Source organism: Laceyella putida (genome assembly GCF_042665195.1).
Classification (GTDB): Bacteria; Bacillota; Bacilli; order Thermoactinomycetales; family Thermoactinomycetaceae; genus Laceyella; species Laceyella putida.
Genome location: NZ_JBHTBW010000008.1, coordinates 1 through 57,671, shown reverse-complemented (window position 1 = coordinate 57,671; position 57,671 = coordinate 1). Strand labels below are relative to the sequence as shown.

Genomic DNA, 57,671 nt, shown 5'->3' with positions numbered 1-57,671 from the left:
CCCATCATACGTGTTCCTTGTGCAACTGTGAAAAGGTCGTGTCCGCATATTCGTTGTTGCATATTGACGGGTGGTATAACCATGACCGCCATTTTTTGTCGTGCAATGGTATTTTAATATGACGATATGTTTTTAGATTGTTTGTGGGGTATTGAAGTGGTTCGGCAATGGTTGACAATGAAAGAAAGGGATGTTGTCCAATGCCGGGGAAGACCCATCATTCCATTGAAATTCATGCTCCAATCGATTATGTGTTTGACCTGATGAACGATATTGAGAAATGGCCCAGTTTATTTACTCAGTTTGAAAAAGTGGAGGTTCTTTCAAAAGGGGATGACAGAATTGAATTTGTATTACAAACATCCCCGGATGAAGAAGGGAATGGTCATGCATGGACGATACTTTGTCACATCGATGAAGATCATTATCAAGTTTTTTTCAGTAAAAAAGACCCCTATCCTTTATCCTATATAAAAATCAAATCAACATATGACCCGATGAATGATTATCTAACGGTGATGACATGGAAAAAAGAATTTGATGTGGACCCAAAGTCAAATGTGAACGTGGAACAGGTCGAGGAATATATTAACAAAATGAGTGAAATTCAGATCGTTATTGTAAAAGAGCAAATTGAGAGGATGTACCGGCAATCCGTCAATTGTGAAGGAATGGATCAGGATAATTCGGATTTTTTTAATTCTTACATTTAATTAAAATTATTTTGAATTCAAAATCGGTGATGGTCAAGCGGATTTTTCTGACACACCACCGGTTTTGAATTTTATTTTTGTCACCCGGTTAGATGGAATTCCGTTTTTGATTCATTTGCTCCTCCTCACATCTTAAACTCTGCCTATTCGTTTCTTGGCCGAGGGTTTGGCTTGACCGCATCTTGAAGAATTTCAACTCCGACGTCTATCAAAGTGGTTTTTCCCAAAAATTCCATGGTTATTTTGGCTCTTTTTTTTCTCTTGTCGACTTTTTTGATGATTCCTTCCATGTTTTTTAGTGGACCTGAATTTACAATGACTTTTGATCCTTTCAAACAGATTTGCGAATACCCGATGATTTCGTTTTTGTCGATCAGTTTCAGAATGGGATCCATTTGCTGTTGGGGAATATCACAAAAATAATATTTATCTAAATCCAACTTTTCTGACTTCGGAGGAGTCTGTTGTCTCACTTTGGCCTGATATAGGTAACCGTGGTTCAATAATCTGATGATATTTTTCATATCTGTTAATTTATAGTATAGGCTGGTGGTCATTTTTGCTTGAATAAATACATACCCAGGAAATAAGGGGCGCAAAACGTGTTTTACATAATTATTTTTCTTCTCCGGAATCATTCGTTTGGGTACGATGCACCTTATTATATTGTTTGTTAATTTCCTTAGTATTAATTTGGAAACATCGTCTTCATGACCCACTTTAACAAATAAAGCATACCAGTTCATATCAGACCTCCATAAGAAAAGATAATTATTTGTTATTGTGTTTTTTAGGTAAAACTATGATTATATTATACAAAACGACCTATTTGTTTAAAAGTGTGTTAATATAAAATATTATTAATTGTATGTGTATTATTCAAGGGATAATTATATTTAAAAAATGCGTTATTAACCTTTATATCGGCTAGTATAATTTGCGGATGAGACGCGTTTTTATCACAAGTTATTTCAAAAGTCGTTGATGAGCGGAAAAACCTTTTCCCGATGAGCGCCGATGGACAAGTGAAGCAATAGCCATTTCTCCATCCAAAAGATGGTTTTGAAATAGCTTCTAGGCTTGATGAGCTGTTTCCGCTCTTGTTTTTATGATTATAAAAATAAAGGAAAGCTTAATTTAAGTTTAATTTTTGTTTGTTGACAAATCTGATTTTATTTAATATTATAAATTATTATAATAAGATTATATCGCGGATATAATATGATTCATTTTTCTTATGGTCTTTTTTGTATCAAAAAATCTAATCGGCGTTTTGGCGTCGCGTTGAAAGGCACAAGGTTTATATTTTTTACAAATAATACGTACTTTTAATATAAATTTAATAAATTGTATAATCGTATTATTTTGATTTTAACTGTTTTCATGTTATTGTTTTGGTGTTAAGGTGATAATGGCTGAATTAGTTATAAGCGGAAAATCTCCCAATGAACTCCAATCGACGTTGCGGTGCGTTGGAAGAACTGGGGGTTTATATAAATATCATCCATTGTGTGCGCTTTTTTGCAGACGACATGGGATACGTATGCTATGATTTCCGATTCCTTTGCACGATTAAATGGTTTGTGAAATGAAAGGAGGACATGAAATGAAGACAGCACAAGAGAGCATTGTGCAGGATATGTTGTTGGCTTCCGATGGCCATCTGAAGATCGCTTGGGTTAAAGAGCATATGCCCGTTTTAAATCGCATCCGTGAACGGTTTGAAAAAGAGCAACCTTTCGCCGGACTGAAAGTGGCCATCGCCCTGCATTTAGAAGCAAAGACCGCGTACTTGGCCAAGGTGATACAAGCGGGTGGAGCGGAAGTGACCATTACCGGCTCCAATCCGTTATCGACGCAGGATGATGTATGCGCGGCGTTGGTGGAAGATGGGATTCGCGTGTTTGCCAAATACAACCCATCCCCGAAGGAGTATAAAGACCATTTGCTCAAAACGCTGGAAACGCGTCCTGACTTGATTATTGATGATGGGGGCGATCTTGTTACAATTTTACATAGCGAGCGGCAGGATCTGCTGTCCCAAGTGCGTGGCGGAGCGGAAGAGACGACGACGGGCATCCTTCGCCTCAAAGCGCTGGAAAAAGAGGGGAAGCTGCAGTTCCCGATGGTGGCGGTCAATGATGCCTTCTGCAAATACTTGTTTGATAATCGTTACGGCACTGGCCAATCCGTATTTGACGGTATCAACCGCACCACGAACCTTGTGGTGGCAGGGAAAACGGTCGTTGTGGCCGGATATGGTTGGTGTGGCAAAGGGGTGGCGATGCGGGCCAAAGGATTGGGGGCGAAAGTGGTCGTGACGGAGGTGGATGCGATCAAGGCCATTGAAGCGTATATGGACGGTTTTGAAGTGATGCCGATGAACGAAGCGGCGAAGCATGGCGACTACTTTGTCACCGTGACCGGAAACCGTGACATCCTGCGCAAGGAATATTACAAAGTGATGAAAGATGGAGCCATCCTTTCCAATGCCGGCCATTTCGATGTCGAAGTGAACAGAGTGGACTTAGAAGCGCTATCGACGTCCAAGCGGGTTGTCCGCAAAGATATCGAGGAATTTGTTATGGCGGACGGCCGCAAGTTGTATCTGCTTGCTGAAGGGCGCTTGGTGAACTTGGCGGCGGGCGACGGCCATCCGGCGGAGATTATGGACATGACGTTTGCGCTTCAGGCGGTGGCGCTGGAGTACGTGAACAAAAACCATGAATCGATTGGCAAAGCCGTCCTGAATGTGCCGTATGAACTGGATGAATTGGTGGCGCGCTATAAGTTGGAAGCCCTTGGGAAAAGCATTGACACGTTGACGCCTGAACAAAAGGCCTACCTAGAAAGCTGGTCCGAATAGCCAACGGCGCCATTCCCAATCACATAGAAATGAGTAGAAACATGTTAAATCCTGCTATAATAACAGGATTTTTTGTTTTGCCTGAAAAAGTGGGCGGACATGGCCAGTTGGACTCTCGGAAGCGGATTGGTTGTTTTTCTTATGGAGTGGGTGTACCGCCACATCAAACACAACGGGACGAATTAGAATGCGTTGAAGAAGAGGAGGAGTTCACGCCCATGGCCAAAGCAAAAAAGGAGGTTTTTCCGCAAGGCCCAAACAAAAAAAAGGATATACCCGAGGGGATTGTGCAAAAGTGTGGGAATTGCGCGGCAATCATTCTTGAGAAAGAACTTGAGAAGAATCTCAAAGTGTGCAAAGCCTGCGGATACCATTTTGTTTTAACAGCGGCAGAAAGGATCCGTTACACTGTGGATGACCATAGTTTCAGTGAATTTGATCACGATTTGATTTCTGTAGATCCACTCGGCTTTCCGCAATATAAGAGCAAGTTGGAACTAGATATGAAAACGACCGGGTTAAATGAAGCGATCGTTACGGGCGAGGCCAAAATCGATGGGCATCCTGTTATTCTTGGCGTGATGGATTCCCGGTTTCGCATGGGAAGCATGGGGGCGGTTGTGGGCGAGAAGATTGTAAGGGCTTGTGAACAAGCGATGAATAAATGCTATCCATTCATTTTGTTTTCCGCTTCCGGTGGCGCGCGCATGCAAGAGGGGATCGTTTCCCTTATGCAGATGGCCAAGACCAGTGCCGCTTTAGAGATGCTGGATCGGCAAGGCATCCTATTCATCTCTGTATTGACTTATCCCACAACAGGTGGCGTCGCTGCCAGCTTTGCCGCTTTGGGGGACATTAACCTTTCCGAACCGGGGGCGTTGATTGGTTTTGCGGGAAGGCGCGTGATTGAACAGACGGTCCGGCAACGGCTGCCCGATGATTTTCAAACCGCTGAGTTTTTGTTGGCGAAAGGTCAGTTGGATCAGGTGGTTAACCGGATCATGATGCGGGAAACCTTGGGGAAGATTCTCAATTTGCACAAAAAGAGGTGATTTCATGTGAGTCATTCACTTTCGTTTGAAAAGTCTTTTGTGGAATTGAAACGCAGAATATCGGAATTGAAGCATTATTCGCGCGAACATTCACTGGACATTGAAGCTGAACTATTAAGATTGGAATCAAAGGTTGAGTACTTGCAAAAAAACATATACCATCATTTATCCCCTTGGCAGAAAGTCCAGATCGCCAGGCATCCGGAGCGACCGACCATGATGGACTATGTGGACAGGATTTTTACGGATTTTATGGAGTTGCATGGAGACCGGCTGTATGGTGATGATCCTTCTATTGTTGGGGGCATTGCCATGTTTGATGGACAGCCTGTGACTCTAATCGGCCATGAGAAGGGAAAAGGGACGAAAGGGAAGATCGCGCGCAACTTTGGCATGCCCCATCCTGAGGGTTATAGAAAAGCGCTCCGCTTGATGAAGCAGGCAAATAAATTTGGACGTCCCATCCTCTGTTTCATTGATACGCCAGGCGCTTTCCCGGGGATAGAAGCGGAAGAGCGAGGCCAGTGCGAAGCGATCGCGCGAAATCTCAAGGAAATGTTTAGCCTGTCTGTTCCCATTATCACCATTGTGATTGGTGAAGGTGGCAGCGGGGGAGCGTTGGCCATTGGCGTTGGAAATAAAATCATGATGTTGGAAAACGCTTATTACTCAGTCATATCCCCGGAAGGAGCCGCAGCCATCTTATGGCGTGATGCCGGAAAAGCGGAACAAGCGGCGGAGGCTTTAAACATCACCGCGCATCAATTGCATCGATTGGGACTGGTGGATATCGTGGTGCCGGAACCAAGCGGTGGCGCGCACCACGATATCGATTTGCAGGCGTATTTTTTGAAGAATGCGATTTCCAATGCCTTGCGTTTATTCAAATACAAAAGTGTTGAAGAAATAATAAGAGAGAGATATGAAAAATATAATAAGATAGGAATATATGCTTCTGTGTTGCAAAGCGGTTAATGAAATGATGGAGATTGAGCAGGGAAGGCTCCTTCGGAGCCATGCCTTCCAAGAAGTGAGCTTGAGAGTTTCGCTGGAACGATTTGCTTGGTTTTTGCCGCCCCCTTCTATTTTTCATTTTAAATTCCCCCATCTCCCTTTCATTCCGCTCAGAACGGTTATTTCCACTCATCCAGTTGTCCGCCTGATGATCTCGGTCAGGAAGATGCTCTTTCCATTTTCTATGGATAAGTTTAAGCTGCTTATCAATATTTTTAACATGTTCACAACCCCTCCTTTGAGCCAAACATAAGGAAATTTACCTCTTTTGATCGAATTGATTTATAATGAATATATAGTGAATGTTATGAATTCGCCCGTTTAATCAATTATTCTTATCCGTGATGTTACTTCATCGCATTCCACCCAACTCGCCACAAAATGTAAGGGCTTTCATTGAGTGGTGATACGCGCAGCCGCCCCAGGCCTTCCATTCGTAATTGCCGGAATAAATCGACACTTTCCATTGGAGGGATGAGCCAGTGTTGGATCATGAAATCAGAGGGATACGGGATGTCGTTCAAAACAGCCGGTTAGTGGAGCCGAATCCCGAAAAGGTTCGGGAGACTCATCTGGGCAGTGTGGAAGCTTTCCAAGAGTTGTTAAAGAGATCTTGGGAAAATCCCCTCGTTTTCTGGGAAGAGGTAGCACGTGAATTGCATTGGTTTCAGCCTTGGAAGGAAACAATGACAGGTGATTTCCCGGAATTTCAGTTTTTCACGGGCGGCATCAGCAATCCCTGCTACAACTTATTGGACAGACACATCAAATCAGGAGCTGGCAATAAAGCGGCCTTAATTTGGGAAGGGGAAAATGGTGAAACGCGTTTCTACACGTACAATATGCTCTTGGCGGAAGTGAATCGCTTTGCCAATGTTTTAAAAGGGTTTGGAGTGAAAAAAGGGGATCCGGTGGCCATTTTCCTTCCTAATCTGCCGGAGGCCGTGATTTCGGTCTTGGCCTGCTTCCGCTTGGGTGCGGTGTATAACACCATTTTTTCCGGATTTTCAACGGAGTCCTTAAAAGATCGCCTTATTCATTTTGAACCGAAGCTGATCGTAACGGCGGATGCGGCCCTCCGCAGGGGAAAGACCATTCCCTTGAAGGACAAAGTGGATCAAATCATCCCATCGATCAAGGGTGTTGAGGCGATCGTTGTCGTAAATCGTTTGGAACACGGTGTTCATATGAGGGAAGGCAGGGACTTCTGGTGGCATCATCTCATGAGAGACGCCGGGATTCAATGTGAGCCTGTCCCTGTTGAAGCCAATGAACCGGGTATCGTTTTTTATACCAGCGGGACAACCGGCAATCCAAAAGGGGTGGTTCATTCCGGGATGGCCTTTGTGGTGCAAAATTACATCTACGCAAAATACCATATGGATCATCATCAAGATGATACGTTTTGGTGTACTGCCGATATCGGTTGGCTGACGATGCATATATGGGGAATCGTCGGCGCTTTGGCGAATGGGGTCACAACAGTGGTGTATGAGGGCGCCCCCAATTATCCTGAACCGGATCGTTTTTACCAGATTATTGAACGGTATCGTGTGAACAAACTGTTTACCGCACCCACAGCGCTCCGCATGTTAAAAAGCCTCGGGAAAAAGGCATTGAAGCCCTACGATCTGTCGTGCCTCGATGTCATTGCGTTGGTGGGTGAACCCTTTGACCCGGAAACGTGGCATTGGACTCGGGAAGTTTTGGGGAACAACAAAGTTTATGTTAACAACACGTGGGGGCAGACGGAGGTTGCGGGATGTCCAATAGCGGGGGCCGCTTGGCTGACTCCCATGAAACCGGGCTCGGCGGGGATTCAATTTTTGGGAGCGTCCATGGATGTGGTTGATGACAACGGCCATTCCGTGCCTGCTGGGGTTCTGGGAAATCTGGTCATGCGAAAGCCCATCCCCATGCTTTGCAGAACGCTTTGGAAACAACCCGATCGTTATAAAAAAGCGTATTTCAGCCAAGTGGAAGGCTGTTACTTTGCCAGCGATATTGCGTTGAAAGATGAAGATGGGCATTTTTGGGTCGTGGGTCGTTCCGATGATGCGTTTAACGTGGCGGGACATCGGCTCAGCACGATGGAGATGGAAAGCGCGGTCATGGAATGTGACGGAATTTCGGAAGCGGCGGTCATAGGGATTCCAGACGAAATCAAAGGGGAAATTCCGGTTGTATTCGCAAAAACGACCGAACGCGTTCCCGCAGACGAAGAAGAATTAAGAAGAAAGATAAGCCAAAGGATCGTGGAAAAAATCGGAGAGATCGCCAGACCGGGAACCGTTTATTTCTTGGATGAAATGCCGAAAACCATCAGCGGCAAAATCATGCGTCGCCTATTGAAAGAAATGGTTGTCAAAGGAGAAGTAACGGGGGATGTAACAGGACTTGAAGATCCCCATGTCATCGATAACGTGAGCAAAAGCATAAAAAAAGCGAAGGGGAATGTCTGACTTTTCTTATCCCTTTATCAAGGACCATTTGAAAGCCGGAGGCACGATCACCAGCCTCTGGCTTTTCCTTTGCATATTTCTCACTTGCCCTTACAAGTGGTATTATGAGCGGGTTTTGGCTGAGTCGGGGAACGAACATTCAACCCTTGCTTTTCACGTATTTTTAAAATTGAAAATATAATGGATCGGAAAATGGAGCAAAGGAATGATGCTCAGTGTGGTATCCGGTTTGGATTTACATCCCGCAATGTCCGCCGGATGGCCTCCCCAACAAGTGCCGGGACAGATACCCGGACCATGGCAAAGACCGGGGCGGTGAGGGAATAGGAGGCCAAAACACCGCCGTCTGCTCAAAGACCACTAGGCGGATATTTTTATGCTGGATGCCAATGCGGCATATTGCGTAAGGAATTCCCTCATTGCTATAAGAGGTCCAACTGGCCTCTTTTATTTTTTATATCTTTGCGAGCGAGAAAACCCCTAGCTTCAGTTATGGGGATGAGAGCGAGCGTCGGACAAGGGAGGGTTTTAACCCTCTCGTAAATCCGACAATTTTTGTAAATGTTCTTTGACTAACTTCTCAATAATCTTGCTGGCATCTGTATTCTCTTTAACAGCTTGTAGCTTTCATTGCTTAATCACTTCTTCATCTAAAGAAGTGGTGAATTTCTTTCGTGCCATTCGTTTTCCTCCTTGCCCAATCATGTATTCACGTATTTAATATAGGAAAAGGAGGTGAAAAGCAAATGCACAAAGCGTTTAAGTTTCGTATCTACCCAACGAAAGAACAAACCACACTCATTAATAAGTCAATGGGTTGTAGTCGGTTTGTTTTTAACCACTTCTTAACCAAGTGGAATGAAGCATACAAGCAAACAGGAAAGGGATTAACGTACCATGCTTGCTCTTCTCATCTCACGCAATTAAAGAAGGAATTCGTGTGGTTAAAAGAAGTGGATTCCACTTCACTTCAAAATGCATTGAAGCATCTGGACGATGCATTTAAACGCTTTTTCAAAAAGCAGAATGACCGTCCACGTTTAAAAAGCAAACGGAACAAAGTCCAATCCTATACCAGTCAATGTATAAACCAAAACATCAAAATAGATGGAAATAAAATAAAACTCCCTAAGCTGGGATGGGTTCAATTTGCTAAATCCCGTGAAGTGGAAGGAAAAATACTTTCTGCCACGATCCGCCGCAACCCATCGGGTAAATATTTTGTTTCCATCCTATGTGTAATGAACTTTTGCCCATATGTTCGAGTAGATAAAGGGAAAGCGGTTGGTATCGATCTCGGCTTGAAAGAGTTCGCAATCCTCTCGAATGGTGGAAAAATCAGTGCACCCAAGTTCTTCAGAAAGTATGAAAAACAATTAGCTAGATGGCAACGAATCCTATCACGCCGTCAAAAAGGCGGTTCCAATTGGAACAACGCACGGATCAAGATTTCTAGAATCCACGAAAAGATTGTTAATGCAAGACATGATTTTTTACATAAACTGTCTACTAAACTGATTCGCGAAAACCAAGTCATCTGTCTGGAAGACTTACAGGTAAAAAACATGATTAAAAACCACAATTTAGCTAAATCAATCACCGATGCATCATGGTCTGAATTTGTATCCATTCTGGAGTATAAGGCCAAATGGTATGGAAGAATCATGGTCAAAGTCGGAAAAACTTTTCCATCCAGCCAACGATGTTCCAACTGTGGCTACAGAAATAAAGACGTAAAAAGTCTCAACCTCAGACAGTGGACATGCCCAGAGTGTCACACAAACCATGACAGAGATATCAACGCATCGATAAACATTTTACAAGAAGGTTTAAGACTCATTGCCGCTGGGCTGGCGGTCTAAGCTTGGTTAAGTTCCCTTCGGTGGAAGGGATTACCCAAGAATCCCCTGACTTTAGGCAGGGGGAGTGGTCAATCTCGACAAATTTGCTTCGTACGCACCTTTCCTACATGGACAGAATCGTTGAAGGCCACACTATAGAAAAAGTTGGATGAAAGGAGAGGTGTCATGTTTCGCAAAACGGCTGGCGATATGTTGATCGATCTGTTAATTGAATGGGGAGTGGACCATATTTATGGGATGCCCGGTGACTCCATTAATTCGCTCATCGAATCGCTACGGGCAAGATAAGATCAAGTTTATTCAGGTTCGCCACGAAGAAGCGGGTGCGCTCGCTGCCGCCTCTTATGCCAAATTAACGGGAAAACTCGGTGTATGTATGGCGATAGCGGGACCAGGCGCGATCCATCTTTTAAATGACTGTATGATGCCAAGTTAGACCATGCCCCGGTGTTGGCGATCACCGGACAAGTGGAGACAGATCTCTTTGGGCTTGATTCGTTTCAAGAGGTGAATTTGGAACGGATGTTTGATGATGTCGCCGTTTATAATCAACGGATCATGTCAGCTGAGCAACTGCCCGCGGTGGTAAACCAGGCCATTCGCACCGCCTATGCCAAACAAGGGGTGGCTGTGCTCACTGTGCCTGACGATATTCCCAAGTTTGAAGTGGAAGCGAAAGCTCGCATCACCACACCTCTATGCGCCAAGCCGGAAATCATTCCGCCACAAAGGGACTTGCGGCAGGCCATTCACTTATTGCAACAGGCTGAACGTCCGGTCATCCTCGCAGGTAAGGGTGCCCGTCACGCGCGCGACGCTCTTCTCTCCTTTGCCGATGTACTGGCTGCCCCGATTGTCCTTACCCTACCAGGCAAAGGAGTGGTTCCTGATGATCATCCCCTGTGCTTGGGAGGATTGGGCCTGATCGGAACACGTCCTTCCTATGAAGCGATGCAACATGCGGATACCTTGATCATGGTAGGAACCTCTTTTCCATTCACCGGCTTTTTGCCCGTCGACTGCAAAACGATTCATATCGATACCGACCCTACCCAAATAGGCAAACGATATCCGGTCGATGTTGGGCTTGCCGGAGATGCGGATTACACCTTGCGGTGGCTCACCGATCACTTGTCGCGCAACGAAAACAGGAGTTTTCTCAACCATCATCAAACACTGATGGAGGAATGGAAAGAGAGACTGAGCAAACATGAAGCGGAACCCTTTCTTCCGCTGAAGCCGCAACGGGTTATTCATGCTCTTCAGCAGGTGGCCCATGATGATGCGATTCTTTCCGTTGATGTCGGCAACGTTACCGTATGGGTGGCCCGCCATTTTCATATGACCAACCAACGTTTTATCATCTCTGGTTGGTTAGCCACGCTGGGGTGTGGACTCCCGGGGGCCATCGCCGGTCAAATCGCTTATCCGGACAAGCAAGTGTTTGCCGTCTGCGGCGATGGTGGCTTTGGAATGACAATGAATGATTTTCTTACGGCAGTCAAATACCAATTGCCCATCATTGTTGTAGTTTTAAACAACCATAAAATCGCGATGATCAAGTTTGAACAAGAGGTGATGGGCAATATTGAATACGGGACGGAGTTGACCAATCCCAACTTTGCCAAGTTTGCCGAAGCTTGTGGCGGTGTCGGCTTGCGAGTTGAATCACATGAGGAACTACTTCCCGCTTTCCAAAAAGCGGTTTCCCTTAAAAAGCCTTGCATCATCGACTGTGTCGTCGATCCCAACGAAGCTCCGATGCCCGCCAAGATCACATTTGGTCAAGCGGCCGGTTACGCCAAACACATGTTCAAAAGCCTGTTTGAGGAAGGGAAGCTGGATTTGCCGCCTCTCTGACAAAATAACCCCTGCATCAATGTGCACATAATTTTTTCTCTTCCGGTACAACTTATAAATATGAGCGGTGGGATAGGGATGAGAGCGAATTGTAGAACGAGTGGTAAATGAATCAAATAACCGAAAAAAAGAGGTGGCAGTTATGGCATTACTCGAAATCAGTGTGGTTCCTGTCGGCACCAATACAGCGAGTTTCAGTTCTTATGTTACCAATGCGGTCAATCTGATTGAGCAAAACGGGTTAAACTATCAGGTTACGCCGACAGCAACAGTGATCGAAGGCGATATCAATCAATTGATGGACATTGCCAAACAGATTCACCAAAATGCGATGGCTAATGGGGTAAATCGTGTCATTACCAATATCAGCATTGATGACCGGACTGATAAAAAAGTGAATATGCTCCAACAAATCCAAGTCGTTCAATAAGGATAAACAGCTTGTTCGTGCTTTCTGTCGCTTTTAGTGAGAATGAACGAGGGAAGATAGCCACCTGAAGTGAGGGTGGCTATCTTCATGTATATGAATCGATGAGGAGCTTGTTATACAGTTTAATAATCGTCTCGGCAGGCGAACGGAGCGGCGATCTTCCACAAAACTTTCATCAAAATATTCATTTGAATATATTATAATCAATACATTCTAACATTAATATGAGTATTGGATTTCGATCAACAGTCATAAGTACCACATCAAAAATGTGGAATTTGGTGTAGGTTTAATTTTTTTAGTTGATTTAGGCTATATTTTTTCTTTTGTGTTTTTTCATCTTGAATTGAAATGAAAGCGGTGTTATGATACCTACACAAATTCACATATAAAAAATTAATTCACATATGTAAATCCGGAGGTTGAGATGTCAGTAAAATCTGCTGTCCGTGTGTTGGAGATCTTTGAATTACTGCGGGATCATCCGCAAGGATTAAACATTAAGGAAATTGCGAACGCTTTAGATTTCCCGCAAAGTAGTACATTTCATTTAGTGAAGACACTATATGAGCGTGGATATCTATCGCTTGCGGAACTGAAAAAGTACAAGCTGGGGCCCAAGTTAATTCAACTGGGGACCCGATCCATGGAGTCGATGGATTTAACCCGCGATGCCCGTTTACCCTTGACGCGGTTGATGGAGCAAGTGGAAGAGACGGTGTTTATGGCCATTTTATCGGATGGCGAAATGGTTTACGTGGCAAAAGTGGATAATAATCGGTCGATCCGGACCACCGCACAGATCGGGTCACGCAAACCGATGTATTGCACAGGCTTGGGTAAGGCGATACTCGCTTTTTTGCCGAAAGAGAGACGGGCAAAAATGTTAGCGCATACACCACTCGTTCCGTTGACTGAAAATACCGTGACCGATCATGAAGAGTTTGAACGCTTGTTGGAACATTACAAAGAGCAAGGCTATGCCACGGATGATGGGGAAAATGAGGAAGGGCTTTATTGCATTGCGGCACCCGTGTTTGAGGCAAATGGCCAGGTGATCGCCGCCGTCAGCGTGGCAGGGCCGAAAGAACGGATGATTAAGCGACATGAGTTTATCGTTTTTCATCTGACTCAAACGACGAAATTGATTTCCAGAAATATGGGTTTTATGGCGTAAAGGGAGGCAACAAAAGTGGATGTGGTTACGATCGGGGAAACGATGGCCTTGTTTACCCCAAAAACAACAGGGTTACTCCGGCATGCCAAGGATTTTTCGTTCAGTTTTGCAGGAGCGGAAAGTAATGTGGCAGTCGGACTTGCCCGGCTTGGACACCGAGTCGGGTGGGTGAGCCAAGTCGGACAGGATGAATTTGGTGAGGCCATTTTGGCCTTTTTACAGGGGGAGGGAATCGATACATCCGAGGTAAAGAAACGACCTAAAGATCCCACTGGATTGATGATTAAGGAACCTTTACATAAACGGGAATTGCGGGTTTATTATTACCGCCGCCACAGTGCGGCCAGCCGAATGAATCCAAACACATTGAACGAAGCATACCTTGCCAAAGCCAAATATCTTCATTTGACGGGTATTACTCCAGCGCTTAGCGAAGGCTGCCGACAAATGGTGATGAAGGCGATTGAGATCGCCAAAAAGCATGGGGTACAAGTTGTGTTTGATCCCAATTACCGTTCGAAACTGTGGGACAAAAAGAGGGCAAAACAAGTATTGCGGGAGATTGCAGCACAAGCAGATATTCTATTGCCTGGCATAGACGAAGGAAGGCTACTGGTCAATGAAGAGGAACCGGAACAGATTGCAGAAAGCCTGCGGGATATGGGTGCGTCCATGGTTGTGGTGAAACTGGGATCGAAGGGAGCGTACTATGTTTCCAAAGGATCGTCCGGTTACGTCGAAGGTTTTCCTGTAGGCCAAGTGGTCGACCCGGTGGGTGCAGGGGATGCCTTTGCGGCGGGTTTTCTGTCAGGAAGGCTAGATGGTTTGCCAGTCGCTGAAGCCGTTCGCCGGGCTTGTGCTGTCGCTGCCTTGGTGGTAGAGGTTCAGGGGGATTTTGAAGGACTTCCGCTTAGGGAGACTCTGGAGCGTTTTATCAATCAGTCGAATCAAGATGTATTGAGATGAGGAGTGTGAATGGATGCGGCTCGATCAAATTCAGGAAAGCGGTATCATTGCGATTGTGCGTGGCCATCAGCCAGAAGATATTTTAGCGATTATCAAGGCTTTAGACGAAGGGGGAGTCCGGACGGTAGAAATCACGGCGGACACCCCCGATGTAGGTGCCGTGATTGAACAGGCGTCTCGTCAGTTTGCAGGGAAGATGCTGATTGGCGCCGGGACCGTTTTAGATCCGGAAACTGCACGGATGGCCCTTATGGCTGGAGCGAAATTCATCTTTTCTCCGACACTTAATCTGGAAACGATTCGGTTGACCAAGCGTTATGGCGCCATCAGCATTCCGGGAGTTTTTACGCCGACCGAAATGGTTACCGCTTTTGAAAACGGAGCGGATGCTGTCAAAGTGTTCCCAGCCAATGTATTGGGTCCGGCTTATATCAAAGCTGTACGTGACCCATTGCCACAGATTCCGATGATTCCGACCGGTGGGGTAACATTGGACAATATTGTTGACTATTTTAGGGCTGGAGCGATGGCGGTTGGTTTGGGAGGGGCATTGGTGCGCAAGACGACAAAAGTGGATTCACCCTATTTGGAAGAGCTTAAGGGCAAAGCGGCCAGTTTTGTTGAAGCCGTAAGGAGTGTCAGACCGTAACTAACAAAAAAGGGGAGAAGGCAAGTGAAAATCGTCAGCTTTGAAACATTTAAGGTCCCACCGCGGTGGTTATTCCTGGAGATTGAAACGGATGAAGGAATCGTGGGTTGGGGCGAGCCTGTGATCGAAGGGCGGGCGGATACCGTCGAAGCAGCAGTGAAAGAACTGATGACCTATTTGCTTGGGCAAAATCCACTGAAAATCGAAGATCATTGGAATGTCATGTACCGTGGGGGTTTTTATCGCGGGGGTCCCATATTGATGAGCGCCATTTCCGGAATAGACCAAGCACTTTGGGATATCAAGGGGAAATTCCACAAGGCGCCGGTGCATGAGTTGATGGGCGGAGCCTGTCGTGACTCGATTCGCGTCTATTCTTGGATTGGTGGTGATCGGCCCAGCGATGTGGCACGTGCGGCAAAGGCCGTCGTCGACCGGGGATTTACGGCGATCAAGATGAACGCAACTGAAGAACTGCAATATATTGACTCTTATGACAAAGTGGAACAAGTGATTGCCCGGGTTGCCAGCATTCGGGAAGCGGTAGGGAATCCAATTGGCATCGGCATTGATTTTCATGGCCGTGTACATAAGCCGATGGCCAAGCTTTTGGCTAAAGAGTTGGAACCCTATCATCCAATGTTTATTGAAGAGCCTGTTTTGCCTGAGAACAATGAAGCGTTAAGAGACCTTGCCCACATCACTTCCATTCCGATTGCCACGGGTGAACGGATGTTTTCAAGATGGGATTTTAAAACCTTGTTAGCCGATGGATATTGTGACATTATCCAACCCGATTTGTCACACGCCGGCGGAATCACCGAGTGCAAAAAAATTGCGTCGATGGCGGAAGCATATGATGTCGCTTTAGCTCCGCATTGCCCATTGGGTCCGATTGCCTTGGCCGCCTGTTTGCAAGTGGATGCCACCTCACATAACGCCTTTATTCAGGAACAAAGTTTGGGTATTCACTACAATCAAGGCAGCGATTTGTTAGATTATCTTGTCGATCCGACGGTATTTCACTATGAAGATGGCTATGTAAAGATTCCAACCGGTTTCGGTCTTGGCGTGGAGATCAACGAAGAGCATGTGCGAAAGATGGCCGAAGTGGGACACGATTGGAAAAATCCGATTTGGCGCCACCGTGATGGAAGTGTTGCGGAGTGGTAATGAATCAAGTGGGGCACATGATGTTTAAACTTGCCGGGGAAAGCGAAAGATAAGTGATAAAGTCACAATAAATATGGGAATCTTACGGTCAATCTCCGTAAGATTCTTTTGTTTGTGTGGAAAATAATGTTAACTTGTAAACGGTTTTGGAGATCGACACGTGCCTCTTTCAGGTTCATGGATCAACTCTCAAAGTGAGATCTTCATGATGGCCATATTTTGCGGGAATTGGTATAGACAAATCTACCAATTATAGATTAAACTAAGAATAGATAGAATATTTTATCATTTCCAGATGAGGGAGGCATGCAACATGGCGCAACAACGTTTCTGGAAAAAAATGTTGTTAAGAGTATCGCCGCTTCTTTTGGCTTGTGGGATGAGTACGATGGTGTTCGCTGAGAGCGCCTCTGCCCACGGTTATATCGAGTCGCCGGCCAGCCGCGCTTATTTGTGCAAGCAGGGTCAAAACACGGATTGTGGCCAGATCCAGTGGGAGCCGCAGAGCGTTGAAGGGCCGGGATCATTCCCGCAATCCGGCCCGCCGGATGGCCAAATCACCGGTGCCGGTCGTTATCCGGAACTCTACGCACAAACATCGACTCGCTGGAAAAAAGTCACCATCCAAGGCGGCAGCAATACCTTCAGATGGTATCTGACCGCACCGCACAGCACGAGAGAATGGAAATATTACATCACCAAGAAAGGTTGGAATCCCAACAAGCCGATAGCCCGCTCCGATCTGGAGCAGTTCTGCTATTACTACGATGGTGGCAAAAGACCGTCGAACACCGTGACTCATCAATGCAACGTGCCGACCGATCGCACCGGCTACCACGTGATTTTGGGCGTTTGGGAAATCGCGGATACCACCAATGCTTTCTATCAGGCAGTTGACGTGAATCTGGTTAACGGCACGATGGTTAACAACAATCTGGTTAACAACAGCTCATGGGAGTCAGAGAAATCGCGAATATTGAAGGCGCTTTCCGCCAGATGACCGCATCAGATTGATTGTGGATGAGACATCGTTAATGAACCATCCCCCGAGCAGCCAGATGCAAAAAAAGCCATAGGCAAAAACGCCTCTGGCTTTTTTCGCTTATCCCATTTCTGATCAGGTCGAACCTTTGGATTTAGGCTCACTCTTATTGTAGATTTTTATATGTTAACAATAGTAAAATATTTTTTGCGGCAAACAATGTTTGCTATTCATAAATAATATATCAGAGGGAGCAAGGGGAAAAGATGGTTCATCTTTTTAAAAAGAAACGAAAGCGATTACCCAATAAGAAGACTCTATACAGCATAGGGGAAATCGAGAAAGTAACCGTTGTGAAAGTATATGATGGGGATACGATACGCGTGCGATTTGCAAATGGCCAAGAGGAGCGGATACGATTCTTGCTGGTTGATACCCCCGAAACAAGCCATCCGCAAAAGGGAGTGGAACCATATGGGGAAGAGGCGAAATTATTCACCAGATACAAAATCAAAAAGAGTCGCATAGTGGAATTGGGGTATGATGCCGAAAAAAGGGACCACTATGGAAGATTGTTGGCGTATGTTTATTGTGACCGGAAACTATTGCAAGAAGAATTGGTTAGACGCGGCCTGGCCCGGGTGAGTCATACCAGAAACCGCGATGCGAACATGGTAAGGATGATGAAAGAGGCGGAACGGGAAGCGAAAGCAAGGGGAAAAGGCATTTGGGCCAATAAGAAATATGTGGGAAAAACGGGATATCAACCTGAGATGATGAGCTGGATGGAAAGAGTGTTCAAATTATACAGAGGAAAACTGATTTGCGCAGTATTGGAATCTTTTGTGTGAGTTTTTTATTTTTGTAGTCTTCGACTTCCTTCAGTAAGCTATTTTGCTACATAAGAACGCAGAAAAGTATTCGTCCCGCATGCAGGAGACGCCTTTGGACTTACCTTCCCGCACCAACATAACATAAGTGAATTATGTTGCATTCGTCGCAATCCCGAAACCATAGCAAGGGGTTTCGGGATTTTTTCGCTCTTCCAAATCAAATGTTTAAAAGGATCCATGGAATCGGTATAACATCCATCGGGATAAACAACAAAAAAGAAAGCTCCTTATAAAAGAGGGGATAATCAATCGTTTATTGAATATTATAAATAGTATGATCGAAATATTCATTTGCTTTTCGCTTTAAGTCATTTATGGAAGAAGGGGGAATATGCAAATGAGCGTCAATTTGTCCCATTTTAAAGCTCCCAATGCGGAAGGCAGTTTGCTTCACTATCAGTCCCGCTATGAAAATTTTATCGGTGGTGAATGGGTTAAACCGTTAAACGGAGAGTATTTCGACAATCCCTCTCCTGTGGATGGGAACGTGTTTACCCAGGTGCCCCGGTCACAAAAAGAGGATATTGAATTGGCACTGGCAAAGGCGCATGAAGCGAAAGAAAAGTGGGGGAATACATCGGTCACGGAACGAAGCAACCTGTTGTTGAAGATTGCGGATCGTTTGGAAGAAAACTTGGAAAAATTGGCCCTGTCCGAAACTTGGGATAACGGAAAACCCATCCGCGAAACGCTGAATGCGGATCTCCCCCTGGCCATCGATCATTTTCGCTATTTTGCCGGCGTCATTCGGGGCGAAGAAAGCGGAGTGTCGGAACTTGATAAGCATACGTTATCGATGCATATCAAGGAGCCCATCGGAGTGGTGGGACAAATCATTCCCTGGAACTTTCCGCTTCTCATGGCGGCATGGAAACTGGCTCCCGCCCTTGCCGCGGGAAATTGCGTCATTTTGAAACCCGCTGAACAAACTCCCGTCACCATCCTCTTGTTTGCCGAACTGGTCGCCGATCTTCTGCCACCGGGTGTCCTCAATATTGTCAATGGTTTTGGTCCCGAAGCGGGACAACCGCTCGCGACTTCTTCGCGCGTGGGGAAAGTGGCCTTTACCGGTGAAACGACGACGGGCCGACTCATCATGCAATACGCATCGGAAAACATTGTTCCCGTGACTTTGGAATTGGGCGGAAAATCACCCAACATATTTACGGAAAGCGTTTTGGCCCATGATGATGAGTTTGTTGATAAAGCGCTGGAAGGGTTCACGATGTTCGCGTTGAATCAGGGCGAAGTGTGCACTTGTCCGTCCAGGGCCCTCATCCAGGAGTCGATCTACGAAGAATTTATGGAGAGGGCACTCAACCGGGTCAGACGCATCAAAATGGGCGATCCGCTGCATCTGGACACGATGATGGGAGCACAGGCATCAAATGACCAATACCACAAGATTTTGAACTACATCGATTTGGGGAGATCGGAAGGGGCCAAATGCCTGACAGGCGGGAAGCCCTACCGAAATGGGCTTTATCCCAATGGCTATTATATTGAGCCTACCGTATTCGAGGGCAGCAACGACATGCGCATCTTCCAAGAGGAAATATTTGGTCCCGTTGTAACCGTGACCACATTCAAGGATGAAAACGATTTAATCGAAATAGCCAACGATACCCTATATGGATTGGGGGCGGGGCTTTGGACAAGGGATGTCCATCAGGCTTACCAAATCGCGCGGCGGATTGAAGCGGGACGCGTTTGGGTCAATTGTTATCACCTTTATCCGGCCCATGCGGCGTTTGGAGGGTATAAGCAATCGGGTATCGGCCGCGAAACGCACAAGATGATGCTGGAGCATTACCGCCAAACGAAAAACTTGCTCGTCTCTTACGATAAAAACCCAATGGGTTTCTTCTGAAGTGGGGTCATCATGAAACCGGTCAAACGTGTGTTGGTCACCGATGAGGCCACAAAGGTGATTGAACGGTTGCGCTCCCAACATGGACCATTGATGTTCCACCAAAGCGGAGGATGTTGTGACGGTTCCTCGCCCATGTGTTTTAAAAAAGGGGAGTTTCGTGTGGGCAGCAACGACATTCGCCTGGGAGAAATCGCGGGTTGTGATTTTTATATGTCGAAATCCCAATTCGAATACTGGCGACACACGCAACTCACCGTGGATGTGACGCGAGGGCGCGGTGCTTCTTTTTCATTGGAAATTCCGTTGGGGGTAAGATTTGTCATCCGTTCAAGGATTTTTGCGGATGATGAGCGAAAAAGGCTTGAACCGATCGATTTTGCATAAAACAGGCACAGTGGGCTACTGGCAAAATGCCTTAAGGGCGGGCCAGTAGCCCTTACGTTTGGGTTGCAGTTCAATGGCAGGCATGATTTGGGCACCGTTCCAGAAAAAATAGGACTAGGGGAGCATGTCCCTCTGTAACCTCCAATATCAGGAAAAGTGCGATGTTTATTATTGCGATCAATTTTATTCTATAAAAAAAGACAAAAAACCTTTTTGAAAGAGGTGTCTTTACCTTTACCTCTGTCTTGATTCGATTACCGAGTTTTTTGAAAACCTCTCGTGAAGGCGTGAAGCGCTTCAGAACAAATCATTGGATTTTTTATTCAAATTCACTAGTTGAAGCGTAACTGGTAAGATTTTAAAAAATACGTTTAAACGTTTTCATTCCTAATATATAGTGTTTATGCAATTCTGTTAAATGAACTATTGAATATATTGAGAATAGAATTTATAATACGAATATGTAAAGCGCTTTAGTATTTGTGAGGTTGAAGTGTAAGCGCTTACCGATGAAAAGGAATTTTAATTGAACGAAGAGAGGTTGTGTCTTCATGTCAAAAAAAATCCGCTGTGCAGTTTTCGGATTGGGTAGATTGGGGTATTGGCATGCTGAAAACCTTTCCCAGAGGGTAAAGGGTGCAGAATTAGTGGCGGTTGCGGATCCGTTGGAAGGCAGAGCGAAACAAGTTGCGCATGAATTGGGAGTGCCAATGTGGCACCAAAATCCCCATGATGTGTTCAAGAATCCCGATATTGATGCGGTTGCCATTGTTACCCCCACTTCTACCCATGCTGAAATGATCAAGATGGCCGCTGCCCATGGGAAACACATTTTTACTGAAAAACCGATCACTCAAACGTTGGAAGAAGCGGATGAGGTAATCGAAGCCATCCAAACGAATCAAGTATTTTGCCAGGTTGGATTCATGAGAAGGTTTGATCCGGCTTATGTTGAGGCGAAAAGAAGAATTGAAGCGGGCGATATCGGTAAGCCAATTTATTTCAAAGGGATTACCAGAGATGGACAGACCCCGCCACCGGATTTTATTAAACACAGTGGAGGGCTGTACTTGGATTTTTCCATTCATGATTACGATACAGCTCGGTTCTTTTTGGGTGCGGAAGCAACGTCGGTCACAGCGCTTGGAAGTGTGATTGAGAAGCAATATGTCGCAGAATTCAACGATGTGGATCAAGCATTAACCTATTTAACGTTTGATTCCGGTGCGGCGGCCGATATCGAGGCGAGTCGCAATGCGGCGTACGGCTATGATATCAGGGCTGAGATTATCGGTACGGAAGGAGCCATTCAAATCGGCTCTTTGCGGCATCATAACATAAAGGTTCTTACGAGAAAGGGTTGCACCCATGACATCATTCCTGATTTTCCGTCTCAGTTCCGGGATGCTTACCTGCTTGAAATGGTTTCTTTTATTGAGTGTTTAAGAAATAACCAAAAACCTTTGGTCGATGAGTGGGATGGAAAGAGAGCGCTGGAAATTGCTGTAGCCGCCACCCAGGCTTATCAGACAGGAACGACGATCCAATTGGAGTCCGTTCATTCCGTCGATAAATAATTTCTTCTATATTAAGCGATTTAAATTGTCGAAGAAAAGGTTCCTCTTGATTGTTTTACGGTGGATGAGTAGAATGATGTTAAGCGCTTAATATACAGATAATTTAATCGTGTGAAAATATTCAATGTGTGAAAGTGGAAAGAAGGACTAAAATCAATGAAACCGACCATCTATGACGTGGCGAAGGAAGCGGGTGTTTCCATAGCCACTGTTTCAAAGGTGATTAATAATCAGCAAGTCGGAAAGAAATCCAAAGAAAAAGTTTTAAAAGTGATGAAGGAACTCAATTATAAGCCAAGCATCCTTGCATCAGCCTTAACAGGGAAGCGCACATCTACGATCGGATTCCTGTTACCCGATCTGGCAAACCCTTTCGTTGCGGAGATGGCTCGCAGAGTGGAAGATCGCGCGCATGAACGGGGCTTTAATCTTGTCATCTGCAGTACCGATTTTGACACGCAAAAAGAGGCCTTCTACGTATCACTGTTAAAACAGAAGAGTGTGGATGGGTTTATCTTAGCCGGTCGCTTTAACAATGAAGAGGTTATCACAGAATTGCTTGAGGAACAGACTCCGGTTGTGCTTCTTACTGAGTCTTATCCTTCCTTATCGGTTAACAGCGTAAAAGTCGATGACTTTATGGGAGGGTATGAAGTGGCTTCCCACTTGATATCACTTGGCCATGAAAAAATAGCGGTCATTGGGGAAGATGCCAACAGCAGCCGGGAACGCATTCGTGGATACAAGCAGGCGTTGCAGGATAAGGGGCTGGAGATTTGTGAAGAAATGATTGTCATAAGTGATTCCAGTCCGGAAGATGTGGAACGTCTCACAGGGCAATTGCTGGATAAATCAATTCCGCCAACCGCGATATTTGCTTGTAATGACCTATTGGCTATTTCCGTTATACTTGCTGTCAGGGAAAGAGGGATAAGCATTCCTGATGAACTTTCCATCGTTGGATTTGACAACACCCTTTTATCCAGGAGCACTGACCCCCCTTTAACAACCGTTGGACAACCGATCCAAGATATGTGCTCCAAAGTTGTCGATTTGCTCATAGAAGAGATTGAAGGGAAAAGCAAAACAAAACAACGGATTGTGCTGTTGCCGAAGCTTATCATCCGAAAATCGACCGGTGTTCATCGATCAAAAATTAAGGATCAGAGCAACTAAAGCTGAAATGAAAGCGTTTCACAACCAGGATGTAAAGCGCTTTCCGTTTGACGGTACTCTAAATAACGGGAGAGGGAGATCGGAAAATGTCTGAAGTTAAAGTCGGAATTTTGGGAGCGGGAGGGATCGCGAAGGTACACACCTCTATCCTGAAAAAAGATGAAAGAGTGGAAATTGTTGGCGTAGCGGATATTTCCGAAGAAAGAGCAACTGCCATGGCGAAGGAAGCGGGAAACGCCAAAGCCGTTAGAAGTGTGGAAGATTTATTTGATCTTGGCGTTCATGCGGTATATGTGACGACTCCCAATACTTTGCATGTGGAACCGGTGCTGAAGTGCCTGCAAAATGACATTCATGTGTTTTCGGAAAAACCGATGGCCACCTCCCTGGCGGAAGCGGAGCAAATCAAAGAGACGGCTGCAACATCAAAAGCGGTATATAATTTGGGAATGAACCGACGTTATGCTTCGGTTTACAAGAGAGTGAAGGCATTGATCGATTCAGGGGAGCTGATTCCATACTTGGCAAATATAAAGATGAACCGGGGAGAGTTATTAAACCCACCTTGGACCTCCAATCCGCAGGTTACAGGCGGGTTCCTGTATGAAACACCTTTTCATCTCATGGATTTGAGCCGTTATTTATTTGGGGAGGTGCAAACCGTTTATTGCGAAGCGAGACAAAATATCTCGGAGGCTGAACTGGACACTTTTGCCATCATGCTCACCTTTGAATCGGGAACCGTCGCCAATTTTGTTACCTACGCTCACGCCGGATGGAGTTTTCCGTTTGAGAGCTTGGAGGTCTATGGGAAATATTCCACCATCACAACACAAGAATTGGAAAAAGTGATGTATTCCCCTGGTTTGCATCAATCAGCCCGGATTAGCGACTTTTATCAACTGACTATAGAAGAGAAGTGGGGATATGCGGAGGAAGATCGCTTATTCATTGATGCGATTGTCCAAGGGACCCAACCTCCAGTGACAGCTGAGGATGGATTCCGTTCGATTCAATTGTTGGAAGCGATTTATGAAAGTGCCAAAACCGGAAAACGCATCGATTTCCGGCAAGGAGTTTAATGGAAAGAAAAAATTTTTTCACTCAATTAAAGCGCTTACATTTATTGTATTACTAAAAAATAAAAGGATTGGGTGAAGATGAAACAAAAAAAACAGATACGGGTTGGGATGGTTGGTTATAGGTTAATGGGAAGAGCCCACTCTCATGCCTACCGAGATGTTCCGTTCTATTTTGATTTAGATGCGGTTCCGGTTTTGCAAGTGATTGTGGGTCGGGATGAAGAAGGGGTTAAAGCGGCAGCAGACAAAATGGGTTGGGCATCTTGGGAAACGGATTGGCGTCGCTTGATTGAAAGGGACGATATCGATTTGATCGATATCGTCACACCCAACAATACACACGCCGAAATCGCGATTGCTGCTGCTGAAGCAGGAAAGCATGTGTTTTGCGAAAAACCTTTGGCCTTCTCTCTGGATCAAGCCAAACGAATGCTGGAAGCCGTAAACAAAGCCGGTGTAACCCATATGATTTGCCATAATTATCGTTTCTCTCCGGCGGTGCAATTTGCCAAAAAATTAATAGAAGAAGGAAGATTGGGAAAAATTTATCACATTCGCGCCACTTTCCTACAAGACTGGTTGATGGATCCCCATTTCCCCCTCACCTGGCGCCTGCGGAAAGAAATATCAGGGGGTGGGACGCTCGGTGATTTAGGGGCTCATATCATCGACCTAGCAAGATTCTTGGTTGGGGAGTTCTGTGAAGTGGTGGGAATGATGGAAACTTTCATCAAAAAACGTCCGTTTGGTTCCATGACAGAGAATTTGAAGGGGCGAATTGAAAGTGATCAGTGGGGAGAAGTGACCGTCGATGACGCTACTGCATTCTTGGCGCGTTTTAAAAATGGGGCTCTGGGCACCTTTGAATCATCACGGTTCTGCAAAGGAAATCGAGCGGGCAATCGTTTCGAAATCAATGGAGAAAAAGGATCACTGCGTTGGGACATGGAGAATTTGAACCAATTGCAAGTGTATTTAGGAGATGATGAACCGGGATCGCAAGGTTTCCGAACCATTCATTGCACTGAAGAAGAACACCCCTATGCCGGGGCGTATTGGCCAGCCGGGCATAGCATCGGGTATGAGCATACGTTCATTAACATCGTATCCGAGTTGATGAATGGAATATCCAAAGGATATAGCCCTCAACCGAACTTTGAAGACGGGGTTAAAAACCAGGCGGTATTGGAAGCCGTGGAACAATCCGTTAAAACACGGAGTTGGGTCAGCGTTTCGCAAGAGATACATGTGAGAAGTTAAGGTGGATTTGATTCATTCTGTACGGGGCTGTTTTCAGGAAGTGTTACTGTAAAAACGAATGATCAAAAGGAGGTTCTTTCCATGGCAATCAGAAAGAGCATTGTTCTATTCATGTCCTTGATTCTTGCCTTGACTTTATTCGTTGTTGGATGCGGAACAGATAAGGGGAACAAACTTGTCATTGGTGTAGCGCTTCCTGACTTTGATGATAAGTGGTTGAGCTATTTGCACGATGGAATGAAAGAATATCAAAAAACACAAAAAGATGTGGAAGTTATATATGTGGATGCGCAGAATGATGCCAGTAAGCAGTTATCGCAAATTGAGAACTTCACCCTTCAGCAAGTGGACGCGATTGTGTTGGTACCGGTTGACACGGTCTCCGCCCCAGATTTGGTTGATAAGGCCAATCAAGCCAATGTGCCTATCGTAGTCGTCAACAGACAATATAAAGGTGTGGATAAAGCGACTGCTTATGTTGGTTCGGAGTCCATCAAAGCCGGTCTAATGGAAATGGAAGAAGTGGCGAAGATCCTTAATGGAAAAGGGAACATTGCGATTATGAATGGCCAGATGGGACATGAGGCGCAAATTAAAAGGACGGAAGGAAACAAGCAAATCATTAAAAAGCATCCGGGTATGAAGGTTGTGCTAGAAGGGACTGCGGAATGGGATCGGGCAAAAGGCATGAATCTGATGGAAAACTGGTTGCAGTCAGGCAAGAAAATTGATGCCGTTGTAGCCAACAACGATGAAATGGCGATCGGAGCCATTATGGCGCTCGAAGCGGCAGGAAAACTGAATGACGTCATCGTAGCGGGTGTCGATGCCACCCCGGATGCGTTGGGATTTGTAAAAGAAGGAAAATTAAAAGCAACTGTTTTCCAAAATGCCAAAGGACAGGGGAAAGGCGGACTGGAAACCGCCATTAAAGCGGCGAAAGGCGAACAGGTGGAAAAGTTCAACTGGATTCCTTACGAATTAGTGACGAAAAATAATGTGGATGAGTATATCAAAAAATGGCAGTAAGAGCTTGGGCCGCATCTCACAACACAAAATGAAAGGGCACGATGCCGGTTGGTGTCCTTTCATTCAAACAGTCATGCCATCGAAAAGGAGGTAAGGGCATGAGTGGGGACTATATCTTGGAAATGGTCAATATCTCAAAGGAATTCCCAGGGGTTAAGGCCTTGAACAATGTGCAGCTCAAGGTGAGGAAAGGAACTGTGCATGCGTTAATGGGTGAGAATGGCGCGGGAAAATCAACGTTAATGAAAATATTGATCGGGATTTATCGTCCCGATGACGGCGTTATCACATTCGACGGTGAACAGTTAAATCTCTCGAATATTAAAAACGCCCTTGATAAAGGGATTTCGATGATTCACCAAGAGCTTAGCCCGATACCGCATATGACTGTGGCAGAAAATATTTTTTTGGGGAGAGAACCCAGCTATGGATTGACGGGTTGGGTGAAAGCAAAGGAACTTGAAGCAAATACGAGAAAACTTTTCGAAAAACTGGAAATAGATATTGACCCCAATGCGAAGATGGTCGACCTTAGCATTGCGAATACGCAAATGGTGGAGATCGCGAAGGCCATTTCCCATCATTCCAAATTGATTATTATGGATGAGCCGACATCCGCGATTACCGAAAAAGAAGTCAATCATCTCTTTAAAATCATACGTTCCCTAAAAAAAGAAGGAGTATCGATCATCTACATCACGCACAAGATGGATGAGCTAGCGCAAATCACAGATGAAATTACCGTTTTAAGAGATGGAAAGGTTGTCGGAACAAAACCCAGTGATCACGTCACAAAAGAGCAATTGATTGAAATGATGGTGGGCAGGGAATTAAATCAAGTTTTTAACAAAAAACCTGCAGAAATCACAGAGACGGCCTTATCGGTGAATAATTTATCCAAAAAAGGAAAATTCGAGGATGTCAGTTTTGAAGTCAGAAAAGGGGAAATCATCGGCTTTGCTGGCTTGATGGGTTCCGGACGGACGGAAGTAATGGAAAGTGTATTCGGAATTACCCCTCCCGATTCGGGTGAAATCTTTGTCGGAGGCGAAAAAGTGGTGATTCGTTCTCCACGCGATGCGATTAAATATGGGATGGGATTGCTGACAGAGGATAGGAAATTAACGGGTTTGTTTCTGCCCCTTTCGGTTCAGGACAATATGATTACCGTCAATATAGATGAATATACAAAAAGCGGATTCCTGAAGCAAAAGCGAATCCAATCGGATTGTCAAAAGCAAGCCGAGCAATTGGCTATCAAGACGCCAAGCCTAAATCAAACGATGAAATATCTAAGCGGCGGAAATCAACAAAAAGCTTTAATCGCTAGATGGATGCTTCATGATCCCGATATTTTGTTCTTGGATGAGCCAACAAGAGGGATTGATGTGGGTGCCAAATCAGAAATCTATCAGCTCATTTTCAACCTGGCCAATAAAGGGAAAGCGATTGTGGTCATTTCCTCCGAGTTGCCGGAAATTTTGGGGTTGAGCGACTGGATTATCGTGATGCACCAAGGCAAAAAAATGGGGGAATTGAACAGAGATGAGGCGACACAGGAAAAAATCATGCAGTTGGCGACCGGTGCGTTGATCAGCAACTAGATTAAGAAAAGTCAGGAGGAAGCAGAGATGAGCAGCGAAGTTACGATTGAGAACAAACATGAACAGCCCAAAGCAGCCAGCAGGAACCATTTTAAAGAGAAAGCCTACCACGTTTTGAATCGATACGGAATGCTGTTTATTCTTATCGCGTTGATTATTTTCATGTCGATTCTTTCGCCTACGTTCTTTACATCCGGCAATATACTCAATATCGTGAGGCAAATGTCGGTCATCGGCATTGTGGCCATCGGCGTAACGATGATCATCATCACACAAGGGATTGATTTGTCTTCGGGTTCAGTTATTGCTCTTGTCTCAGTGGTAGTGGCCAGCTTCGCGCAAGCGGATAGCTATCCCGTTCTTTTGGCGGTTGCCATCGGTCTTGGTGTGGGAATTCTTACGGGCGTGATTAATGGAACCATCATCGCGAAAGGAAAAATCGCCCCTTTTGTTGTGACACTTGGCATGATGACGGCGGCGAGGGGATTGGCTTTGCTTTTCAGCGACGGAAGACCGATCGGGAATTTATCGGATACCTTCAAGTTTATCGGCCAAGGTGCCATTCTTGGTATACCGGTTCCCATTATCATTTTTGCTTTGGTGGGCCTTGTTTCCTATCTCCTTCTCAATAAAACAAAATTCGGGAAATATGTATACGCAATCGGGGGGAATGAGCAAGCGGCGCACATTGCCGGTGTGAATATAGAAAAGTACAAAATTTTGATTTATTCATATGCCGGTTTATTATCCGCCATTGCGGGGATTATCTTAACCTCCCGGATCGCGTCCGGTCAGCCCACGGCGGGTCTCATGTATGAATTGGATGCGATTGCCGCGGCGGTCATTGGCGGTACCAGCCTTTCCGGAGGAATCGGGACGATTGGCGGAACCATTATCGGCGCTCTGATCATTGGTGTCATGAACAATGGTCTGGACCTGTTGAACGTGTCTTCGTATTGGCAGCAAATCTTGAAAGGAGCAATCATTGTGACGGCCGTCCTTATTGATGCGCGGAAAAACAGAAAATCCTAAAGGGAATAGGTTGGGGGAATGGCCATGAAAATCGCATTCAACCAAGCGACGACGATGAAACACTCAACGCTTAAAAAGGATCTTGAGCTTTGTGAGAAGCACGGATACGAATTGATTGAAATCAGGTTGGATAAGTTGAAGGACTATTTGGCGGAAAATACGGTGGAAGACCTTAAAACCTTCTTCGAAAATAACAGAATCAAGCCATATGCTTTTAACGCATTGGAATTTATCAATTTCAGAGATGAAGCCGGGTATCAACAAATTAAAGATGACTTGAAATTTCTTTGTGATATTGGCGAAGTGATCCATTGCAAAAAAATCATTGTCGTCCCAACTTTTGACATTGGAGACCACACCAAATCACAGATCAAAGAAGAAACCGTAAGAGTTTTAAATGAGCTGGCGGATCTGGCACAACCTTATGGCGCAAAATTAGCCTTAGAGTTTTGCGGCTATCCCAATTGCTCTGTCAATACGTTTGGCCAAGCCTATGAAATTGTGGAAGAAGTGAACAGGGATCAGGTGGGAATCGTTCTGGATTGCTTTCACTTCCATGCCATGAACTCAAATGTGAAAGACTTGCAGAACGCAGACGCCAATAAAATTTATGTGTTTCATATTGACGACTGCGAAGATTTGCCCGTTGGGGCATTAAGGGATCATCACAGAGTATGGCCCGGAGAAGGAGCCATTGATCTGGATATCATCTTAGGCACATTAAAAGAGATTGGTTATCAGGAAATGGTGTCCATCGAATTATTCAGGCCGGAATATTGGGAATGGGATGTCGAAAGAACAATCCAAGTGGGGAAAGAAACGACTGAGAACGTGGTAAGCAAATACTTTCAAATCGAATGACTTTTTGCAAAAAATGAAGCGCTTAACCCCAACGAAAAGGTGGGAAATGTAAAGAATGAAAACGATGAGGCTGACAACGGCTCAAGCGTTGATTCAATTTTTAAATCAGCAGTTTATTGAATTTGACGGAAAAGAGGAAAAGTTTGTAAAGGGGATCTTCACCATATTTGGCCATGGAAATGTATTGGGCCTTGGCCAAGCGTTGGAAGAAGATCCGGGGGATCTTGAAGTTTACCAAGGTAGAAATGAACAGGGGATGGCCCAAGCCGCGGTGGCATTCGCGAAGCAAAAGCATCGCAGGCAAATCATGGCATGCACGTCCTCGGTTGGTCCGGGTGCGGCCAATATGGTTACAGCCGCGGCCACGGCATCCGCCAATAACATCCCGGTATTGTTGCTTCCCGGGGATACTTTTGCCACGAGGCAGCCGGATCCTGTTCTTCAGCAAATTGAGCATGTCCATGACTTAACCATAACAACAAATGACGCGTTCCGAGCTGTCAGCAAATATTGGGATCGTGTCAACCGACCGGAACAATTGATGGCCGCCATGATCAATGCCATGCGCGTCCTCACTGACCCGGCCGATACGGGGGCGGTGACCATCGCCCTTCCGCAAGATGTACAGGGAGAAGCGTATGATTTCCCTGAGTCTTTCTTCAAAAAACGTGTCCATCGAATCGAACGTCGCGTACCGACCGCGTCGGATCTGAAAGATGCGGTGGAGTTGATAAAAGGAAAGAAAAAGCCCGTTATCATCTGTGGCGGGGGTGTTCGTTACTCCGAGGCAGCCGACTCGTTAAAGCGATTTGCCGAGAAGTTCAACATCCCTTATGGGGAAACCCAAGCCGGAAAAAGCGCGATCGAAAGTTCCCATGCCTATAATCTCGGGGGGATTGGGGTAACCGGCAACCTGGCCGCGAACCTAATCGCCAAAGAAGCGGATCTAGTGATTGGGGTTGGAACGCGATATTCGGACTTTACAACGGGGTCGAAGCAACTGTTTCAAAATCCTGAAGTGGATTTTTTAACCATCAACGTTTCCGAATATCACGCGCATAAGCTGGATGCGACAAAGATAGTGGCTGACGCCAAATTAGCTCTTCTCGCCCTGGAAAAAGAGTTGGAGGCGCATGATTACCGTTCAGGGTATACCCATGAAATTGAGGCGGCCAAAGAAGCGTGGAAAGCCGAACTTAACCGTCTCCATCAAATTCGATACAAGGATAGAGGATTTAAGCCCGAAGTTGCCGGTCATCTTGATGAGGTGTTGCCCGAATTTGTTGAAACCTATCAATCATGTTTGACACAAACAGAAGTGATCGGTCAAGTTAACAAACTCATTGATGAAGATGCCATTATCATCGGAGCCGCGGGCAGCCTTCCCGGAGACCTGCAAAGAATGTGGAAGTCCCGCCGACCCAATACCTACCATATGGAATACGGTTACTCCTGCATGGGGTATGAAATATCCGGCGCTCTTGGTGTGAAAATGGCTGAACCGGACAAAGAGGTTTATGCCATGGTCGGTGATGGAAGCTATCTTATGCTGCATTCCGAATTGGTGACCAGCATTCAAGAAGGCAAAAAAATCAATGTATTGCTATTTGATAACGCGGGTTTTGGATGCATCAACAACTTGCAAATGGGGAATGGCATGGGCAGCTTCCAAACGGAATTCCGGTATCGCAACCCTGAAACCAATCGATTGAATGGCGACTTGATAAAAATTGATTTCGCCCATAGTGCGGCCGGATATGGGGTGAAAACCTACAAGGTAAGTACCTTGGAAGAACTTCAGTCAGCGATTGAAGACGCGAAGAAGCAAACGGTGTCCACGTTGATTGATATTAAAGTCCTTCCCAAGACGATGACCAATGGTTATGAATCATGGTGGCATGTGGGCATTGCGGCTGTCTCGAACAATCCCAATGTGCAGGAAGCCCACCGCAATAAAGAGACCAACCTGAAAAAAGCGAGAAAATATTAATCGACGCATCCTCGACAAAGTGCAAAACGCCGGCCACCGGCGAAGGAAGAAAATAGAAAAAAATAATCAAAAAAGGTGTGAAGGATGCAATGAATCGAAATGAAACCCATCATTTCAGAATCGGCATAGCCCCGATCAGCTGGGTCAATGATGATATTCCTGGTCTCGGCGACCACTATACACAGGACCAGGTGTTATCCGAAATGGCCTCCATCGGTTATATTTCCACCGAAATGGGACGCTTGTTCATGCAGGATCCCCCGTCTCTGAAGGCCAAATTGGACGAGTACGGAATACAGCTTGCGAGCAAATTTGTGGGAACATTGTTTTCTGATACCAGTCGTCTGGAAGAAGAGTTGCAATCTTTTGGCGAATGGGTCAAATACCTGAAGGAAATGGGCTGCGAGTATGTGATTGTGTGCGAAATGGGCGGCTCGATGCATTGGGATCCCCGACGTTCCCAGGAAGACATGACGATCCAGAAGCTGACCGCTAACGAGTGGGACACCTTGGTGGAGGGGTTGCACCGGGCAGCCAAAATGTGCCAAGAAAACGGAATGCGGTTGGTTTATCACTTCCATGCCGGTACGGTCGTTGAAACACGGGAAGAGATCGACCGGTTAATGGCAAGGACCGATCCCGATTTGGTGCACTTGTTGTACGATACGGGGCATGCCTTATACGGAGGTTATGATCCGCTGGAACTATTGAAGAAATATGAGGACCGTATCAAATATGTCCATTTGAAAGATGTTCGCCGCGATGTTTTGGAGCGCGTCAGGCAAGAGAACATCGATTTCCGTACGGCGGTAGTGAGGGGACTGTTCACTGTGCCGGGTGATGAAGAGGGTTGCATTGATTTTGAACCGATCTTCAAGGAATTGATTGAAAAAGGATATGATGGTTGGTGGATTGTCGAAGCGGAACAAGACCCGGCAGTCGCCCATCCTTTTAAATATGCGAAGATGGCGAAGGAATATATCGATTCCACCATCTTGTCCATCAAAGCCCAGAATCAATAATAGGAAGGGAAAAAACATGAGAGATTTAATTGTTCCCGGCCGCAAACCGGATGAAGAAGGCAAGGTTTTGAGTGTGACACCCGAATCCGCCGGTTGGAAGTATGTGGGGTTCGAAGTGTACGCACTAAGGAAAGGACAAGCCTTGAAAAAGGAAACCGGGGACCAGGAAGTTTGCATCGTCCTTTTGACAGGCAAATCACATATTTATACCGAAAGAGAAAAGTGGGAAAACATTGGACAGCGAATGAATGTCTTTGAAAAAACACCTCCTTATTCCGTTTATGTTCCATCTGGCGATTTTTATAAAGTAGAGGCCGTGACGGATGCGGAATTGGCGATTTGCTCAGCTCCGGGCAAGGGGACGCACCCTGCCCGATTAATTGCTCCTCATGATGTTGGTGTTGAGAAGAGAGGGGCGGGAAACATCGAAAGAAAGATTCATAACATCCTTCCTGAATATCAGCCGGCGGACAGCTTATTAGTGGTAGAAGTTTTTACCCCGGAAGGAAATTGGTCCAGTTACCCTCCGCACAAGCATGATCAGGATAATTTGCCCCATGAATCCTACTTGGAAGAAACGTATTATCACAAAGTGAATCCCGACCACGGGTTCGCCGTGCAAAGAGTGTATTCGGATGACCGTACGCTGGATGAGACGTTGATCGTCAAGAATGGCGATGCGGTCTTGGTACCTGAGGGATATCATCCCGTTTCGGCGCCACCGGGATATGAAGTCTACTACTTGAATGTCATGGCGGGACCGGTACGCACGTGGAAGTTTCATAATGATCCGGATCATGAGTGGGTGATGGAAAGTAAGCTGGAAACCAAGCCGTTGCGGAAGGAAGGGGAATGAAGATGAATCTTTTAACTTTTGACAGCCAAAAAACGATGGATTTTGTGGCCATCGGCCGTCTATGCATCGATTTGAACGCGAATGAAATTAATCGTCCCATGGAAGAAACGGTCACCTTCACCAAGTATGTGGGGGGATCTCCGGCCAATATTGCGATTGGGATGGCCAGATTGGGGATGAAGACGGGGTTTGTTGGCAGAGTGGCCAATGACCAAATGGGTCGATTTATTGTGGGCTACCTCAATGCGAATCAAATCGACACATCCAACGTCATTATAGATCATTCGGGAAGTGTAACGGGACTTGCTTTCACGGAAATCAAAAGTCCGACCGACTGCAGTATTCTCATGTACAGAGATAACGCGGCGGACTTAAAGCTGGAAACCAGAGACATCAGTGAAGAATATATCAAAAACGCCAAGGCTCTTTTAGTTTCGGGAACAGCCTTGGCGAAAAGTCCATCCCGGGAAGCTGTATTTCTAGCCCTCGATTACGCCAGAACGCATAATGTGGTTGTCTTCTTCGATCTCGATTACAGACCTTACACGTGGACTTCACCTGAGGAGACCGCGGTGTATTACAACCTGGCGGCAGAGAAGTGCGATGTCATTATCGGCACGAGAGAAGAATTCGATATGATGGAACGCTTCGAACAGAATGCCGACCACGATGATTCCTTTACAGCCAAAAAATGGTTTGAATATCATGCCAAGATTGTCGTGATCAAACATGGGAAAGCTGGTTCCATTGCTTATACCAAAGAAGGGGAAAGGGTGGAGGGAATAACCTTTCCGGCCAATGTGATCAAAACATTTGGTGCGGGAGATGCCTATGCGGCAGGCTTTATCTACGGGCTGATGCAGGGATGGGAGATTTCCAAATCGATGGAATACGGCGCGGCGGCGGCTTCCATTGTCATTTCGAGCCATAGCTGCTCTGATGCGATGCCGATGGTTGATCAGATCGATAACTACATCAAAAAGTATAAAAACGGAGAATTCAAAAATAAACTCACCTCTTGAGGAGGAATCATGATGTCCACAACGACTGTACAAACGCTTAAAAACTTTATCGGCGGTCAATGGGTAGAATCCACTTCCGGCAAAACCGACGAGGTTCCCAATCCAGCTACCGGCGAGACCTTGGCTTATGTACCCATTTCCAACCGGGAGGATTTGGCCCGCGCGGTGGAAGTGGCGAAGGCAGCGTTTAAAACCTGGGGCAAAACGCCGGTGCCACGCCGGGCACGCATTTTGTTCAAGTATCAGCAATTGCTTGTGGAGCATTGGGAAGAGCTTGCCCGCCTCGTAACCCTTGAGAACGGAAAAAGCTACGAAGAAGCTTACGGCGAAGTGCAACGCGGGATCGAATGCGTAGAGTTTGCTGCAGGTGCGCCTTCCTTGATGATGGGAAAGCAGTTGCCCGATATCGCCACGAATATAGAGTCTGGCATGTACCGTTATCCAGTGGGCGTGGTAGGAGGAATTACCCCTTTCAATTTTCCGATGATGGTTCCTTGTTGGATGTTCCCCCTTGCTGTTGCTTGCGGAAATACCTTTGTATTGAAGCCATCCGAACGAACGCCTATGTTGGCTAACCGGCTGGCTGACCTGTTTAAAGAAGCGGGACTGCCGGACGGGGTTTTGAATATTGTCCATGGCGCTTACGATGTGGTAAACGGATTGTTGGAACATCCCGACGTCAAAACGATTTCTTTCGTCGGTTCCCAGCCGGTAGCTGAATATGTGTATAAAACAGCGGCTAATCATGGAAAACGAGTTCAAGCATTAGCGGGCGCTAAAAATCATTCCATCGTGATGCCAGATGCGGACTTGGATCTGGCCGTTAAACAAATCATCACTGCCGCTTACGGTTCGGCCGGGGAAAGATGCATGGCCGCTTCCGTAGTTGTTACTGTAGGTGAGGTGGCCGAACCTTTCATGGAAAAATTGGTTCAGGCAGCCAATGCGATTAAGATTGGAAACGGATTGGATGATGGAGTCTTCCTTGGTCCGGTGATCCGCGATTCCCACAAAGCCAAAACAGAAAATTACATTGAAATCGGCGAAAAAGAAGGGGCGAAATTGGTGCGCGACGGACGCAAAGATGCCGAGGCCAATGGACAGGGATATTTCATTGGCCCAACGATCTTCGATCATGTAACAACGGATATGACGATCTGGAAAGAGGAAATTTTTGCTCCCGTATTATCCATCGTGCGTGTCCAATCCTTGGATGAAGCGATAGAATTGACGAACCAATCCCCATTCGCCAACGGAGCTTGCATTTATACACAAAATGGCAGCAACGTACGTAAATTCCGAGAAGAAATTGATGCCGGCATGTTAGGGGTAAACCTGGGTGTTCCTGCCCCGATGGCTTTCTTCCCCTTCTCTGGATGGAAAAACTCCTTCTATGGAGATCTCCATGCCAATGGCACGGATGGAGTAGAATTCTATACGAGAAAGAAGATGGTTACTACTCGTTGGTGATGAAAACGGGGTGCCGAATCATGATTTGGCACCCCGTTTTTTAAATATGGAAGGAATGGCAAGTACCATAAACAGGAGGATTGTTTGATCATGTCTTTGGTTTCACTTAAAGAAATGTTAAGCAAAGCATTGCAAGAAAAATATGCCGTAGGCCATTTCAATCTCAACAATCTGGAGTTTGCACAAGCCATTTTGCACGCTGCGCAAGAGGAGAATGCTCCCGTCATCCTTGCTGTAAGTCCAGGATACATTCCTCACTTGGGAGGATTAAAACTGGCTGCATCGATGGTGAAGGCGCTTGTGGAGGAATATCAAATCACCGTTCCGGTGGCTCTTCACCTGGATCATGGTTCATCCTTCGAACAGTGTTTGCAGGCCATATATGCCGGATTTACAGAAGTTGCCGACTGAAAGCCCAACTCTTTCAAGGATGGGATGAAAGTCGGCGTTGCTCGGTAATCCCTTTATGGGATTGTTAAGAGCGGCAATTTTCAGTATAATCTAACGCATGAGCGGTGCTCATCCCACTGGTAGTGGGTTTTGTTCCTCTGTACGTCATGATATGGGGTTCCAGTGGCGAACCAATCTCTCCCACTGGGTAAAATCATGAGAGTTAGTAAAACGGAACTAGAACGCTGGTAATAGGCGTTCCGCCCATGTGGGTACATGCAACATGAGTTGTAGAACTGCATGGGACGGGCTGATGAGACAGCCCTGAACTTGGGAGTTGCATGAAGCAGAAATGGATTGAGTGCGCTAACTACCCAAGAATCCCACGGCTTCAGCCGTGTGGAGTCTCAATTCTGTGATGATCGATGCCTCTCATGAGCCGTTAGAAAAGAATATTGCAAAAACGAAGAAAGTTGTGGAAGCGGCCCGCGTATTGGGAGTGTCAGTGGAAGCCGAATTGGGCCGGATTGGCGGACAGGAAGATGATTTAATTGTAGATGAAGCCGATGCCATGTACGCGAATCCGGATGAATGTGAGAGGCTTGTCCGTGAAACGGGTGGAATAACATGATGCGACCCATTCCAAATCATGGGGGGATGACAGATTCGGCATGAACAATCATGCCAAACCTTTGCTTGTTCATGCCCTGTCAGTGAACGGGGACCGTTCGGTAGGCTTTGGTAAACAACCATAAATCATTTGAAAGGGATTTGAACGACTAAATGTCTATAATCTTAATTGGTTCCGCTATATATTTGCTGTCATCGTCCTTGCGTATGAAAAATTCGATCATCTCTGAAGGGAATTTCACAGCCGATCCGTTTCCCGCCATTTCAATGTAGGTGTGTTGAATATACAAATCCGCCCAATCTTGATGTGGATCAAAGAACTCCCTAACATTTCTCTCAAAGATGGGCCGAATCGTTTCCATATCTCCCGGCAGACGAAAGTTTTCGTCGAACAGAGCTTCTCCCTCACGATAACCGTCTCGATAATAAAAGGATTCGGCAAAACCGTTGATTGCAGTGTCATAAACATCTTCCTCAAACAACTCAATATCAGACTGAATGAATAATCTTTCCCCAACTTCCAATGCTTCTTCCGCGCTGGAGGCTCTGATAAATTTCACTGAATAAATGTCCCTGTGTCCCCGATGAACGGCAAAAATCTGCTTTTGGTCCATATATTTCCCCTCTTCTGCGTTAATTGGCTGTATGGCGAAGCACACCCTTGACGGAATCAAATCATTATTTCTCATAAGGAAAATCGAAACCATCCAGAACCTCATCCAATTATCCGATGCGTCACTGTCCCAAAGAAGAGCGTCTCTGTAAAGAGAGTTTAAAAACAACCTCCCAGAGAAAATTCTACAAAATGGTATTGTAATCCTTGGAAGGCGAGAAAGTTGCCTTGGTCTGGGTGCGAGCAGGGTTTGCATTCCTGTTTAATAGTTGGTGCAAGGGGTTTTGATGAATGTGTCTCTATGAATCAAAAGGCCGGAGGCGAACGACTCCGGCCTTTTGATTTAAGGGGGTTGGTCACATGGAAAGGATAAAAAAAGATACCCCATTTGTATCACGGGGCATCTTCAACAAGTATTTGGGAAAGATAGGATGTTCGCCAAATTTAAGGACGGTTAGGGAAAGTTCCTAAATGGGCGAACTCCGACATTGTACAATGAAAAGTTGTAGAAAATATTACATTAGGTGATGAAAGTGTTACAGATGTTATAACAATAGAAATTAACTCCGTCTAATCCTTTGATGTTGATATCAAACCAAATGTTTGGTACGATTTCATTATATATACATTTATCAGAATTAACACAATCATACCAAATATCCATAATAAAATTAGGGCGAGGGACAACCACATGAAATACTCCACTGGTATTGAAACAAAACGAAAAATCATCGATGCTGCTTTTCAACTCATGGCCGATAAAGGATTTGACGCTGTAAGCATTGACGACATCATGACCAGCATAGGAAGAGCCAAAGGGTCTTTTTATGTTCACTTTAAAAGCAAGGAAGAACTGTTATATGAAGTGATGCGAATACGCTTGGATCGGGGTCATGGTCAGATGGCAGAAGAGATTCTAAAGGAATTGTTCAAAGACAACTGCAATGTCCGAGCCATTCTGGAAAGAGTGACAGCTGAAGTTCATGTAAGCTCAGGAGAAGATTACTTGACCTGGGCATTTGCTTATTATCATCTCTTAACCCATTCCCGTAAGGATGAATTTGTTCGCGAATGGTTGGAAACCAATGCGGATCAGTGGTCAGCTTTTCTAAACATGATCGTCAAAAGAGGTCAGGAGTTAGGACAAATCCGAACAGATGTAGATACGCAAACCATCACCAATATGTGTATGGGCATCGTGCTGGGGTATGACATTCTCTTCATGTTTAAACCCCGGATTGATGTTAACGAGGTCTATCATATTCACGACTGGATGTTTATTAGTGATCCATTCTCTAAAAATGAATGACTTTAAGGGGATGGTTCTAATGGACGTAAATGTAGAAAAGTGAAAGGAAGAAGGATATGTTTCATCCAGCGGCAAGAAAAAGAATGAAGCGACGGCAAATTGCACAATCACTGAAGAGTGTGGTAAGTGTATTTTTGCAATTGAATGAGAAATACCCTAGGGCATGTCTGGCATATCAAGTTGATCGACAGGAGACGGCGGAAAAACCTTTTCCCGATGTGCGCCGATGGACAGAAGCGAATGGGAAAACGGTTTTGGAGCCGCCGACATATTTATCATACACGCGCTAATGACAATTAAAGCAACTTCAGAAACGATTGAGGGAGTCAGACCAGCTGGAAGATTATCATTTACATTAAAAAATGGCAAACTAATTGATTAAGGAGGGATTAAATTATTGACAAAATTCAAAGAATTAGGTTCTGATGCCCAAGTAGTAATTTACGTGCAATTCTGGGCTTGATTTATAATGGCGATATTGCATGGAGATGGTGGATAGTGTATGTCTTACATCAAATAAGACCGATTCTGCCTGGAGATGTCAATATTGATATAGTAGATTGCAGAAAGCTCTATATTTGAGCTACGAAAACACATATTTTTCATTGCACAGGTGAGTGCGATTGATTAAGTACTGACTCAAAAGAGCAAGGCCCTGTAGTTTGATACAGAGCCTTGTTCTTTTTGGTAAGTCAGCTTTTTGGACATATTCTACATTCGGATATAACTGCATATATTTTAAACCATCACAATGAAAGGAGGAAATAGTGATGTCCGACAGCTTTGTAGCACGTTCCTTAGACGAAATTCGATTTTGGTCTCGGATTATGAAGGAACACGCTCTCTTTCTTCGACTAGGCTTTAGATGCGAAGATACTCAACTTATTCAGGAAGCTAATTATTTTTTTGCTTTGTTTGAACAAATCGAAGATCAATCAAACACATTTACATTAGAAGCAGATCCACAAACCATAATAAACTTTAACACTGAAGTTTATAATGCAGCTTCAGGAATTTGGGTCTTTAAGAGAAAGGTTTTGGGGCTTGTTTTGCGTTGTCAGCTTCCAGGTCAGAATAATTTTCCTTTGTTAATTGACCATGTAAGCAGAGAAGCCAATTACTTTAGAAATCGGTTAAGAGAACTTAATACAGGAACTTTGGAACCGTTACCGGACGCTATCATAGATGAAAACGTATTTTTCTTACGCATTATGGCGGACCATGCTAAGTTTATTGGCCATTTACTCGATCCATCTGAACGGAAACTGGTGGCGCAAGCTAGAGAATTTAGTCACGACTTTGACCAACTATTGTTCCAAGCAAAAGATTTAGAATCGATGCGACCTCAATCCCAAACCTATCCGCTGTTAGATCAATTTTTAGATCAAAATCGAGTATCGGTAAAGTCCCTACGTGATTTCAAAAAAACAGCACGGGAATTAATTGAAGCGTGCCGAATCAAAAGCATTATTCATCCTTTATTAGCGGATCATGTTTTTCGTGAAGCAGAAAGGTTTCTTACGATTATTGATATGTTTGAAAAGCATTTAAATGCTCAAGCTCGTAAAAAGTAAATTGTTTATATGAGTAATCCCAATCCCCGTTTTTCCCTGAAGTCAGCTCGATATCCATTTATCTCTTATCATGACCTGTTTGCTATCTTCTCCAAACCTCCAGTTTGGTTTCCGAATGCCAACTAATAGGATAAAAAGTTGTACTAACCACTTTCCTTAATTGGAGGGTGTTTATTTTTTATAGAAGTTATTTCAAAAGTCGGTCAATGCACCACAAAATGAGCGCAAGTAGGCAAAACAATTGATAAAGCTCAGCTCGTCGTTCAAAACAAACAACCAAACGTCGGCAATTATCTATTCATGCAAAACAACGCTCGATTTTCCAGCGTTGTCGGTAGCTCGCACTAAGATCGTTAAAGAATTTATCTTTGTGAAGTTGTTTAATTACTAGATCCAATTCTTAAGAGATGGTCACATGCCGAAGCATGTGACCATCTCTTTTAGCCAATGAAGCGATTAAATAATGTTTGTTTTTTCACTTGGTATTCGTACGTGAGGTGCAGTTCCCGCACTTAACCGGATTTCGATTTTGTTTTGTTTATTAACGTTATTCAGGGGCTTAAACGCACTTTGGATACGTTTTTCAAGTTGTTGAATTTCACCTTGGAGATAGCCGTGTCGTATTCGTTGTTGAAAGCGCGAAGGGTGAGTTTGATGTTGTGTGTTGTTCATTCTCTCCCCTTCCTTCCGATTGACTTTCAAGGTCCATTCAGCGGAGTGAAAGGTGCCGTTAAGTACAGCCTTGATTGCACGGTATATCGAGGCCATCTATCCCGTGAAGCAAACTTCCTTCGGTTTACGAAGGCCCAATATATTATTTGACCCGTAACAATAGCGGATCTTGAATCATAAGCATATTTTGTCGAGGGGGATATTCGATGATCGGAGGATTTGACGAATTCACCCGTTGGACAATTGATTATCTTCGTACTGTTCTTCATGCTAGTTCCTGATTACGGAGCTGGCGCAACCTATTCATTTTATAAACGGAGGTAGTAAAAATGGATGATTTCAAAAAAGAACTTCAAAAGTTGGGCGTTGACGAAGAGTTCATGCAAGGCGAGGTGACGCCTTGGGAACATCAAGGCTACTACGATCCTGCTCTTGCTCAACAATGCGCTGGTCGACAATGCGCTGGTCGACAATGCTTCAATTGTACCCGCTGCTCTGGCCAATGCTTTGGTCGCTGTTTTGGCCAATGCTTTGGTCGCTGTTTTGGCCAATGCTTTGGCCGCTGCTTTGGCCAATGCTTCAATTGTCACCGATGCTTCAATTGCGGCAATTGCCGTGGTTGATTCCGCGGATCGTTTCTTAGCGGAAACCTTGGCTGTCTGAGGAGAAGAAGTCACCCCTGCACAGACATGTTTGGGCTGGCAGGGGTTCTTCTCTTATAAAATCAGACATAAGGGACAAATAGCAGTACATAAGATCCAGAGTGATGGTGCAGATTTGAGAACAGCTCTCGGTAAGGAGGAGCGGAATGACAAGTTTGAACCCTTCTATGCGTCTGAAAGTAAAAGGGGACACGTTTTTTCTCCCTGATCCAAACAGCGGTGTGTATTTTCGGAACAACTTAGTCTCGTTCCGTATGGAAGGCAGGACGATCCAACAGTGGATTGAAAAACTCATCCCCATGTTCAACGGGGAGAACACGTTGGATGAATTGACAAACGGATTGCCAGACCCATACCGGGACCGGGTGTATGAAATCGCTGAAATGTTGTACCAACACGGCTTTGTACGGGATGTGAGCCAAGACCGTCCGCATCAATTGCCGGATGTGGTTCTCAAAAAGTATGCTTCACAAATTGAATTCTTGGACAGTTTCGGCGGCTCGGGCGCGTATCGTTTTCAGTCCTATCGTCAGGCCAAAGTGTTGGCAGTCGGCTCCGGCCCGTTTTTTGTCTCGTTGGTTGCGGCCTTGTTCGAATCCGGATTGCCCCGGTTCCACGTGTTGATCACGGATTCGGTACAGACCAACCGGCAGCGGTTGGCGGAACTGGCGGCGCATGCCCGCAAAACGGACCCCGAGGTGGCGCTAGAGGAGGTCACCCTGCTGAAGAAGGAAGTGAGTTCCTGGTGGGAGGCTGTGCAGCCATTTCAGTCGATTTTGTATGTGTCGCAGGAGGGTGATATCGAGGAACTGCGGGTTCTTCATGCGTTTTGCAGGGAAGCGAAAAAGATGTTACTTCCCGCCATGTGTCTGCAACAGGTGGGTCTGGCGGGTCCGCTGGTGCATCCAGACTCAGAGGGATGTTGGGAATCGGCGTGGCGCCGCATACACCAATCCGCGCTTTGCAAAAACCCGCAGTTGCACACCTTCTCTTCCACAGCGGGAGCGATGTTGGCGAATGTGATCGTGTTTGAATTGTTTAAAACGGTTACGGGTATAACCGAAACCGAAGGGAAGAATAAATTCTTCCTGCTGGATCTGGAGACGTTGGAAGGAACCTGGCATTCGTTCATGCCCCATCCGCTCGTAACCGGAAATGCGTCGGCCGAATGGGTGGAAGATCTCGATTTGCGGCTCGAACGGAGTGCGGGCAGAAGAGAGTCTAACGGATTGTTTCCTTATTTCAGCCTGTTGACATCTTCAGAAACAGGGATTTTTCATGTTTGGGAGGAGGGAGAATTGAAGCAGCTTCCGTTGGCTCAGTGCCGCGTTCAGGCAGCCGACCCGCTGTCGGAGGGACCGGCTGAGCTGTTGCCGGACATTGTCTGTACAGGTCTGACGCATGAGGAGGCGCGGCGGGAGGCGGGGCTGGCCGGGATTGAAGCGTATGTGTCGCGAATGGTCGGGCTGCTTGTAGAGGATGGCATGGTAGAACCGCAGGAATTTGTCGGCGTCGGAGCGGGGGAAACCGTTGCGGAAGGCGTTTGCCGCGGATTGGAAAAGTGTTTGGATGATGAGTTGGGCAAGCAACAGGTGGATCAGAAGTCCCCTGTCTTTCGTGTGCAATTGAGTGCGGTAGAAGATGAACGTTGCCTGTTTTATTTGCAGGCATTGACCACAATGCAAGGGGCACCGATGATCGGCTTGGGAGAGGAAGTGTCCGGATTCCCTGTGGTGTGGGTGGGTACAAGCGGCCGCTGGTATCGCAGTGTAGGCTTGAATGTGACAATCGCGCTCAGGAAGGCGTTGCAACAGGCTCTGCTGAAGGCACAAAACCAAGCGGCGTGCCTCACGACGCAAGCGTTGGGGGCATCAACCGTACTACTTGAAGAAAAGGTGCCGCAAAGCCTTGTGATCCCCGCGTGTGAAGAGGCGGCACAATCGGAGGTCTTGCAGTCCGCCTTGCAGGTCTTGAAACGGAACGGCAAGCGGCTTTTGGTCTTAGATCTGGCGCTGGAACCGTTTTTGAAAGAAGGACTGGCAGGAGTGTTTGGCGTGTTGTTGCGAGAGGAGGAATCCCGGTGAGTGCTGTTGTGGCGGTGGTCGGAGAAGGACTGTTGGCGGACTTCGTATGTGGAGAACTGTCCGCCCAATTCCATGTCGTTCGTCAGACCGATTTGGAGGCGGGAGTACCGGAAGCGGCGGATTTGGTTTTGGTGTTGCACGATGCCTGGCATCCCTCCGTTCATCACAAGGCGGAAGAGGTGTTGCAACCAACTGGCATCCCTTGGCTACGTGGCTTCGTTTCATTTGGCGAGGGTGTGGTCGGGCCGCTGGTTCGCCCGGGTACGCCGGGGTGCTCCCAGTGTGCGGATTGGCGACGCCTCATGGCGGGCCGCGACCGCAAGGAGATGTTGGAGCTGCAGCAGAGGCTGGCAGAGCACGGGGGAATGCCACGTGACGCGTGGGCATCGCGCACAGGGCTTTTGCAGGTGGCTCACCTGATCGTAGCGGAGGCGCAGAGAGTGTTGCAAGGCAGACGGGCCCACTTGGAAGAACGGGTGTTTTTCATCAACCTGAAAACGCTAAAGAGCACACGTCACTTCTTTCTGCCCGATCCGCTGTGCCGGGTTTGTGGTCGATTGCCCAACGATTCACCGACAGCGGCCCGAATAACGCTTTCACCAAGTCCGAAGATCAGCGCCGACAGTTACCGCTGCCGTCCGATGGATGACTTGAAGGAAGTGCTCGTTAAAGACTATCTGGATTACCGGACTGGCCTTTTGAATGGGAAAATGCGTGACCTCATGTCACCGTTTGCCGATGCGAGTGTGAATCTGCCACTGTTCACGGGGGATGAAGGATCAGCAGGTCGGACTCATTCTTATGCAGTAAGCGAGTTGACGGCCATCTTGGAGGGATTGGAGCGGCATTGCGGTCTGGGCCCCCGTGGCAAACGAGCGGTGATCCACGACAGTTACCGCAATCTGGGGGATCAAGCGCTCAACCCCGTCAAGGTAGGGGTGCACGCGAAGGAACAGTATGCGCGGCCTGGTTTTCCGTTCAAAGAGTTTGATCCTGACCGACCCATGGATTGGGTATGGGGCTATTCGTTTTTAGAGGAGCGCCCGATTCAGGTTCCGCAGTTGCTCGCTTATTACAGCTTGGGCTGTGGGGATGGCTTTGTCTATGAAACTTCCAATGGATGCGCGTTAGGCGGAAGTTTGGAAGAGGCCATTTTCTACGGTATTTTGGAAGTGGTGGAACGCGATTCATTCCTGATGACTTGGTACGCGCAACTGCCTCTCCCACGCCTTGATCCTTATTCCGCCGACGACCAAGAATTGCGGTTGATGGTCGACCGTTTGAAGGCGGTGGCGGGCTATGATCTGTATTTGTTTAACGCGACGATGGAGAACGGGATTCCAAGCGTTTGGGCGTTGGCGAAAAACAGGAAACAAAAGGGAGTGAATCTCATCTGTGCGGCCGGAGCTCATCCGGACCCGTTGCGGGCGGTGAAAAGCGCGATTCACGAGTTGGCTGGCATGATGCTGACGCTTGACGAGAAATTTGAGGCGAACCGGGAGAAGTATGAGCGAATGCTCCATGATCCGTTCTTGGTACGGCAGATGGAGGACCATTCCATGCTGTACAGTTTGCCGCAAGCAGAGGAGCGCCTGCAATTTTTGCTGGATGAAAATCGTCCGTTGCGTACGTTTGACGAGGAATTTAAATGGAAGGCAAGGCATGCGGACCTGACCGATGATCTGAAGGACATTCTCCAGGTGTTCCGCCGATTGAACCTTGAGGTGATCGTGGTGGACCAGACGACACCGGAAATCTTGCGCAACGGACTGCATTGCGTGAAAGTGTTGATTCCGGGGATGTTGCCGATGACGTTCGGACACCACCTTACCCGCGTGACAGGGCTTAAGAGGGTGCTACGTGTACCGGTGGAACTCGGGTATGCGAAGCAACCATTGACGCTCGAACAGCTCAATCCACATCCGCATCCGTTTCCATAAGTCGTGCCTAGGAGGAAGAAGGATGAGTCTGGAGGCATTTCTGTATAATCTGCATTTTGACATCGACAAGATCCAACCGCCGGACTGGGAGGTGGATTGGGAAGACGCGCCTCTTACGTATAAGCTTTACCGTGGCTTGCCTGTGGTTCCGTTTTCACCGGAAGTGCCGCTGACGCTCGAAGGACGGGAAGAGCCTGTGAAGCCCGATCTTCGCGGAATCGGTCATTTTCTCTGGTATGTATACGGGCTCACTCAATGCTGCCAGACAGTAAATGCCTTGGATTCCTCGGAACAAGCGGTGGACCTGATGCAGTCGTACCGGCGGTTTGTTCCCTCCGGTGGGGCGTTGTATCCAAACGAATTATATATGTATCTGAAAATGGAGGATTTGCCTGCCGGGGTGTACCATTATGATGTGGCACATCACCGCTTGGTATTGTTGCGCGAAGGCGATTTCGATTCATATCTAGCCCGGGCTCTTGGCAATCAATGTGATGTGTCGGCTTGTTTTGGTACGGTTTTTGTGTCGACCATGTTTTGGAAAAATTTCTTTAAATACAATAGCTTTGCCTACCGTCTGCAAGGGCTGGATGCTGGCGTGCTGATCGGGCAGTTGCTGGAAGTGGCGAAACGGTTTGGCTTCGCATCGGGGGTGTGCTTCCAGTTTCTTGATCGGGCCGTTAACCATCTGCTCGGGCTGTCTGAACAGGAGGAGAGCGTGTATGCGGTTATTCCGCTGTCGGTGGAGCCTGCGATCGCTTGGTTTGCTAACGGGAATGGTGGAGCCGGGGATGTCTCCGCCACTGAATTGTGCCGGGAGTTGACAGAGGTTCATCATGATCATCACGTCCGGTCGCTGAGGATCAAGGAGTATCCGATGCTGATCAAGATGAACGAATCGTCCATGCTGGAATCATTGGGATCGTTTCGACAAATCGCAGGGGAGAAGAACGGGAACTGTGAGGGTCAGGCGGTGGCCCTGCCACACGTGAACCAGTTGTCGTATGATCTGGCGTCGGTCTGCCGAAAGCGGCATTCACCGGGGATGGATTTCGTTTTGGGCAAGGTAAGCCAACTGCAACTGGCCACTCTGCTCAAAGAGGCGACGGCTTCCTTCTCGTATCGAAATGATTTGGATGGAGCACAAGAGAAGCCCGAGTCCCGTGTCTCACTGTATGGCTGTTTGTATGGCGTTGAAGGCATTCCGGATGGTGCTTACCACTATGACAGCGCTGCTCATGCATTGCGGAGGGTACGTCTCGGAGATCATCGGCTCTGGTTGCAAGAGGGAATGTCTTTGCACAATGTCAATCTGTTCCAAGTGCCGCTCTGCCTGCATGTGGCAGGGGATCGGGATCACCTCAAAACGGCACTGGGGTACAGAGGATATCGCATCCAACAGATGGAAGCGGGTATGCTCGTGCAGCGTTTACTGCTGGCGGCGTCTGCCATCGGGATGGGGGGGCACCCGCTCCTTGGATTTGAAGCGAGCTTGTGTGATGAGATCTACCAGTTGGCTTCGCAAGGAAAAACCAGCTTGATCCAAATCCCGGTCGGTCCCTATCGTCTTGGCTCCCGATTGGTGGGAAGTGTGCATGGCTAGGGGTGCAAATCAATGAGTGACCAATATCCTTAACACAGTCGAACCTTTGACTCCCTTTTTGAAAATGAAGTTGGTGTCTTGTAGGTAATATATCCTTCTCATCCATAAATGGGCAGTAACTTTTTAACTTGCGGAATGGCTACACGTACATCCCAGCCAGAAAAGAATTGCAATAAATCCTTCACATGTTCAAGAAAACATCATATATCTGCATCTTGGTGAATACGAAAGCGCTATTCTTTCTATTGGAATATAGGAAAGGATAGCGTTTTGTAGTGAATTTCCGATTCAACATGAGTCGCTGGAAGTGACGAGCAGCATCGCCAGTTTGATCAAGGAGCGCTCATTCCGCTCGCCCCACCACACGGTATCCACCGCGGGCTTGGTCGGAGGCGGAACCGTGCTCTAGCCGGGGGAAGTGAGCCTGGACCATCGCGTCGTGGGGTAATTGGACAAGTTGCCAGTTTCCCATATTTAGAAGGTTGGGAAGTCACCTTGGGCCGGGCGCGCGCCGTGCTGACTTTTCCCGCCGAGCTGATGCTGGTGGCTTCGATGAATCCCTGTCCGTGCGTGTAGTAACTTTGGAGAATAGGAACTCTGCAATCACTGAAGCTTCCTGCCTTCCTCGCTCGTTTATTTTGGTGTCTACTATAATCTTTCTAACCAGAGAGGTTACAATCTCCTGTGGAGAAAATTGTTGGGGTTGTGAAGCAGGCGGTGAATGAGGAGAGTAGAGAGGTATTGATTAAAATGATTGATTAGAATAATAAAGGATTTGAAAGTGGCATTTTTGATTAAAAAGGGCTTTCGGTATTATACCGAAGGCCTATTTATTGGAATTTATTTAGGGTGGAGTAGCGAGCATCTAGGTCTTTTAATTCGTTTTTGTTCTCCTCATTATCAAGGATGTGTTGAAACTCTTTTACACTCTGAACATCACTGTAATCCGCTGTTTCAATAGTGTTCAATAGTCGATAAGCGCGGCTTTTCGCATGAGCAAATTTTAATAATTTGGAAACATAAATCTCTTTTTGCCAAAACCCTGAGGGAAAATCGAACAGGGAAAACAAGAAGCTCTGCTTAGAGAAATAGGTGAAAGAGTTAGGGTACAGAATTTAGGTTGAACTACTTGTTCTTATCTGTATACAAACGTAATAGCTTTTCAGTTGAAGGAAATGCAAGTTTATTCCAAGGGATATCATCAAAATAGAAAAAACAACCTTTTTTACTTTCAATGTTAACAATCACTTCTTCATTATCAGCAATCGCTTCGTAGATCAATTGGATAAGTCCATCTTCAGGAGAAGAGAATGTACTGATAATTTCATGAACTTCTACAGAAAGGCCTGTTTCTTCTTTTACCTCATTTTTTATTGTTTCAAAAAGATCATGTCCACGTTCAACATGTCCTCCTGGAAATGCCCATAAGCCTTTCCCAGGCTCTTCGTCTCTTTGAAGAAGTAATACTTTGTTTTTTTCTCTATTTAAAACCACTGCCACTACTACCAGCTTTGGATCTAAGTAGAAGACAAATTGACAATTATGACAAAGTAGTTGAGGTTGGTTGGGAATATGTAAGTCTTCTAATGAAAAATGGTGCCCGCATCTACGTTTGCAATTCAAATTGGATTGGAACTTTTAGCGGTTGAGAGAGGTGACTCCGTCTTAAACAATTTTCTGTATAATCGAACACATGATGCCCCTTTTTTTAAGGCTTCAAACAAATCTGAAGGGTCATCCGAAACAGTTACAATCACGATTTTGACATATGGAAAACGCTCTTTAATAATCCCTGTTGCTTGAAGACCATTCAGTATGGGCATGTTAATATCCATCAAAATAACATCAGGCATGGTTTGTTCAGTCAGTTGAATCACTTCTTGTCCATTTGTAGCTTCTCCTACGATTTCAAAAGCTGGATCACTCTCTATAATCATTCGCATCGCTTTGCGAGCATGTTCGTGATCATCTCCGATCACAAGTCGATACGGAACATTCATTTAACTGTCTCCTTTGCGAATGACTAACTTCGTTTTCCCTTGCTGTCGTGAAAAAGATAAAGTCGCTTTCATTTCACTCATTCGTTCCTGCATAATTCTCAGCCCAAAGCGATGAGGTTGTTGAAACGGATTTCCAGCATATCCTTGGCCATTATCTTCGACTTCCAAAACCCAGCCGCATTCAGTAGGACGAAGTATAATGGCGACTTGTGTGGCATGGGCGTGTTTTTGGATATTTGTTAATGCTTCCCGGATGCAAGCAAACAGTTCAATTTTTTCTTTGGCTGTCAGCTCAGTTTCTTCCAATTCCAAGTGTAGAGCTACTGAAACTCCAGTATCTAAACGAAACTGCTCCACCAACTCTTGGACACGAACCTTCCACTCCATAGTTGGAGTGGGAGCAGGGGTACTTTTTAGATTGGAAATCGAGTGACGAACATATTCATGAATTTGCCGTAAACTTTTATCTAACTCTTCCCATTCCTGATCACTTGGTTGCTTCTGTTTCATTTGGTTGACTTGGACTGAACATAAGAACAAAGATTGGGCAATTCCATCATGTAGCTCACGGGCAATCCGTTCTCGCTCTTGTAATACTGCTTTCTCTGCTCGCTCTTTTTTCAGTTGCTCTTGTAGCTGTTCGTATCTCCTAAACAATCGAACGAGAAGTGTCATGGTAACAAAGAAGACAATAACAGGTGATAACCAGTTTCCAAGCTCCATGGAAATATAAGAAAGTAGAAATTCGTGACGCACATATTCCCATAGTCCAATGACAATGGTGGGAATGATGAGAATCAACCATTTAATTTGTTTATCAGACATGTCTATCACTCCTTGTGTATAGATGTCTACGAAGTGAGAAAGCCGATTTCTAACCCACAGAGGCTAGAATTCGGCTTCTTTTATTCTTTTATGATGAAGGAATCGACTGGATCTCTTGAACCATGTGATCATATTCCGGCTTAATTCCATCAAATTCCTTTGCAATTTTTCCGGATGCATCGATGTCGTAAAAGCTTCTTCCGTGCTTAACACCCTTTTTCATCTTGGTCAGTTCTTGTCCAAAATTATTCTTGGCCAACTCTTGGATTTGCTGAAAAGAGTAACCAGTTAGATAATGAGAGGCTTGAAGATCAACTGAGTATTTCTTAGCAAAGTCCTTCAACACTGCTGGAATTACATCCAACTAAAGCAACAAAAGAACAAGACATCAAGAGCAGGAAACTTCTCTGCTACTTTTTCATTGTTCTTCTCTCCAAACTGGTTTTGTTATGTTCCACAATCAAGTGTAACAAGACTTGGACTTTCAAACGATCGAGCTATGAAGTGTGTCATTTTATGAACAGTACTCATCAAAAAGAGACTCTTGAATAGAGTCCCGGTGAAATAAAAGGAAGGTATATATCTTGGGTTCCCACAGCCATATCAAAATCTGAATTTATTCTCTGTGAGTCGTGAGTAAAAAAGTTTTCCGTAGTGTGGTTGATCGTGTTATTTCCAACGAATGTGGGTCTCTTTAACTCTATATCAAAACCGGTATCTTCTCCATAGCTCAATAGAGCCATTTTCTCTTGACTCACATTTTGATGCAAAAGGGCTATTGGATACTCTTTTGCTTTTCTATTGGGTAAAAGTAGATTTTATCATTCAACCTGAAAAATGAACGAGGTTTAGAAATGAATTTTCAAACAGAACGAAACGAAAAACGAGCTTTATGGTTTATTACGTTATCGAGCCTTTTGATGTTACTTGGACTGTTGGTTCTCTACCAATATCCAAAGGGTGTTCATGCTTTTTTTACAAGGTGAGTCACTAATCGAAACAGCTTCCCTTATGCAGTTCACAATTTAGACATAAACAATAGCCCTTTAGAGTCATGGCTTTTCTCCTATTAGATTCTATACTCACATAGGGAAATATTAATTCGACAAAGGAGGGAAACTCACTCATGGCTACATCAGCTCAAACAGTGCAAGATCATCCATCGAATCCAAAAGAAGAGCAAGGGAAAGTGAAACAATTATATAGTGCGATTTGGCGTTGGCACTTTTATGCAGGGATCATCTTTGCACCATTTATCGTCATGTTGTCGATTACAGGAGCGATTTATCTATTTAAGACACAAATAGAAAACTGGATGTACCAAGATTTTTACTATATCCAAGCTGGACAACAGAAAGTTCAACCGTCTGCACAGTTGGCAGAAGTGAAGAAGGCTTATCCAAAGGGAACTATTACTAGCTATCAACCTAGCTTTGAAGCAAATCGAACCTCACAAGTAGGCGTTCAAAACAGTAAACAATCTTTTACTGTTTTTGTGAATCCTTATGATGGCAAGATTGTGGGACAACTAAACGATGAAGATCGTTTGATGGGTAAAATTGAGAAACTTCACGGAGAACTCATGGTGGGAACGGTTGGGGACCGCTTGGTTGAACTCGCTGCTTGTTGGGCAATTATTCTTCTTATTACAGGTATTTATCTCTGGTGGCCACGCGAACGAAAAGCATTGTATGGAATCCTGATCCCTCGTCTATCCAAAGGAAAACGCTTGTTTTGGAGAGACATGCACGCCGTAACAGCCTTTTGGTTATCTGCATTTGTAGCTTTACTCATTATTACAGGCTTACCTTGGTCAGGTTTGATGGGAGATATGATTAATCGAGTTGCTACTGCTACTCATACAGGGTATCCTCCTTTCCTGTGGGGAGCCAAGCCTGAGTCCACGATTCCAACAAAAGATGTTGCCAAAGTAGCATGGGCAGCAGAACAATTACCTGTTCCAAGTTCATCTTCTGGAATTCAACCGATTTCAGTAGAACAAGTGATGAAAATTACGGAAGAGAAGAAAGTTTATCCAGGTTATAACATCAACTTCCCTGAAGGAGAAAAAGGAGTATATACCGTTTCTGTCTACCCAGATCAACCAGAAAATCAAGCCACTATCCATATCGATCAATACAGCGGAAAAGTGCTGGCAGACTTACGCTTTAAAGATTATGGTCCTTTAGCAAAAGTGATTTCCATTGGTATTGCGTTACATGAAGGACATTACTTTGGGTTTTTCAACCAAATTCTAGGACTCGTCACATGCTTGGGATTAATTGCTGTTGCCGGAAGTGGGCTTGTGATGTGGTGGAAACGGAGACCTCAAGGGAAATTAGGTGCTCCATCTCTACCGAAAAACTTTAAAATGATGAGATGGGTAGCAATCATTATTATTGCTCTTGGTGTGTTGTTTCCGCTCGTCGGTGTCTCTCTAATCATTGCGCTTTTGTTGGACTTTCTTGTCGTCAGAAAGATTCCAAAGGTGAAACAGTGGGTAGGGTAATGGAAGTGAAAAGCATCAGACACACTCCAAATAAAACTAAAAATCCCTATTTATTGATGAACCCTCTTGCGTTATTTGCGGAATGGATTTATATTAGAACCTGATTTCATTCATGATTATCGCAAATGGTGGTTAAATTGATCGATACGATACTTGAACCGCACGGAGAAGTGGATCCTGAAGAGATTCAGGAGAATATCAGGCAATGCATCTGTCTGGAGCTGCTCGTCGCTTTTTTGGAAAAAGACAAGCCGCTGACCAAACCGATGCACACCGGATGGATTTTTGCGCAATTTATGGATGCGGTCATCCAAATGATCCGGGATGACCTCACAGCCATGAGAGAGGATTTGCAGGCCAACGGCGCGGAAATTCTGTCCGTAACGCAGGACACGCTCGGCCGCAGCGTCAAATTTGTGGTCGGCGGCCAAGTTTATGAACAGCGTTATCTTAACGAGTCTATCCGTGTGGAATGCGACGAATTGCTTCGGATGATTCTGGGACTGAAATGACGCCGGTAAGGATCTGCAAGGTATCTTGTCATCAAAAAAAAGCCCGTTACCGGTTGGGGAATGGACTGTCGACGATTTGTCAGCACTCTCAACGAGTCATATCTGGCTCGTTTTTTATTTTGTCCATTTCCACCGATTACCTATTGACTTAATATAATATTGTAGACATATAATTTAAAATTGTCAGACTAAAAACTATTTGTTCAACTTTTTGTGGAAGTGGATATCTACACTAAAGAGCCGTAAAGGCTCACCGACCATGGAATATGTAGTGGACTTGTCTTGTGGGATAGCCTTAGCTCTTTTGTTGGATCAGGTGGTAGCCAGTGCGGAGATACAGGGGTTGCTACACATGCCCATCAAGTTAAGGAAAAAGAGTTAACATGAAGAAGGTTATGGAAGAAAAAGGTTTTTTGTAATATGATGAACAATTATTTTCCTCCTGTATGAGGAGAATCCGAGTTCTTTTTAATTTCCAACCCCATATACTGTAGTGAAAAAAGATGGATATAAAGCGTTGGTAAATTTACTAGCAAGCGCTTTATATACTTAAAAAAGAATACCAAAAAAAGAACCCTGTGCAAGTTGCAAAGGGTGCTCATATTGTAAGCATCCGCCACCATCGCGTATAAGCAAAGAATAGATACTCACCTAGGGAAACATAGGTAAGTATCTTATTGTTGATGCCACTTTAATTAAACGGAGGAATCGGCGTGGGATACTTTGTTAGTGTAGAACCAGGCGTAAGTATATATGTGGAAGATATAAACCCCGGTGGCAGCAAGACCATAGTGTTTTTACATGGTTGGCCGTTAAGCCATAAACAGTTTGAGTATCAGTTTGATGTTCTTCCCACAATGGGATACCGCTGTATAGGAATTGACTGGAGAGGGTTCGGTAAGTCGGATAAACCAATGAGTGGCTACAATTATGACCGATTGGCAGATGACATACGCACTGTAGTTGGTGCACTTCAATTAGACAACTTCACACTCGTGGGTCACTCCACAGGTGGAGCGATTGCGATTCATTATATGGCCCGTTACAATGGTTACGGAGTATCCAAACTTGTCCTTGTAGACGCTGCGGCTCCCATAGGCTTTACAAAAGAAACTGCTAATAAACTCCTTACTGAAGCATTAAATGACCGACCTAAGATGATGCGGGGAATCATAGACACCTTTTTCTTTCAGTATATAACCGGCCCATTCTCAGACTGGTTTTTTCAATTGGGATTACAAGCAGCAGGTTGGTCAACCGCGGCAATCATCATTTTACTAAGAGATGAGAAGCTTGATGCTGATCTGCAAAAAATATTTGTCCCTACTTTAATCATTCACGGCATTCACGACCAAGTGATTCCATTTGCACAAGCTCGGGAACTAAATCAAAAAATAAGAAATTCACAGCTTGTCCCGTTTCAATACAGCGGTCATGGCGCTTTCTGGGAAGAACGTAACAAGTTTAACCAGCTATTGATACAATTTATTGGCTGATCGTTCTCTTTAGCTACAAAAATAAAACAGCCCCAGAATTTTCACTTCTGAGGCTGTTTTATTTTTGTCCGAGGGGTATAGGTACCCCTTGTTATTGTTTGAGGTTTCAGGGCCAGTGCCCAACCCTTTCAGAGCAAACAATCAATGGTGATATATATGATGTGAATATCATCATGTAAAAAGAGCGATCAAGAAATGTTTGCCGTGATGCTTAGCAATAGAGAAGATGTCTTACTATTTGCAGAAACATTACAAATCGCATCCGAGAGTCTAAAAAGGGAAATCAAGAAAGAGAAAATGATTCGGTTTTGATGACATTTTAGATACAGATAGTTCAATTGATGTTCCTTTCATCATTTAAAGTGAGGTAGGATATCCCTTTTAGGGATAGGCGATATGTGGGTGAACTAGCACCAAGGAATTCTTTTAAAAAAAACAGGTGAAAGGGACTTATAAAACACCTTTCTCTTGCGCTTTTTTAGCTGCTTTTAAGCGGTCATGAACATCTAATTTAGAGTAGATACTGGAGATATAATTTTTTACGGTTCCTTCAGAGAGAAATAATTTCTCGGCGATTTCTTTATTATGAAGTCCGTCAGCCAAGCATTGTAAAACCTCTACCTCTCGTTCGGTTAGACCGAATTTGGTACGCTCTTTCTTGGGGATGTTTGTTTCGGGTGTAAGGGAGTTCATATTAATCTGTGATACCAGTAGTTTTGCGATATCTTGTGGAATCAGAGTTTCTCCTTTCCAAACCAAACGAATCCCTGCCGCCAAATCTTTCGGATGAATCGCTTTTAATAGATATCCTTCTGCTCCTATGCTTAATGCATCGACTACATATTGAACTTCTTGAAATGTAGTTAAAATGATGACTCGAATGTGTGGCCATTGCTGTTTAATGCGTTTGGTTGCCTCTACACCGTTCATGACGGGCATATGAATATCCATTAAGACGACATCAGGCTGTTCCGATGCACAAAGCTCCACGGCAATTTCTCCATTTTCAGCAAGGCCAACCACTTCAATATCCGGTTCCATATTTAATACGATCGATAAACTTTCCCTGATTAACTCTTGATCATCTACTAGTAGTAGTCGCATGTTCATTTTCACCTCCGATTGGTAGGGAACAAATGATTGTCATTCCTTTTCCCGGTTCTGCTTGTACCTGAAGCTCTCCGTTAAGAGATCGTAATCGTTCTTTCATCGTAGTTAATCCAAATCCATATTTGATTACCTCTGCACCCACTCCATCATCTGAGACGGTTAATAGAATCCGCTGTGGTAAAAACTGCAATTTCACCTGAATCATCATTGCTTGACCATGCCGCTTCGCATTGGTCAATGATTCCTGAAGGCAGCGTATCAACGTCCAACGGATGGGTTTGGAGACTTCGTATTCTTTTCCTTTGATCTCAATTCGCGTTTGCGCTCCCGTATGGAGTGAAAATTCATTGGCTAACAAAGTCATCTGGATCGACAGGGAAGAAGTTTTTTCATCTGCGATTTGATGAATGTTTTGCCGTACTTCTTCTAAACCCTTTCGCATTACCTCTCGTAAAACATCTAGCTTTTCTTTTGCTTTTTCGGGAGAGGATTCGATCAAATAGGATACGGCATCCATACCCATGATGACAGAGGTGAATGTATGACCAACGGTATCATGAAGTTCACTCGCCATTCGGTTTCGCTCTTCAACAATCGCCATTTTCTCAATTTGCTTTGTATATTGGACAAGCGCTTTGTTTTTCTCTTGGATCAGTCGATACTGTTCTTCATTTTCTAGTAACAATTTTTTTGTTTGTTGCTCAGAGTCGATCATGCGATGGAAAACGTAAGAATATCCGAAAGTGATGAAGCAGTAGATTCCAAAAAAAGAAGTATGCATATAAATTGACTTCTTTCTGATACCAGCCAATGATAATAATGAATAGAAGCAACAAGGATAGGCTCCATGTCACATTTCTTTTCGGTCCGATAAAGCCGAGTTGCAAACAATATAATGGAAGTAAGTGTGAGAATCGTAGGTCGATTGTAAAACAAAAGATCAGTAAGGTGATGATTACCAGTATCTCGACCCAATACGCGTACATGTGATGAACAATCTTGGGGTTCCAGAAAATGTGTGAAATAAAGAAAGAAAATATGAGCCAACCCAGTGTAAATCCATAGGGGAGACCTGTTAATGAAAGCCAATAGGGATATCCTTTCAGAGGAATCAATGTTCCTGGATCAGTATGCATTGATAAATAAAAATAAAGATAAAATAAAGTGCGCATAGAAACAGTCATCCAATCAAACCAATGCCACTCTCTTCTTATTCCATCCATTAAGATCCCTCCTTCACTTGAATCCCTACACACATTATCACATTTCTTTTCTTCTATTATAAGTGAATCAGGTCATAAATAAATTATGACTAGGGCGTGTCTGGTGAATGATTAATTGAGCCACATGATCAAGGAAATCAAGGTAATGGCAGCACAAAAATAAACCGCCCGTTTTTCATAAC

The 57,671-nt window shown here is 45.3% G+C and carries 48 protein-coding genes and 4 pseudogenes; 42 read left to right on the top strand and 10 right to left on the bottom strand.

Annotated features, from left to right (window positions below; translation table 11 throughout):
• The first annotated feature begins 167 nt into the window (after positions 1 to 167).
• Positions 168 to 713 carry an SRPBCC family protein gene (locus ACFQNG_RS03975; RefSeq protein ID WP_379863561.1) on the top strand — a complete coding sequence of 182 codons (546 nt, stop codon included), beginning with the start codon at positions 168 to 170 and terminating at the stop codon, positions 711 to 713.
• A gap of 143 nt (positions 714 to 856) precedes the next feature.
• Here the strand turns inward: ACFQNG_RS03975 and loaP are convergent, their stop codons facing one another.
• A complete protein-coding gene (gene loaP, locus ACFQNG_RS03970; RefSeq protein ID WP_379863560.1) occupies positions 857 to 1,459 on the bottom strand; it encodes an antiterminator LoaP in 603 nt (200 codons plus the stop codon).
• An 860-nt stretch (positions 1,460 to 2,319) separates the two neighbouring features.
• Here loaP and ACFQNG_RS03965 point away from each other — a divergent pair.
• From ACFQNG_RS03965 to ACFQNG_RS03815, 31 genes and pseudogenes are all read left to right on the top strand, one after another.
• On the top strand, positions 2,320 to 3,579 hold the full coding sequence (locus ACFQNG_RS03965) for an adenosylhomocysteinase (protein WP_379863559.1): 1,260 nt from the start codon (positions 2,320 to 2,322) through the stop codon (positions 3,577 to 3,579).
• Between the two features lie 218 nt (positions 3,580 to 3,797).
• The gene (gene accD / locus ACFQNG_RS03960) at positions 3,798 to 4,631 is read left to right on the top strand and encodes an acetyl-CoA carboxylase, carboxyltransferase subunit beta (protein WP_379863572.1); all 834 of its coding nucleotides are present in this window, start codon (positions 3,798 to 3,800) and stop codon (positions 4,629 to 4,631) included.
• Between the two features lie 6 nt (positions 4,632 to 4,637).
• Positions 4,638 to 5,606, top strand: coding sequence for an acetyl-CoA carboxylase carboxyltransferase subunit alpha (locus tag ACFQNG_RS03955; protein WP_379863558.1), 969 nt, complete (start codon positions 4,638 to 4,640; stop codon positions 5,604 to 5,606).
• Positions 5,607 to 5,610: 4 nt separating this feature from the next.
• Positions 5,611 to 5,898 carry a hypothetical protein gene (locus ACFQNG_RS03950; protein WP_379863557.1) on the top strand — a complete coding sequence of 96 codons (288 nt, stop codon included), beginning with the start codon at positions 5,611 to 5,613 and terminating at the stop codon, positions 5,896 to 5,898.
• A gap of 229 nt (positions 5,899 to 6,127) precedes the next feature.
• Positions 6,128 to 8,107, top strand: a complete 1,980-nt coding sequence (locus tag ACFQNG_RS03945) for an acetate--CoA ligase (protein ID WP_379863556.1) — start codon at positions 6,128 to 6,130, stop codon at positions 8,105 to 8,107.
• A gap of 746 nt (positions 8,108 to 8,853) precedes the next feature.
• Positions 8,854 to 9,969 carry an IS200/IS605 family element RNA-guided endonuclease TnpB gene (gene tnpB, locus ACFQNG_RS03940; protein WP_379863555.1) on the top strand — a complete coding sequence of 372 codons (1,116 nt, stop codon included), beginning with the start codon at positions 8,854 to 8,856 and terminating at the stop codon, positions 9,967 to 9,969.
• Positions 9,970 to 10,134: 165 nt separating this feature from the next.
• Positions 10,135 to 11,829, top strand: a pseudogene (locus ACFQNG_RS03935) (pyruvate oxidase).
• Positions 11,830 to 11,971: 142 nt separating this feature from the next.
• Positions 11,972 to 12,259, top strand: coding sequence for an MTH1187 family thiamine-binding protein (locus ACFQNG_RS03930; protein ID WP_379863554.1), 288 nt, complete (start codon positions 11,972 to 11,974; stop codon positions 12,257 to 12,259).
• A 427-nt stretch (positions 12,260 to 12,686) separates the two neighbouring features.
• Positions 12,687 to 13,436 carry an IclR family transcriptional regulator gene (locus ACFQNG_RS03925; protein ID WP_379863553.1) on the top strand — a complete coding sequence of 250 codons (750 nt, stop codon included), beginning with the start codon at positions 12,687 to 12,689 and terminating at the stop codon, positions 13,434 to 13,436.
• 15 nt (positions 13,437 to 13,451) lie between these two features.
• Positions 13,452 to 14,402: a sugar kinase gene (locus tag ACFQNG_RS03920; protein ID WP_379863552.1), complete on the top strand. Its 951-nt coding sequence runs from the start codon at positions 13,452 to 13,454 to the stop codon at positions 14,400 to 14,402.
• Positions 14,403 to 14,415: 13 nt separating this feature from the next.
• Complete coding sequence (locus tag ACFQNG_RS03915; RefSeq protein WP_379863551.1) at positions 14,416 to 15,051, top strand: bifunctional 4-hydroxy-2-oxoglutarate aldolase/2-dehydro-3-deoxy-phosphogluconate aldolase; 636 nt, start codon at positions 14,416 to 14,418, stop codon at positions 15,049 to 15,051.
• Positions 15,052 to 15,075: 24 nt separating this feature from the next.
• The gene (gene dgoD / locus ACFQNG_RS03910; protein ID WP_379863550.1) at positions 15,076 to 16,224 is read left to right on the top strand and encodes a galactonate dehydratase; all 1,149 of its coding nucleotides are present in this window, start codon (positions 15,076 to 15,078) and stop codon (positions 16,222 to 16,224) included.
• Positions 16,225 to 16,537: 313 nt separating this feature from the next.
• Positions 16,538 to 17,224 (top strand): lytic polysaccharide monooxygenase, encoded by a 687-nt coding sequence (locus ACFQNG_RS03905; protein ID WP_379863549.1) that lies wholly within the window; start codon positions 16,538 to 16,540, stop codon positions 17,222 to 17,224.
• A gap of 248 nt (positions 17,225 to 17,472) precedes the next feature.
• Positions 17,473 to 18,057 (top strand): thermonuclease family protein, encoded by a 585-nt coding sequence (locus tag ACFQNG_RS03900; protein WP_379863548.1) that lies wholly within the window; start codon positions 17,473 to 17,475, stop codon positions 18,055 to 18,057.
• Positions 18,058 to 18,436: 379 nt separating this feature from the next.
• The gene (exaC, locus tag ACFQNG_RS03895; protein ID WP_379863547.1) at positions 18,437 to 19,969 is read left to right on the top strand and encodes an acetaldehyde dehydrogenase ExaC; all 1,533 of its coding nucleotides are present in this window, start codon (positions 18,437 to 18,439) and stop codon (positions 19,967 to 19,969) included.
• 12 nt (positions 19,970 to 19,981) lie between these two features.
• Complete coding sequence (locus tag ACFQNG_RS03890) at positions 19,982 to 20,356, top strand: DUF779 domain-containing protein (RefSeq protein WP_379863546.1); 375 nt, start codon at positions 19,982 to 19,984, stop codon at positions 20,354 to 20,356.
• A gap of 551 nt (positions 20,357 to 20,907) precedes the next feature.
• Entirely contained in the window at positions 20,908 to 21,933 is a 1,026-nt protein-coding gene (gene iolG, locus ACFQNG_RS03885; protein WP_379863545.1) for an inositol 2-dehydrogenase, read from the top strand.
• Positions 21,934 to 22,089: 156 nt separating this feature from the next.
• On the top strand, positions 22,090 to 23,109 hold the full coding sequence (locus tag ACFQNG_RS03880; protein ID WP_379863544.1) for a LacI family DNA-binding transcriptional regulator: 1,020 nt from the start codon (positions 22,090 to 22,092) through the stop codon (positions 23,107 to 23,109).
• Positions 23,110 to 23,195: 86 nt separating this feature from the next.
• Complete coding sequence (locus ACFQNG_RS03875) at positions 23,196 to 24,191, top strand: Gfo/Idh/MocA family protein (protein ID WP_379863543.1); 996 nt, start codon at positions 23,196 to 23,198, stop codon at positions 24,189 to 24,191.
• A gap of 78 nt (positions 24,192 to 24,269) precedes the next feature.
• Complete coding sequence (locus tag ACFQNG_RS03870) at positions 24,270 to 25,451, top strand: Gfo/Idh/MocA family protein (protein ID WP_379863542.1); 1,182 nt, start codon at positions 24,270 to 24,272, stop codon at positions 25,449 to 25,451.
• 81 nt (positions 25,452 to 25,532) lie between these two features.
• Complete coding sequence (locus ACFQNG_RS03865) at positions 25,533 to 26,480, top strand: sugar ABC transporter substrate-binding protein (protein ID WP_379863541.1); 948 nt, start codon at positions 25,533 to 25,535, stop codon at positions 26,478 to 26,480.
• Positions 26,481 to 26,578: 98 nt separating this feature from the next.
• Entirely contained in the window at positions 26,579 to 28,084 is a 1,506-nt protein-coding gene (locus ACFQNG_RS03860; RefSeq protein WP_379863540.1) for a sugar ABC transporter ATP-binding protein, read from the top strand.
• Between the two features lie 27 nt (positions 28,085 to 28,111).
• Positions 28,112 to 29,116 (top strand): ABC transporter permease, encoded by a 1,005-nt coding sequence (locus ACFQNG_RS03855; protein WP_379863538.1) that lies wholly within the window; start codon positions 28,112 to 28,114, stop codon positions 29,114 to 29,116.
• Between the two features lie 24 nt (positions 29,117 to 29,140).
• Positions 29,141 to 29,977 carry a sugar phosphate isomerase/epimerase family protein gene (locus tag ACFQNG_RS03850; protein ID WP_379863537.1) on the top strand — a complete coding sequence of 279 codons (837 nt, stop codon included), beginning with the start codon at positions 29,141 to 29,143 and terminating at the stop codon, positions 29,975 to 29,977.
• 55 nt (positions 29,978 to 30,032) lie between these two features.
• On the top strand, positions 30,033 to 31,967 hold the full coding sequence (gene iolD / locus ACFQNG_RS03845) for a 3D-(3,5/4)-trihydroxycyclohexane-1,2-dione acylhydrolase (decyclizing) (protein WP_379863536.1): 1,935 nt from the start codon (positions 30,033 to 30,035) through the stop codon (positions 31,965 to 31,967).
• An 89-nt stretch (positions 31,968 to 32,056) separates the two neighbouring features.
• Complete coding sequence (gene iolE / locus ACFQNG_RS03840) at positions 32,057 to 32,989, top strand: myo-inosose-2 dehydratase (RefSeq protein ID WP_379863535.1); 933 nt, start codon at positions 32,057 to 32,059, stop codon at positions 32,987 to 32,989.
• Between the two features lie 16 nt (positions 32,990 to 33,005).
• Entirely contained in the window at positions 33,006 to 33,845 is an 840-nt protein-coding gene (gene iolB, locus ACFQNG_RS03835) for a 5-deoxy-glucuronate isomerase (RefSeq protein ID WP_379863534.1), read from the top strand.
• Between the two features lie 2 nt (positions 33,846 to 33,847).
• Positions 33,848 to 34,867 carry a 5-dehydro-2-deoxygluconokinase gene (gene iolC / locus ACFQNG_RS03830; RefSeq protein ID WP_379863533.1) on the top strand — a complete coding sequence of 340 codons (1,020 nt, stop codon included), beginning with the start codon at positions 33,848 to 33,850 and terminating at the stop codon, positions 34,865 to 34,867.
• A gap of 9 nt (positions 34,868 to 34,876) precedes the next feature.
• A complete protein-coding gene (locus ACFQNG_RS03825) occupies positions 34,877 to 36,337 on the top strand; it encodes a CoA-acylating methylmalonate-semialdehyde dehydrogenase (RefSeq protein ID WP_379863532.1) in 1,461 nt (486 codons plus the stop codon).
• A 90-nt stretch (positions 36,338 to 36,427) separates the two neighbouring features.
• Positions 36,428 to 36,739: pseudogene (locus tag ACFQNG_RS03820) on the top strand (class II fructose-bisphosphate aldolase); the annotation flags it as partial.
• 400 nt (positions 36,740 to 37,139) lie between these two features.
• Positions 37,140 to 37,346, top strand: a pseudogene (locus ACFQNG_RS03815) (class II fructose-bisphosphate aldolase); the annotation flags it as partial.
• 160 nt (positions 37,347 to 37,506) lie between these two features.
• On the opposite strand, the gene ACFQNG_RS03810 reads toward ACFQNG_RS03815, so the two are convergent.
• Positions 37,507 to 38,064 carry a hypothetical protein gene (locus ACFQNG_RS03810; RefSeq protein ID WP_379863531.1) on the bottom strand — a complete coding sequence of 186 codons (558 nt, stop codon included), beginning with the start codon at positions 38,062 to 38,064 and terminating at the stop codon, positions 37,507 to 37,509.
• Between the two features lie 597 nt (positions 38,065 to 38,661).
• Here ACFQNG_RS03810 and ACFQNG_RS03805 point away from each other — a divergent pair.
• Together ACFQNG_RS03805 and ACFQNG_RS03800 are read left to right on the top strand one after the other, a co-directional pair.
• Positions 38,662 to 39,279: a TetR/AcrR family transcriptional regulator gene (locus tag ACFQNG_RS03805; RefSeq protein ID WP_379863530.1), complete on the top strand. Its 618-nt coding sequence runs from the start codon at positions 38,662 to 38,664 to the stop codon at positions 39,277 to 39,279.
• Positions 39,280 to 40,049: 770 nt separating this feature from the next.
• Complete coding sequence (locus ACFQNG_RS03800; protein WP_379863529.1) at positions 40,050 to 40,853, top strand: DUF2935 domain-containing protein; 804 nt, start codon at positions 40,050 to 40,052, stop codon at positions 40,851 to 40,853.
• A 456-nt stretch (positions 40,854 to 41,309) separates the two neighbouring features.
• Here the strand turns inward: ACFQNG_RS03800 and ACFQNG_RS20955 are convergent, their stop codons facing one another.
• Together ACFQNG_RS20955 and ACFQNG_RS20950 are read right to left on the bottom strand one after the other, a co-directional pair.
• On the bottom strand, positions 41,310 to 41,525 hold the full coding sequence (locus ACFQNG_RS20955; protein WP_452233310.1) for a hypothetical protein: 216 nt from the start codon (positions 41,523 to 41,525) through the stop codon (positions 41,310 to 41,312).
• Between the two features lie 308 nt (positions 41,526 to 41,833).
• Positions 41,834 to 42,202, bottom strand: coding sequence for a hypothetical protein (locus ACFQNG_RS20950; protein ID WP_452233309.1), 369 nt, complete (start codon positions 42,200 to 42,202; stop codon positions 41,834 to 41,836).
• Positions 42,203 to 42,333: 131 nt separating this feature from the next.
• Between ACFQNG_RS20950 and ACFQNG_RS03785 the strand changes: the two genes are divergently transcribed.
• The 5 genes from ACFQNG_RS03785 (at position 42,334) to ACFQNG_RS03765 (ending at position 48,390) form a co-directional block, all read left to right on the top strand.
• Positions 42,334 to 44,271 carry a putative thiazole-containing bacteriocin maturation protein gene (locus tag ACFQNG_RS03785; RefSeq protein ID WP_379863527.1) on the top strand — a complete coding sequence of 646 codons (1,938 nt, stop codon included), beginning with the start codon at positions 42,334 to 42,336 and terminating at the stop codon, positions 44,269 to 44,271.
• Entirely contained in the window at positions 44,268 to 46,211 is a 1,944-nt protein-coding gene (locus ACFQNG_RS03780; protein ID WP_379863526.1) for a TOMM precursor leader peptide-binding protein, read from the top strand. Before ACFQNG_RS03785 ends, ACFQNG_RS03780 begins: the two co-directional genes overlap by 4 nt.
• Before the next feature lie 22 nt (positions 46,212 to 46,233).
• Positions 46,234 to 47,814 carry a SagB family peptide dehydrogenase gene (locus ACFQNG_RS03775; protein WP_379863525.1) on the top strand — a complete coding sequence of 527 codons (1,581 nt, stop codon included), beginning with the start codon at positions 46,234 to 46,236 and terminating at the stop codon, positions 47,812 to 47,814.
• Between the two features lie 307 nt (positions 47,815 to 48,121).
• Positions 48,122 to 48,223 (top strand): ATP-binding protein, encoded by a 102-nt coding sequence (locus ACFQNG_RS03770; RefSeq protein WP_379863524.1) that lies wholly within the window; start codon positions 48,122 to 48,124, stop codon positions 48,221 to 48,223.
• 104 nt (positions 48,224 to 48,327) lie between these two features.
• Positions 48,328 to 48,390 carry an ATP-binding protein gene (locus ACFQNG_RS03765; protein WP_379863570.1) on the top strand — a complete coding sequence of 21 codons (63 nt, stop codon included), beginning with the start codon at positions 48,328 to 48,330 and terminating at the stop codon, positions 48,388 to 48,390.
• Between the two features lie 549 nt (positions 48,391 to 48,939).
• Here the strand turns inward: ACFQNG_RS03765 and ACFQNG_RS03760 are convergent.
• The 4 genes and pseudogenes from ACFQNG_RS03760 to ACFQNG_RS03745 all read right to left on the bottom strand — a co-directional run bounded on the left by ACFQNG_RS03760 (position 48,940) and on the right by ACFQNG_RS03745 (position 50,985).
• Positions 48,940 to 49,314: an NUDIX domain-containing protein gene (locus ACFQNG_RS03760; RefSeq protein WP_379863523.1), complete on the bottom strand. Its 375-nt coding sequence runs from the start codon at positions 49,312 to 49,314 to the stop codon at positions 48,940 to 48,942.
• Positions 49,315 to 49,511: 197 nt separating this feature from the next.
• Positions 49,512 to 49,814: pseudogene (locus tag ACFQNG_RS03755) on the bottom strand (response regulator); the annotation flags it as partial.
• Complete coding sequence (locus tag ACFQNG_RS03750; protein ID WP_379863522.1) at positions 49,815 to 50,639, bottom strand: sensor histidine kinase; 825 nt, start codon at positions 50,637 to 50,639, stop codon at positions 49,815 to 49,817.
• A gap of 88 nt (positions 50,640 to 50,727) precedes the next feature.
• Complete coding sequence (locus ACFQNG_RS03745; RefSeq protein ID WP_379863521.1) at positions 50,728 to 50,985, bottom strand: thioredoxin domain-containing protein; 258 nt, start codon at positions 50,983 to 50,985, stop codon at positions 50,728 to 50,730.
• A 780-nt stretch (positions 50,986 to 51,765) separates the two neighbouring features.
• Between ACFQNG_RS03745 and ACFQNG_RS03740 the strand changes: the two genes are divergently transcribed.
• The 3 genes from ACFQNG_RS03740 to ACFQNG_RS03730 all read left to right on the top strand — a co-directional run bounded on the left by ACFQNG_RS03740 (position 51,766) and on the right by ACFQNG_RS03730 (position 55,156).
• Positions 51,766 to 53,148 carry a PepSY-associated TM helix domain-containing protein gene (locus ACFQNG_RS03740; RefSeq protein ID WP_379863519.1) on the top strand — a complete coding sequence of 461 codons (1,383 nt, stop codon included), beginning with the start codon at positions 51,766 to 51,768 and terminating at the stop codon, positions 53,146 to 53,148.
• Between the two features lie 137 nt (positions 53,149 to 53,285).
• Entirely contained in the window at positions 53,286 to 53,660 is a 375-nt protein-coding gene (locus ACFQNG_RS03735; RefSeq protein WP_379863518.1) for a YhjD family protein, read from the top strand.
• 713 nt (positions 53,661 to 54,373) lie between these two features.
• Positions 54,374 to 55,156 (top strand): alpha/beta fold hydrolase, encoded by a 783-nt coding sequence (locus ACFQNG_RS03730; protein ID WP_379863517.1) that lies wholly within the window; start codon positions 54,374 to 54,376, stop codon positions 55,154 to 55,156.
• A gap of 450 nt (positions 55,157 to 55,606) precedes the next feature.
• Here ACFQNG_RS03730 and ACFQNG_RS03725 read toward each other — a convergent pair whose 3' ends face one another.
• The gene (locus ACFQNG_RS03725; protein WP_379863516.1) at positions 55,607 to 56,260 is read right to left on the bottom strand and encodes a response regulator transcription factor; all 654 of its coding nucleotides are present in this window, start codon (positions 56,258 to 56,260) and stop codon (positions 55,607 to 55,609) included.
• Positions 56,238 to 57,047, bottom strand: coding sequence for a sensor histidine kinase (locus ACFQNG_RS03720; RefSeq protein WP_379863515.1), 810 nt, complete (start codon positions 57,045 to 57,047; stop codon positions 56,238 to 56,240). The genes ACFQNG_RS03725 and ACFQNG_RS03720 overlap by 23 nt, the downstream gene beginning before the upstream one ends.
• Between the last annotated feature and the right edge of the window lie 624 nt (positions 57,048 to 57,671).

Bases quoted from the DNA above. Each gene is read 5' to 3' on its own strand.
- ACFQNG_RS03740 (WP_379863519.1), top strand. From the start codon at position 51,766: ATGGCTACATCAGCTCAAACAGTGCAAGATCATCCATCGAATCCAAAA.
- iolE (WP_379863535.1), top strand. From the start codon at position 32,057: ATGAATCGAAATGAAACCCATCATTTCAGAATCGGCATAGCCCCGATC.
- exaC (WP_379863547.1), top strand. From the start codon at position 18,437: ATGAGCGTCAATTTGTCCCATTTTAAAGCTCCCAATGCGGAAGGCAGT.
- ACFQNG_RS03925 (WP_379863553.1), top strand. From the start codon at position 12,687: ATGTCAGTAAAATCTGCTGTCCGTGTGTTGGAGATCTTTGAATTACTG.
- iolC (WP_379863533.1), top strand. From the start codon at position 33,848: ATGAATCTTTTAACTTTTGACAGCCAAAAAACGATGGATTTTGTGGCC.
- ACFQNG_RS03965 (WP_379863559.1), top strand. From the start codon at position 2,320: ATGAAGACAGCACAAGAGAGCATTGTGCAGGATATGTTGTTGGCTTCC.
- accD (WP_379863572.1), top strand. From the start codon at position 3,798: ATGGCCAAAGCAAAAAAGGAGGTTTTTCCGCAAGGCCCAAACAAAAAA.
- ACFQNG_RS03800 (WP_379863529.1), top strand. From the start codon at position 40,050: ATGTCCGACAGCTTTGTAGCACGTTCCTTAGACGAAATTCGATTTTGG.
- ACFQNG_RS03810 (WP_379863531.1), bottom strand. From the start codon at position 38,064: ATGGTTTCGATTTTCCTTATGAGAAATAATGATTTGATTCCGTCAAGG.
- ACFQNG_RS20955 (WP_452233310.1), bottom strand. From the start codon at position 41,525: ATGAACAACACACAACATCAAACTCACCCTTCGCGCTTTCAACAACGA.
- ACFQNG_RS03775 (WP_379863525.1), top strand. From the start codon at position 46,234: ATGAGTCTGGAGGCATTTCTGTATAATCTGCATTTTGACATCGACAAG.
- ACFQNG_RS03850 (WP_379863537.1), top strand. From the start codon at position 29,141: ATGAAAATCGCATTCAACCAAGCGACGACGATGAAACACTCAACGCTT.
- ACFQNG_RS03805 (WP_379863530.1), top strand. From the start codon at position 38,662: ATGAAATACTCCACTGGTATTGAAACAAAACGAAAAATCATCGATGCT.
- ACFQNG_RS03950 (WP_379863557.1), top strand. From the start codon at position 5,611: ATGATGGAGATTGAGCAGGGAAGGCTCCTTCGGAGCCATGCCTTCCAA.
- ACFQNG_RS03900 (WP_379863548.1), top strand. From the start codon at position 17,473: ATGGTTCATCTTTTTAAAAAGAAACGAAAGCGATTACCCAATAAGAAG.
- ACFQNG_RS03890 (WP_379863546.1), top strand. From the start codon at position 19,982: ATGAAACCGGTCAAACGTGTGTTGGTCACCGATGAGGCCACAAAGGTG.
- ACFQNG_RS03785 (WP_379863527.1), top strand. From the start codon at position 42,334: ATGACAAGTTTGAACCCTTCTATGCGTCTGAAAGTAAAAGGGGACACG.
- iolB (WP_379863534.1), top strand. From the start codon at position 33,006: ATGAGAGATTTAATTGTTCCCGGCCGCAAACCGGATGAAGAAGGCAAG.
- ACFQNG_RS03725 (WP_379863516.1), bottom strand. From the start codon at position 56,260: ATGCGACTACTACTAGTAGATGATCAAGAGTTAATCAGGGAAAGTTTA.
- ACFQNG_RS03930 (WP_379863554.1), top strand. From the start codon at position 11,972: ATGGCATTACTCGAAATCAGTGTGGTTCCTGTCGGCACCAATACAGCG.
- ACFQNG_RS03860 (WP_379863540.1), top strand. From the start codon at position 26,579: ATGAGTGGGGACTATATCTTGGAAATGGTCAATATCTCAAAGGAATTC.
- ACFQNG_RS03875 (WP_379863543.1), top strand. From the start codon at position 23,196: ATGTCTGAAGTTAAAGTCGGAATTTTGGGAGCGGGAGGGATCGCGAAG.
- ACFQNG_RS03880 (WP_379863544.1), top strand. From the start codon at position 22,090: ATGAAACCGACCATCTATGACGTGGCGAAGGAAGCGGGTGTTTCCATA.
- ACFQNG_RS03975 (WP_379863561.1), top strand. From the start codon at position 168: ATGGTTGACAATGAAAGAAAGGGATGTTGTCCAATGCCGGGGAAGACC.
- ACFQNG_RS03825 (WP_379863532.1), top strand. From the start codon at position 34,877: ATGATGTCCACAACGACTGTACAAACGCTTAAAAACTTTATCGGCGGT.
- ACFQNG_RS03855 (WP_379863538.1), top strand. From the start codon at position 28,112: ATGAGCAGCGAAGTTACGATTGAGAACAAACATGAACAGCCCAAAGCA.
- loaP (WP_379863560.1), bottom strand. From the start codon at position 1,459: ATGAACTGGTATGCTTTATTTGTTAAAGTGGGTCATGAAGACGATGTT.
- ACFQNG_RS03870 (WP_379863542.1), top strand. From the start codon at position 24,270: ATGAAACAAAAAAAACAGATACGGGTTGGGATGGTTGGTTATAGGTTA.
- tnpB (WP_379863555.1), top strand. From the start codon at position 8,854: ATGCACAAAGCGTTTAAGTTTCGTATCTACCCAACGAAAGAACAAACC.
- ACFQNG_RS03915 (WP_379863551.1), top strand. From the start codon at position 14,416: ATGCGGCTCGATCAAATTCAGGAAAGCGGTATCATTGCGATTGTGCGT.
- ACFQNG_RS03750 (WP_379863522.1), bottom strand. From the start codon at position 50,639: ATGTCTGATAAACAAATTAAATGGTTGATTCTCATCATTCCCACCATT.
- ACFQNG_RS03720 (WP_379863515.1), bottom strand. From the start codon at position 57,047: ATGCATACTTCTTTTTTTGGAATCTACTGCTTCATCACTTTCGGATAT.
- iolD (WP_379863536.1), top strand. From the start codon at position 30,033: ATGAAAACGATGAGGCTGACAACGGCTCAAGCGTTGATTCAATTTTTA.
- ACFQNG_RS03865 (WP_379863541.1), top strand. From the start codon at position 25,533: ATGGCAATCAGAAAGAGCATTGTTCTATTCATGTCCTTGATTCTTGCC.
- ACFQNG_RS03905 (WP_379863549.1), top strand. From the start codon at position 16,538: ATGGCGCAACAACGTTTCTGGAAAAAAATGTTGTTAAGAGTATCGCCG.
- iolG (WP_379863545.1), top strand. From the start codon at position 20,908: ATGTCAAAAAAAATCCGCTGTGCAGTTTTCGGATTGGGTAGATTGGGG.